At 63.5% G+C, this 57034-nt stretch carries 51 protein-coding genes and 1 tRNA gene (2 of these 52 running past the window's edge); 31 read left to right on the top strand and 21 right to left on the bottom strand.

Features of this window, described 5'->3' with window-relative positions; translation table 11 throughout:
- The 4 genes from mglA to AB5Y93_RS10180 all read right to left on the bottom strand — a co-directional run.
- Positions 1-785: the 5' portion of a galactose/methyl galactoside ABC transporter ATP-binding protein MglA gene (mglA, locus tag AB5Y93_RS10195; protein ID WP_010676015.1), read on the bottom strand. It extends 736 nt beyond the left edge of the window; the window shows 785 of its 1521 coding nt (coding positions 1-785); its start codon is at positions 783-785; its stop codon lies off the left edge, out of view.
- Positions 786-838: 53 nt separating this feature from the next.
- Entirely contained in the window at positions 839-1825 is a 987-nt protein-coding gene (gene mglB / locus AB5Y93_RS10190) for a galactose/glucose ABC transporter substrate-binding protein MglB (RefSeq protein ID WP_010676016.1), read from the bottom strand.
- 219 nt (positions 1826-2044) lie between these two features.
- On the bottom strand, positions 2045-5119 hold the full coding sequence (locus AB5Y93_RS10185; protein ID WP_368229277.1) for a beta-galactosidase: 3075 nt from the start codon (positions 5117-5119) through the stop codon (positions 2045-2047).
- A gap of 518 nt (positions 5120-5637) precedes the next feature.
- On the bottom strand, positions 5638-6642 hold the full coding sequence (locus AB5Y93_RS10180) for a substrate-binding domain-containing protein (RefSeq protein ID WP_010676018.1): 1005 nt from the start codon (positions 6640-6642) through the stop codon (positions 5638-5640).
- A gap of 216 nt (positions 6643-6858) precedes the next feature.
- Between AB5Y93_RS10180 and galE the strand changes: the two genes are divergently transcribed.
- From galE to bacA, 6 genes are all read left to right on the top strand, one after another.
- Entirely contained in the window at positions 6859-7872 is a 1014-nt protein-coding gene (gene galE, locus AB5Y93_RS10175) for a UDP-glucose 4-epimerase GalE (RefSeq protein WP_368229276.1), read from the top strand.
- 49 nt (positions 7873-7921) lie between these two features.
- Complete coding sequence (locus tag AB5Y93_RS10170; RefSeq protein WP_368229275.1) at positions 7922-8980, top strand: UDP-glucose--hexose-1-phosphate uridylyltransferase; 1059 nt, start codon at positions 7922-7924, stop codon at positions 8978-8980.
- Positions 8977-10125 (top strand): galactokinase, encoded by a 1149-nt coding sequence (galK, locus tag AB5Y93_RS10165; protein WP_069652378.1) that lies wholly within the window; start codon positions 8977-8979, stop codon positions 10123-10125. Before AB5Y93_RS10170 ends, galK begins: the two co-directional genes overlap by 4 nt.
- A gap of 27 nt (positions 10126-10152) precedes the next feature.
- Positions 10153-11220: a galactose-1-epimerase gene (locus tag AB5Y93_RS10160; protein ID WP_261999875.1), complete on the top strand. Its 1068-nt coding sequence runs from the start codon at positions 10153-10155 to the stop codon at positions 11218-11220.
- A gap of 143 nt (positions 11221-11363) precedes the next feature.
- Complete coding sequence (locus AB5Y93_RS10155; protein WP_113069165.1) at positions 11364-12359, top strand: aldo/keto reductase; 996 nt, start codon at positions 11364-11366, stop codon at positions 12357-12359.
- 254 nt (positions 12360-12613) lie between these two features.
- Entirely contained in the window at positions 12614-13429 is an 816-nt protein-coding gene (gene bacA, locus AB5Y93_RS10150) for an undecaprenyl-diphosphate phosphatase (protein WP_010676024.1), read from the top strand.
- A 112-nt stretch (positions 13430-13541) separates the two neighbouring features.
- Here the strand turns inward: bacA and AB5Y93_RS10145 are convergent, their stop codons facing one another.
- The 3 genes from AB5Y93_RS10145 to AB5Y93_RS10135 all read right to left on the bottom strand — a co-directional run bounded on the left by AB5Y93_RS10145 (position 13542) and on the right by AB5Y93_RS10135 (position 15460).
- A complete protein-coding gene (locus tag AB5Y93_RS10145; protein WP_139736509.1) occupies positions 13542-14207 on the bottom strand; it encodes a ChrR family anti-sigma-E factor in 666 nt (221 codons plus the stop codon).
- Positions 14200-14769 carry a sigma-70 family RNA polymerase sigma factor gene (locus AB5Y93_RS10140; protein ID WP_010676026.1) on the bottom strand — a complete coding sequence of 190 codons (570 nt, stop codon included), beginning with the start codon at positions 14767-14769 and terminating at the stop codon, positions 14200-14202. The genes AB5Y93_RS10145 and AB5Y93_RS10140 overlap by 8 nt, the downstream gene beginning before the upstream one ends.
- Positions 14770-14893: 124 nt before the next feature.
- Entirely contained in the window at positions 14894-15460 is a 567-nt protein-coding gene (locus AB5Y93_RS10135) for an LON peptidase substrate-binding domain-containing protein (RefSeq protein ID WP_368229274.1), read from the bottom strand.
- A 313-nt stretch (positions 15461-15773) separates the two neighbouring features.
- Here AB5Y93_RS10135 and argS point away from each other — a divergent pair, with 313 nt between their 5' ends.
- The 4 genes from argS to hslU all read left to right on the top strand — a co-directional run bounded on the left by argS (position 15774) and on the right by hslU (position 20489).
- Entirely contained in the window at positions 15774-17519 is a 1746-nt protein-coding gene (argS, locus tag AB5Y93_RS10130) for an arginine--tRNA ligase (protein WP_368229273.1), read from the top strand.
- A gap of 3 nt (positions 17520-17522) precedes the next feature.
- Positions 17523-18371 carry an SPOR domain-containing protein gene (locus tag AB5Y93_RS10125; RefSeq protein ID WP_201970021.1) on the top strand — a complete coding sequence of 283 codons (849 nt, stop codon included), beginning with the start codon at positions 17523-17525 and terminating at the stop codon, positions 18369-18371.
- 186 nt (positions 18372-18557) lie between these two features.
- Positions 18558-19091, top strand: coding sequence for an ATP-dependent protease subunit HslV (hslV, locus tag AB5Y93_RS10120; RefSeq protein WP_005342555.1), 534 nt, complete (start codon positions 18558-18560; stop codon positions 19089-19091).
- Between the two features lie 69 nt (positions 19092-19160).
- Positions 19161-20489 (top strand): HslU--HslV peptidase ATPase subunit, encoded by a 1329-nt coding sequence (hslU, locus tag AB5Y93_RS10115; protein WP_010676031.1) that lies wholly within the window; start codon positions 19161-19163, stop codon positions 20487-20489.
- Between the two features lie 88 nt (positions 20490-20577).
- Here hslU and AB5Y93_RS10110 read toward each other — a convergent pair whose 3' ends face one another.
- Entirely contained in the window at positions 20578-22002 is a 1425-nt protein-coding gene (locus tag AB5Y93_RS10110; RefSeq protein ID WP_368229272.1) for an MFS transporter, read from the bottom strand.
- A gap of 168 nt (positions 22003-22170) precedes the next feature.
- Here AB5Y93_RS10110 and AB5Y93_RS10105 point away from each other — a divergent pair, with 168 nt between their 5' ends.
- The 12 genes from AB5Y93_RS10105 (at position 22171) to rraA (ending at position 36668) form a co-directional block, all read left to right on the top strand.
- Positions 22171-23091 (top strand): LysR family transcriptional regulator, encoded by a 921-nt coding sequence (locus AB5Y93_RS10105; RefSeq protein ID WP_042016461.1) that lies wholly within the window; start codon positions 22171-22173, stop codon positions 23089-23091.
- 272 nt (positions 23092-23363) lie between these two features.
- Positions 23364-24005: a TetR/AcrR family transcriptional regulator gene (locus AB5Y93_RS10100; protein WP_368229271.1), complete on the top strand. Its 642-nt coding sequence runs from the start codon at positions 23364-23366 to the stop codon at positions 24003-24005.
- Complete coding sequence (gene hlyD, locus AB5Y93_RS10095) at positions 24002-24970, top strand: secretion protein HlyD (protein WP_368229270.1); 969 nt, start codon at positions 24002-24004, stop codon at positions 24968-24970. Before AB5Y93_RS10100 ends, hlyD begins: the two co-directional genes overlap by 4 nt.
- Positions 24967-26736 carry an ATP-binding cassette domain-containing protein gene (locus AB5Y93_RS10090; protein ID WP_368229269.1) on the top strand — a complete coding sequence of 590 codons (1770 nt, stop codon included), beginning with the start codon at positions 24967-24969 and terminating at the stop codon, positions 26734-26736. The genes hlyD and AB5Y93_RS10090 overlap by 4 nt, the downstream gene beginning before the upstream one ends.
- The gene (locus AB5Y93_RS10085) at positions 26733-27842 is read left to right on the top strand and encodes an ABC transporter permease (protein ID WP_113977679.1); all 1110 of its coding nucleotides are present in this window, start codon (positions 26733-26735) and stop codon (positions 27840-27842) included. Before AB5Y93_RS10090 ends, AB5Y93_RS10085 begins: the two co-directional genes overlap by 4 nt.
- A gap of 3 nt (positions 27843-27845) precedes the next feature.
- On the top strand, positions 27846-28934 hold the full coding sequence (locus AB5Y93_RS10080) for an ABC transporter permease (protein WP_368229268.1): 1089 nt from the start codon (positions 27846-27848) through the stop codon (positions 28932-28934).
- 305 nt (positions 28935-29239) lie between these two features.
- Positions 29240-31786 (top strand): nitrite reductase large subunit NirB, encoded by a 2547-nt coding sequence (nirB, locus tag AB5Y93_RS10075; RefSeq protein ID WP_324024452.1) that lies wholly within the window; start codon positions 29240-29242, stop codon positions 31784-31786.
- Positions 31786-32103: a nitrite reductase small subunit NirD gene (gene nirD, locus AB5Y93_RS10070; RefSeq protein WP_042016469.1), complete on the top strand. Its 318-nt coding sequence runs from the start codon at positions 31786-31788 to the stop codon at positions 32101-32103. The genes nirB and nirD overlap by 1 nt, the downstream gene beginning before the upstream one ends.
- A 136-nt stretch (positions 32104-32239) precedes the next feature.
- Positions 32240-33052 (top strand): nitrite transporter NirC, encoded by an 813-nt coding sequence (gene nirC, locus AB5Y93_RS10065; RefSeq protein WP_368229267.1) that lies wholly within the window; start codon positions 32240-32242, stop codon positions 33050-33052.
- 12 nt (positions 33053-33064) lie between these two features.
- Entirely contained in the window at positions 33065-34471 is a 1407-nt protein-coding gene (cysG, locus tag AB5Y93_RS10060; RefSeq protein WP_368229266.1) for a siroheme synthase CysG, read from the top strand.
- 132 nt (positions 34472-34603) lie between these two features.
- On the top strand, positions 34604-36028 hold the full coding sequence (gene mgtE, locus AB5Y93_RS10055) for a magnesium transporter (protein ID WP_324041028.1): 1425 nt from the start codon (positions 34604-34606) through the stop codon (positions 36026-36028).
- A gap of 154 nt (positions 36029-36182) precedes the next feature.
- The gene (gene rraA, locus AB5Y93_RS10050) at positions 36183-36668 is read left to right on the top strand and encodes a ribonuclease E activity regulator RraA (protein WP_010676045.1); all 486 of its coding nucleotides are present in this window, start codon (positions 36183-36185) and stop codon (positions 36666-36668) included.
- A 272-nt stretch (positions 36669-36940) separates the two neighbouring features.
- Here the strand turns inward: rraA and AB5Y93_RS10045 are convergent, their stop codons facing one another.
- The 3 genes from AB5Y93_RS10045 to AB5Y93_RS10035 form a co-directional block, all read right to left on the bottom strand.
- Positions 36941-37615 carry a 7-cyano-7-deazaguanine/7-aminomethyl-7-deazaguanine transporter gene (locus AB5Y93_RS10045; RefSeq protein WP_324041027.1) on the bottom strand — a complete coding sequence of 225 codons (675 nt, stop codon included), beginning with the start codon at positions 37613-37615 and terminating at the stop codon, positions 36941-36943.
- Between the two features lie 144 nt (positions 37616-37759).
- Complete coding sequence (locus AB5Y93_RS10040) at positions 37760-38047, bottom strand: DUF3630 family protein (protein ID WP_041211964.1); 288 nt, start codon at positions 38045-38047, stop codon at positions 37760-37762.
- 10 nt (positions 38048-38057) lie between these two features.
- Complete coding sequence (locus AB5Y93_RS10035) at positions 38058-39485, bottom strand: YdiU family protein (protein WP_368229265.1); 1428 nt, start codon at positions 39483-39485, stop codon at positions 38058-38060.
- Between the two features lie 104 nt (positions 39486-39589).
- Here AB5Y93_RS10035 and AB5Y93_RS10030 point away from each other — a divergent pair, with 104 nt between their 5' ends.
- Positions 39590-39892, top strand: coding sequence for a cytochrome c (locus AB5Y93_RS10030; RefSeq protein WP_324041025.1), 303 nt, complete (start codon positions 39590-39592; stop codon positions 39890-39892).
- 48 nt (positions 39893-39940) lie between these two features.
- Here AB5Y93_RS10030 and recQ read toward each other — a convergent pair whose 3' ends face one another.
- The gene (gene recQ, locus AB5Y93_RS10025; protein ID WP_324041024.1) at positions 39941-41776 is read right to left on the bottom strand and encodes an ATP-dependent DNA helicase RecQ; all 1836 of its coding nucleotides are present in this window, start codon (positions 41774-41776) and stop codon (positions 39941-39943) included.
- Positions 41777-41907: 131 nt separating this feature from the next.
- Between recQ and AB5Y93_RS10020 the strand changes: the two genes are divergently transcribed.
- Positions 41908-42372, top strand: coding sequence for a thioesterase family protein (locus tag AB5Y93_RS10020; protein ID WP_069652393.1), 465 nt, complete (start codon positions 41908-41910; stop codon positions 42370-42372).
- A 123-nt stretch (positions 42373-42495) separates the two neighbouring features.
- Positions 42496-43023 carry a hypothetical protein gene (locus AB5Y93_RS10015; RefSeq protein WP_010676052.1) on the top strand — a complete coding sequence of 176 codons (528 nt, stop codon included), beginning with the start codon at positions 42496-42498 and terminating at the stop codon, positions 43021-43023.
- Between the two features lie 235 nt (positions 43024-43258).
- Here the strand turns inward: AB5Y93_RS10015 and AB5Y93_RS10010 are convergent.
- The 9 genes from AB5Y93_RS10010 to AB5Y93_RS09970 form a co-directional block, all read right to left on the bottom strand.
- Positions 43259-43335: transfer RNA gene (locus AB5Y93_RS10010), tRNA-Pro, on the bottom strand.
- 140 nt (positions 43336-43475) lie between these two features.
- Positions 43476-44201: an MOSC domain-containing protein gene (locus AB5Y93_RS10005; protein ID WP_368229264.1), complete on the bottom strand. Its 726-nt coding sequence runs from the start codon at positions 44199-44201 to the stop codon at positions 43476-43478.
- Positions 44202-44249: 48 nt separating this feature from the next.
- Complete coding sequence (locus AB5Y93_RS10000) at positions 44250-45092, bottom strand: ABC transporter permease subunit (RefSeq protein ID WP_010676054.1); 843 nt, start codon at positions 45090-45092, stop codon at positions 44250-44252.
- Positions 45089-45994 (bottom strand): ABC transporter permease subunit, encoded by a 906-nt coding sequence (locus tag AB5Y93_RS09995; protein WP_010676055.1) that lies wholly within the window; start codon positions 45992-45994, stop codon positions 45089-45091. Before AB5Y93_RS09995 ends, AB5Y93_RS10000 begins: the two co-directional genes overlap by 4 nt.
- Positions 45991-47145: a polyamine ABC transporter ATP-binding protein gene (gene potA / locus AB5Y93_RS09990; protein ID WP_010676056.1), complete on the bottom strand. Its 1155-nt coding sequence runs from the start codon at positions 47143-47145 to the stop codon at positions 45991-45993. The genes AB5Y93_RS09995 and potA overlap by 4 nt, the downstream gene beginning before the upstream one ends.
- 76 nt (positions 47146-47221) lie before the next feature.
- Positions 47222-48307 carry a polyamine ABC transporter substrate-binding protein gene (locus tag AB5Y93_RS09985; protein WP_201890749.1) on the bottom strand — a complete coding sequence of 362 codons (1086 nt, stop codon included), beginning with the start codon at positions 48305-48307 and terminating at the stop codon, positions 47222-47224.
- A gap of 117 nt (positions 48308-48424) precedes the next feature.
- Complete coding sequence (locus AB5Y93_RS09980) at positions 48425-49522, bottom strand: polyamine ABC transporter substrate-binding protein (protein WP_039039663.1); 1098 nt, start codon at positions 49520-49522, stop codon at positions 48425-48427.
- A 54-nt stretch (positions 49523-49576) separates the two neighbouring features.
- Entirely contained in the window at positions 49577-50938 is a 1362-nt protein-coding gene (locus AB5Y93_RS09975) for an aspartate aminotransferase family protein (RefSeq protein WP_010676059.1), read from the bottom strand.
- A gap of 290 nt (positions 50939-51228) precedes the next feature.
- Positions 51229-52560, bottom strand: coding sequence for a glutamine synthetase family protein (locus tag AB5Y93_RS09970; RefSeq protein ID WP_010676060.1), 1332 nt, complete (start codon positions 52558-52560; stop codon positions 51229-51231).
- 462 nt (positions 52561-53022) lie between these two features.
- Between AB5Y93_RS09970 and AB5Y93_RS09965 the strand changes: the two genes are divergently transcribed.
- From AB5Y93_RS09965 to yegD, 6 genes are all read left to right on the top strand, one after another.
- On the top strand, positions 53023-53409 hold the full coding sequence (locus tag AB5Y93_RS09965; RefSeq protein WP_010676061.1) for a TraR/DksA C4-type zinc finger protein: 387 nt from the start codon (positions 53023-53025) through the stop codon (positions 53407-53409).
- Positions 53410-53565: 156 nt separating this feature from the next.
- Positions 53566-54426 carry a hypothetical protein gene (locus AB5Y93_RS09960; RefSeq protein ID WP_010676062.1) on the top strand — a complete coding sequence of 287 codons (861 nt, stop codon included), beginning with the start codon at positions 53566-53568 and terminating at the stop codon, positions 54424-54426.
- A gap of 190 nt (positions 54427-54616) precedes the next feature.
- Entirely contained in the window at positions 54617-55063 is a 447-nt protein-coding gene (locus AB5Y93_RS09955; protein WP_042864753.1) for a DUF962 domain-containing protein, read from the top strand.
- Positions 55064-55084: 21 nt separating this feature from the next.
- Positions 55085-55564, top strand: coding sequence for a CreA family protein (locus AB5Y93_RS09950; RefSeq protein ID WP_202044764.1), 480 nt, complete (start codon positions 55085-55087; stop codon positions 55562-55564).
- 77 nt (positions 55565-55641) lie between these two features.
- Complete coding sequence (locus AB5Y93_RS09945; RefSeq protein WP_042864752.1) at positions 55642-56631, top strand: 2-hydroxyacid dehydrogenase; 990 nt, start codon at positions 55642-55644, stop codon at positions 56629-56631.
- Between the two features lie 104 nt (positions 56632-56735).
- Positions 56736-57034, top strand: partial view of a molecular chaperone gene (gene yegD, locus AB5Y93_RS09940; protein ID WP_010676066.1) — the start only. 1063 nt of this gene lie beyond the right edge of the window; the window shows 299 of its 1362 coding nt (coding positions 1-299); the start codon lies at positions 56736-56738; its stop codon lies beyond the right edge, outside the window.

Here is a 57034-nt window from a genome sequence, read left to right as displayed (position 1 = left end):
TTGGGCTGGTTGGTTTTTTCCGGGAAGCGCTGGGTGAGCTCGCGGCCGACCATCATGCCGATGATCTGATCCATGGTCATGCCCTTGAGGGGCTGGGTCGCCACCCACTGGCCATCCCGCAATATGGTGATCTCGTCACAGAGCTGGAAGATCTCTTCCATCTTGTGGGAGATGTAGACGATGCCGCACCCCTTCTCCTTGAGCTTGTTGATGATCTTGAAGAGGTGGTTGACCTCTTTCTCGGTCAGGGAGGAGGTGGGTTCGTCCATGATGACGATCTTGGCGTCATAGGAGAATGCCTTGGCAATCTCGATCATCTGCATCTGGGAAACCGACAGGGTGCCGACCTTGACCCTGGGGTCGATGTCGATGTCCAGCTCCTCGAAGATATGCTTGGTGTCCTGATACATCTTGCCGTGGTCGACAAACAGTCCCTTGGTGGGATAGCGGCCGAGCCACATGTTGTCCATCACGGTGCGTTGCAGTACCAGGTTCAGCTCCTGGTGCACCATGGAAACGCCATTCTCCAGCGCCTCTTTGGACGAGGTGAAGTTGATCTCCTGTCCCTTGAAGAAGATCTTGCCCTGATCCTTCTCGTAGATGCCGAACAGGCACTTGAGCAGCGTGGACTTCCCTGCGCCATTCTCGCCCATCAACGCATGCACAGAATGAGGACGGACCCGTAAATTGACATTATCGAGTGCCTTGACGCCAGGAAAGCTCTTACTGACGTCAATCATCTCCAACAGCCATTCTGATTGTTGCCGTGTTGTCATATCAGCCATCACATCTGGTTGAAAAGAGGGCAAGGGGATCTCCCTTGCCCTGAGGGGAGGAATTACTCGAATTGGGACAGGTTGTCTTTGTCTACGCCCACGTAGGCAACGCGGACGACCTTGTTGTCGATCTTCCAGTTGGTGCCTTCACCAGCCGGCTTGCCTTCGGCCAGGTTCTTGGTCAGCTCGAAGGTGGCCTTGGCCTGGTTGGCCGCATCGTTCAGCACGGTACCGGCCATGGCACCGCTCTTGACCATGGCCAGGGCTTCCGGCAGGGCGTCAACACCGAACACCGGGATGGCGGTCTTGCCCTGGGCCTTCAGGGACTCCACGGCGCCCATCGCCATGCCGTCGTTGTTGGCGATGACCACTTCGATCTTGTTGGCGTTCGGACCGGAGATCCAGGCGTCCATCTTGTCCTTGGCCATGGCGGTATCCCACATACCGGTATCCATGTGCAGTTGCTCGGTCTTGATGCCGCCATCGTTCAAGGTCTTGACGACGTAGGTGGTGCGGGCTTCCGCATCCGGGTGACCAGGCTCACCCTTGAGCAGCACGAACTGGATGACGCCATCCTTGTTCAGATCCCACTCGGGGTGCGCTTTCCAGTGCTTGGCGATCAGCTGGCCCTGAATGATTCCGGACTCCTTGGAGTCGGTGCCAACGTAGTAGGCCTTGTCATAGCTGGCCAGGTCAGCCGCGCTCGGTTCCTTGTTGTAGAAGACCACGGGGATCTCGTCCGCACGGGCTTTCTCAATCACGACAGGGGCCGCCGCCGGGTCAACCAGGTTGATGGCCAGGGCCTTCACGCCCTTGGCCAGCAGCACGTCGATCTGGTCGTTCTGCTTGGACTGGTCGTTCTGGGAGTCGTTCATCAGCAGTTCCACACCCGGGGTGGCCGCCGCTTCTTTCTCGATGGCCTTGCGCACCACGGCCATGAAGTTGTCGTCGTACTTGTAGACGGTGACCCCGATACGGGTATCGGCCTGGGCTTGGGCTCCCGCCATCAGTCCCATCAGCAAGGTGGCAACTGTCGTGAGTTTTTTCATTGTTATGCTCCGATTTCTATCTGTTTTTTGTAGGGAATGCTGTACACCGTTTGAGCTGGCGCCAGCCTAATGTAATCAGTTTGTTGTGAGGCGGTCTGTGATCCTGGCAACAAAATGAAAACGTTTACACTCTGTTACATAGCCGTAATATTGTTAAAAATTAAATAGTTACGTGAGAAACCGCCTTTGAGTCTCGCCATCTCGCGACGGCGGGTCCGGCTAGCTCAGACGGCAGTGCCAGTGATAACGCCCCGGCAACAGCCAGAACTCGGGCCGCACGCTCTGGCTCCAGGAGTCGTCGCCTCCTACCCCCATGTGGAAGCCATCGAGGCACAGGTGCGTGCCCCCCAGAGCCACCAGCTCGGTCTGGTGACGGGCTTCGGCCAGCTGCTGCTGACTGTAGCGGCTGACGCTGAAGTGGAAGCGCCCCTCCACCGCCAGATCCCCCAGTTGCAGTGCGCGGGTATCGCAGCGCAGTCCGTTGTCGGTGGGGAAGACATAAGGGGTGTGCAACGCCTCGATGGGCAATTGCCAGCGACCGAGATCGGCGGCGAGCCGTCGATCCGGGTAATTCTCGTGGGGGCCAAGCCCCAGCCAGCTCACCGGGGCACCTTCGGCCGGTTCATCAGCCAGCCAGAGCCGGGCACCGATGCGCGGCAGGGAGGGCATGTCGGCGGCCACCTCCACCTCGATGGCGAGGTGCATGGCGCCCTCCCCGTCCACCCTGTGATGCCAGCGGGTCAGGATCTTCGGTTCGTCACCCACGAAGTAGCCGTGGTGCGCCGTGATGAGACCCAGCTCCGGACTCGCCTCCAGGCCGAGACAGCAGTGCTGCAGATCATTGAGTCCGGCCTCCTGCCAGCGGGCAATCCAGGCGTTGGGATCGGCGTGATCCGCCTCGCTGGTGCCGATATCGTTGTCGAGCGGCGCCCGATAGAAGTGATCGGCGATGGCGTCGCACAGCCGCTCGCGGCCCTGTTTCTGCCAGCTGACGATGCGACCACTGGCCTTGTCGAGCTGCCACAGGGAATCTGCGGCGCCAAGCACCCAGTGATCGCGCTGCTCGGTCAGGCTGACCGCCGGGCAGACCGACGGCAGCGCCAGGGGCGCGGGCAACAGGCATTGCTGGCGAGCCACCTCGTGACCCGCTCCGGCCCAGGCCGTGGCGGTGGGCTGCACGATGGCGAGATCCAGCCAGGCAAGCGCCCCCGGCGCAAAGGCCGGCAATTGCTTCAGCAGGGTCAGCGTCATGCTCCCCCGGGGGGCCAGCTCGAGCGGGCATTCACCCTGGCTCACCACCACGCCGTCTTCACACAGACGCCACAGCAGGCGTTCGTTGTCCGTCTCGCGGAACAGGTATTCGCTGCGGATCTCAACCGTCAGCGGCTGGCGACCCTGCAGGGTCAGAACAAAGGGCTGCTGGGCACGCCGGGCTTCAAACAGGGAGGGATGGGGGGTGCGATCGGGGAACAGCAGGCCGTTGCAGCAAAACTGGCGATCGTTCGGAGTGTCGCCGAAATCGCCACCATAGGCCCAGAAATGGCGGCCATCGTCGGTCTGCTTGTCCAGCCCCTGATCGACCCAATCCCAGACAAACCCACCCTGCAGCCGCGGATGATCGCGAAATGCCTGCCAGTAATGGGCATAGCCCCCCAGGCTGTTGCCCATGGCGTGGGCGTATTCGCACAGGATCAGCGGCCGGGTCTCTTCCGGCAGGCCGATCCACTTGGCCAGTGCCCACTTGGGCACCGCCGGGAAGGGTTGATCCTGATGGGTACGGGCATACATGGGGCAGATGATGTCGGTGGCCGGGGTGTCGGCCCCGCCCCCTTCGTACTGCACCGGGCGGCTGGGGTCCGCCCCCTTCACCCAGCGATACATGGCGTCGTGGGCCGGGCCATAACCGGATTCGTTCCCCAGAGACCAGATGATGATGCTGGGGTGGTTGAAGTCCCGGGCCACCATGCGGGTAACCCGCTCCAGGAAGGCGTTGCTCCAGGCGGGATCCCGTGCCAGCCGCCCCATGGGGGTCATGCCGTGGGTCTCCAGGTTCGCCTCGTCCACCACATAGAGGCCGAGCCGGTCGCACAGGCGATAGAGCTCGGGGTGATTGGGATAGTGGGAGCAGCGCACCGCGTTGAAGTTGTGCCGCTTCATCAGCAGCAGATCCTGCTCCATGTCGGCCGGGGTCACCACGTGACCCGTGGCGGGATGGTGTTCATGGCGATTGGCGCCACGAATGAGCAGGGGTTGGCCGTTGACCCGCAGCAGGCCGCCACGGATCTCCACCGCCCGAAAGCCCACGTCATGGGCCTCGCTCTCGAGAACGCTTCCCTGCTCGTCCAGCAGAGTCAGGGTCAGGCGATAGAGGTGCGGGGTCTCGGCGCTCCACTTGTGTGGCGCCGTTACCGTCAGCCACAACTCGGCGCGATCGTCATACACCCCTTTCTCGTCGATGGCCTGGGTGCCGATCCGCTGGCGCAGGGTCGCGACCCGCTCGTCGCCATCATAGAGGTTGGCCTCCACCGACAGACCGGCTCCGTTGGCCGCCTGCAATTCAACCTTGAGGCGGGCATCCCGGTAGCAGGCGTCGAGCTCGGGCGTCACCCGGATATCCATCAGATGACGGGCCGGTTTGTGCAGCAGGCTGACGGAGCGGAAGATGCCGCTCATGCGCCACATGTCCTGATCTTCCAGATAGGAGCCGTCAGACCAGCGCAGCACCAGGACGGCGAGGCGGTTGGCCCCGGCCTGAAGGAAGGGGGTCAGATCGAATTCCGCCGGCAGCCGGCTGTCCTGGGAGTAACCGACCCAGCGGCCGTTGCAGAAAAGGTGAAACGCGCTGTCCACCCCGTCGAAGATGATCCGGGTCTGCCCCTCGGCCAGCCAGTTCGCAGCAACGGTGAACTCGCGGGAGTAGCAACCGGTGGGATTCTCGGCAGGCACCCGGGGCGGGTCGCAGGGAAAGGGGTATTTGATGTTGGTGTAGATGGGCACATCCGTGACGGGCCGCGCCCCCGGATAGGCCGCAGCCAGTTGCCAGTTGCCCGGCACCTTGATGGGGCAGGCATCCGGCAGATCCTCCACCAGCCACTGCTCCGGCACCCGCTCCGGGGCCTCGAACCAGGAGAACTGCCACTCGCCGTCCAGCAGCAGGCGGGAAGGTGACAACCCCCCCATCCTGGCTTCCCCTTCACTGCGCCAACTGGACAAGGGGGTATGGGCTGGCAACCGGTTCACGGCGGTGATCCCCTGGGTCTGCCAATCCTGACGGGCCACTATCTCCCTGAGCATGCTTCACTTCTCCCTGCATTCACGCTGAAAACCACTGCAGTGTAGGAGAGTTTTGCCCGGTGATCGGCGATCCCGCTCACACAGATGTAAACGATTACACTCATTTTGTTAAGTAAAGCGGAGTAAAAATCGGATAAATCCGGGTAAATAACCCCACGGGGGAAAAAGCGGACCTTCGGAAGGGCAAAAGATGCCCGGGAGTGTGAAACCGGGAGGCAATGGTCGAACCAGCGGAGCAAGCCATGGCAAAGACACTACATCGCGCCCCCCTCGCTCCATCAGGTGCTGGAGCGCCTCAACCCGGTTCCGGGAACGCAGCCCGGCCTCTCGCAGGAGTGTGCAGAGGCCACGAGAGCCCCTGCCCGGCGCAGAGAAAAGCCATGGCGAGCGTCTGGCAGGGTCTGGCTGGAAGTGAGGCTCGGCAGGCCGGGGGAGAGGCGCTCGTGACAGACGAGCGGGAAGAGCTGCCGAGTTCGCCAGGTGCAGCGCTTGCGCCGACGGGGGCGCAAGCGCTGCGATCAGGACCTGACGGGAGCGACCGAATGGCGGTTGATCAGGGTGGGGGTATAGATGCGGCTCTGCACCGATTCGCTCTCCCCTGCGGCGAGTTGCAGCGCCAGCTTGGCCGCCTGGGCCGCCATCAGCTCGATGGGATAGCGCATGGTGGAGAGCTTGGGTCTCAGGTATCTGGCGTAGATGATGTCATCGAAGCCCACCACCGACACCTCTTCCGGCACCTTGAGGCCGTTGTCCGCCAGCACAGAGATGGCCCCTGCCGCCATGGCGTCGTTGTAGGCCACCACCGCCGTGATGGGCAACCCCTTGGCCAGCAGGTTGAGCATGGCGCGCTCGCCCCCCTCTTCATTGGGCATGCCGCTCTCCACCAGCTCGGGATCGGCGAAGACCTCCGCCTCCGCCAGGGCATCCTGATAGCCCTGGTGGCGCAACAGCGCATCCTCGATGGCGTGATCCGAGCTCAGGAAGGCGATATGGCGGTGGCCGAGATCCAGCAGATGACGGGTGGCTGTCGCCGCACCCTGGCGGTTGTTGAGGGCGATGCAGCGCCCCCTCAGACTCGGAATGTCGCGGTTGATCAGCACCATGCCGGGGGCGCGCAGGGCGTAGTCGACCAGCTCCTCGTCGCCGAGCGCCTTGCTGTGCACCACCAGTGCCTCGCAGCGTTTGCCGATGAGCAGCTCGATGGCCTCCCGCTCCTGCTGGGCGCGGTGAAAACCATTACCCATCAACAGGTGCAAGCCCTGCTCCACCGCCACCGCAGCGACCCCTTTGACCAGGGCGCCGAAGAAAGGATCCGCCACGTCGCCCACCACCACTCCCATGGTGTCACAGGTCTGGCTGACCAGGGCCCGCGCGTTGGCGTTGGGGGTATAGCCCAGCTCGGCCATGGCCTTCAGCACCACCTCGCGGGAGGCGGCACTGGCCTTGGGTGAGTTGTTCATCACCCGTGAAACCGTTGCCACTGACACATTGGCCAAACGGGCGACATCCTTGATGGTGCTCATGCTGTTTTCACTTATTTCACGCTGCAACTGGCCGCATTATACCGTTCAATGTCACTGATAACAGGGGGAAAAATCAGAACTTGCCACATTGGTCGATGAAAACAAGTGTAATCGTTTACACATATTTGTTAAGCAGCTCACAGTTTGCCCGTCAGCCCCTCGGCTAGACTCCTGCTCAGGCTTTCCTGATGCGAGGAGTTGAGGGTGGAACAACGGATGAAAGTACTGGTCACCGGCGGTTGCGGCTACATCGGCAGCCACACCTGTCTGGCCTTGCAGGCCGCAGGCATGGAGCCCGTGGTGGTGGACAACCTCTGCAACAGCAAGGCGGGCGTCCTGACCCGTGTCGCCGCCATCAGCGGGCGCGAGCCCCGCTTCTACGAAGGGGACATCCGTGACCCGGCCCTGCTGGATCGCATCTTCAGCGAGCAGCACATCGACGCCGTGATCCACTTCGCCGCCCTCAAGGCGGTCGGCGAGTCGACCCGCATCCCGCTGGACTACTACGAGAACAACCTGAGCGGCACCCTGGTATTGCTGCAGGCGATGAAACGGGCCGGGGTACGCAATCTGGTGTTCAGCTCGTCGGCCACCGTCTACGGCGATCCCGCCAGCACCCCGATCCGGGAGGATTTCCCCCGCCGCGCCACCAACCCCTATGGCCGATCCAAGCTGATCATCGAGGAGATCCTCGAGGATCTGCAGCGGGCCGAGCCCCACTGGAGCATGACCCTGCTGCGCTATTTCAACCCCGTCGGCGCCCACGAGTCCGGCACCCTGGGGGAGGATCCCCAGGGCATCCCCAACAATCTGATGCCGTTTTTGACCCAGGTCGCCATCGGCCGGCGTGACTGCCTCTCGATCTTTGGTAACGATTACCCAACCATCGACGGCACCGGGGTGCGCGACTACATCCATGTGATGGATCTCGCCGAAGGGCACGTCAAGGCTCTGGAACACTGCGCCGGACGGGGCGGTGTCCACGCCTACAACCTGGGCACGGGCCAGGGCCAGAGCGTGTTGCAGATGGTCGCGGCGTTCGAGGCCGCCTGCGGTCGGCCCCTTCCCTACCGGATCGAGCCACGGCGCCCCGGCGACATCGCCGAGTGCTGGGCCGATCCCGCCAAGGCCGCTCGGGAACTGGACTGGCACGCCAGCCGGGATCTCGCCGCCATGTGCGCCGACAGCTGGCGCTGGCAGTCCGCCAACCCCAATGGTTACGAGGCGTAGGCCCTGGCCTGCGCCTTCGGATGTATTCAACTCACACACTGGAGTGATGATGTTCAACCCCGTTGATCACCCCCACCGCCGCTTCAACCCGCTCACCGGCCAGTACGTGCTGGTCTCCCCTCACAGGGCCAAGCGCCCCTGGCAAGGCCAGGTCGAGAAGGTGAGCCTGGCGCCGAGCCAGGCCCATGATCCCGACTGCTTCCTCTGTGCGGGCAACACCCGGGTGACCGGCGATATCAACCCCGACTATCAGGGCACCTTCGTCTTTACCAACGACTTCGCCGCCCTGATGCAGGACACCCCGGCCGCTGACGCGGCGCCGGATCCCCTGCTGAAGCTGGAAGCCGCCCGGGGCACCAGCCGGGTCATCTGCTTCTCGCCGGATCACGGCAAGACCCTGCCCGAGCTGCCCCTGCCCGCCATCGAAGGGGTGATCACCACCTGGATGGACCAGGTGGCCGAGCTCTCTGACCAGTGGGAATGGGTGCAAGTCTTTGAAAACAAGGGCGCCGTCATGGGCTGCTCCAACCCGCACCCTCACGGCCAGCTCTGGGGCAGCGACTTCCTGCCCAACGAGATTGCCCGGGAAGAGGCGCACCAGCGCGCCTGGCTGGCCGAACACGGCCGCCCCCTGCTGCTGGGCTATGTGGAGCGGGAGCTGGCGGATCGCTCCCGCATCGTGGTGGAGACCGCCCACTGGCTGGCGGTGGTGCCCTTCTGGGCGGCCTGGCCGTTCGAGACCCTGCTGCTGCCCAAGGCCCATGTTCCCTCCATGCTGGATCTCACCCGGGAACAGCAACAGGATCTGGCCATCGCGCTCAAGGAGCTCACCAGCCGCTACGACAACCTGTTCCAGTGCAGCTTCCCCTACTCCATGGGCTGGCACTTCGCCCCGCCCCGTTCCGACTGCCCCGAGGCGTGGCAACTGCACGCCCACTTCTATCCGCCCCTGCTGCGCTCCGCCACGGTGCGCAAATTCATGGTGGGCTTCGAGATGCTGGCCGAAACCCAGCGCGATCTCACCCCGGAACAGGCGGCCGAACGGCTGCGCGCCCTCAGTCCCATCCACTACAACGACCAGAACCAGGCCAACGAGGAGGCCCTATGACCCCGAGCCAGCGCGTCAGCGCCGTGTTTGCCGAGCAGTTTGAGCAACAACCCGACCTGCTGGTACGGGCTCCAGGCCGCGTCAACCTCATCGGCGAGCACACCGACTACAACGACGGCTTCGTGCTGCCCTGCGCCATCGACTACGAGACCTGCGTCGCCATCGGCCTGCGCGGCGACAACCTGGTCGAAGTGATCGCCGCCGACTACGACAACCAGCGCGACCGGTTCAGTCTCGATCAACCCATCGAGCACCACCCCAGCCAGCGCTGGAGCGACTACATCCGCGGCGTGGTGAAACACCTGCAGGCACGGGGCCACGCCCTGCGCGGCCTCAATCTGGTGGTCTCCGGCAACGTGCCCCAGGGGACGGGTCTCTCCTCCTCCGCTTCCCTGGAGGTGGCCATCGGCCAGGCCTTCAAGGAGGCCCAGGGGCTGGCCATCAGCCAGGCGGAAATCGCCCTCAACGGCCAGCAGGCGGAGAACCAGTTCGTCGGCTGCAACTGCGGCATCATGGATCAGATGATCTCCGCGAGCGGCAGGCAGGATCACGCCCTGCTGCTCGATTGCCGCTCCCTGGAGACCCGGCTCATCCCCATGCCCACCGATCTGGCGGTGCTCATCGTCAACTCCAACGTGCGCCGCGGCCTGGTGGACAGCGAATACAACACCCGTCGCCAGCAGTGCGAAACCGCCGCCCGTCACTACGGGGTCAAGGCCCTGCGCGACCTGGATCTGGCGACCCTGGAAGCGGGCAAGGCCGGTCTGGACGAGGCCTGCTATCGCCGTGCCCGCCACGTGGTCGGCGAGAACGCCCGCACTCTGGCGGCGGCCGATGCGCTGGCACAGGGCGATCTGGTGCGCCTCGGCGAGCTGATGGGCCAGTCCCACGCCGCCATGCGCGATGACTTCGAGATCACCGTGCCCCCCATCGACGGCCTGGTGGAGATCATCAAGGCCCGGATCGGCAGCGAAGGCGGTGTGCGCATGACCGGCGGCGGTTTTGGCGGCTGCGTGGTCGCTCTGCTGCGCCCCGAGAAGGTGGCCGAGGTGATCGCCGTGGTGGAGGCGGAATACCCGGCCCGTTTCGGCCTCAAGGCGGACTGCTACGTCTGCCGTGCCAGCGCAGGGGCCGGCAGACTGTAACGCACGCCTGACAACGGGTGACGCCCCCTGCCCGGCACTCGCGACGCCGGCAGGGGGCGACGGGATCACGACGGGGAACCGCAAACCATGATGAGATTCGAGCTGGAAAACGAGGAGGGACTGCGGCTGCGCGGTCTCACATACGGGGCCACCCTCACCTCCCTCACCCTGCCGGTGGCGGGAGAGCGGCGGGAGGTGCTGCTGGGCTGCGCCGACGAGGCCTACCTCACCCAGCAGGTATGGCTGGGGGCCGTGGCGGGGCGCTTTGCCAACCGCATCGGCGGCGCCCGCCTTGAGCGGGAAGGCCAGTGCTGGACGCTGGACGCCAACCAGGGGGCCAACTGCCTGCACGGCGGGCGCGACGGGTTCCATCGCCGCACCTGGCAGATCAAGGAGCAGGAGGCGGACAGGGTCAAGCTGGCGCTCCTCTCCCGGGCGGGGGATCAGGGCTTTCCCGGCAATCTGAGGGTGAGCCTGGAGTATCGGCTGGAGCAGTGCGATCTGGTGGTCGACTTCTGCGCCAGCACGGACGCCCCCAGCCCGGTCAGCCTCACCAGCCACGCCTACTTCAACCTGGATGGCGGTGGCGACATCCGCCACCACACCATCAGCCTAGACGCCGACCGCTACCTGCCCACGGATGACCAGAGCCTGCCGCTGGCCATCGCCCCGGTGGAAGGCCCCTTCGATCTGCGCGCCCCCCGCCCCATCGGCCAGGCGTGGCTGGACCACCCCCAGCAGCAGTTGGCCAAGGGGTACGATCACGCATTTCTGCTCAACAACAGCGATTTTGAGCCTGCTGATGAGCCGTTTGGTGGGTCCAACCAGCCATGGGCCGCCCGGGTGATCTCGGGGGATGGCAAGCTGGCCATGGCGGTCTACACCAACCAGCCCTCCCTGCAGTTCTACAGCGGCAACTGGCTGACCGGCACACCGGATCGTCAGGGCCGACCCTACCGGGATTACGACGGCTTCTGCCTGGAGGCCCAGCAGTTGCCCGACAGCCCGAACCGGCCCGCCCTCGGCGATCCCTGGTTGCTGCCGGGGCAGCGTTATCGCCACCAGACCCGTTATCGCTTTATTCCTGCCCCCTGACAGCCCTGCTCGGGCAGACGAAGGGGCCCGGGCGCGCCGCCACGTCATGGCGGCCCCGATGGCACCGCCGAATCAGCCGGGGTGAGGCCCGCCGCAGGGCCCGTCGCTCCTCATTGCACACCAGCCCAAGGAACCGCACCGTGATGGATGACAACTACCTCGCCGCCCCCGACCGCTACCAGCGCCAGCCCTACCGACCGGCGGGCCGCCACGGCCTGCGCCTGCCCGGCATCGGCCTCGGGCTTTGGCACAACTTCGGCGCCGGGAGCGATCCCGCCACCGCGAAGGCCATGGTGCACCAGGCGTTCGATCTGGGGATCACCCACTTCGATCTCGCCAACAACTACGGGCCGCCGCCGGGATCTGCCGAACTGACCTTCGGCACGCTGCTAAAGAGGAGCCTGGCTCCCTATCGGGACGAGCTCATCATCGCCAGCAAGGCGGGCTACGTGATGTGGGACGGCCCCTACGGCGATGGCGGCAGCGCCAAGTACCTCTTCGCCAGCCTGCACCAGAGCCTGCGCCGTCTGGGCCTCGACTACGTGGACATCTTCTATCACCACAGGCCGGATCCCCGCACCCCGCTCGAGGAGACCTGCCAGGCCCTGGCCCTGATGGTGCGCCAGGGCAAGGCGCTCTACATCGGCCTCTCCAACTACCCGGCCCCGCTCGCGGCCAAGGCTGCCACCCGGCTGGCGGAGCTCGGCACCCCCTGCCTGGTCAACCAGCTCAAATACTCCCTGTTCCAGCGCGATGTTGAGCCCGACACCCTGCCGGCCTGCCGGGAGCACGGCATGGGGGTGGTCGCCTTCTCGCCCCTGGCGGGGGGGCTGCTGAGCGATCGCTACCTGGCAGGCATTCCCGCGGATTCGCGTGCCGCCAGTGCCAGCCCCTTCCTCACGGCGGACCAGATCACCGAGGAGAAGCTCGCCACCGTCCGCGCCCTGCATGCACTGGCCCTGCAACGGGGTCAGTCCCTGTCGCAACTCGCACTGCAATGGGTGCTGCGCGACCCCGTGGTGAGCTGCGCCCTGATCGGCGCCAGCCATCCCCAACAGATAACGAGCGCCGTCGACGCCCTGGGGCAGCCCCCTCTGGACGATGATCTTCAACAGAAAATCCTGTCCATACTGGCCTGACAGCACAAAAAGGTCATAAAGACGAGGGCATCTGGCGTGACTAACCTGTCAGAACGTGACGGGGCAGTCATGGTTTCTGACAACATGCTTCAAGCCGCGCCCTGCATGGTCCGCCAGCGCCCTTTCCCGGCCGGAACAGGGCGCTGAAATCCCCAATATTCACTGGTTGCCCGCGCGATTTTCCGCCATCATTGGCCGCCCCGACCCGTTCGGGGTTGATTTTATCCAGACCCCATAACCAAGAGATCTGCACCATGACCGAATCCTACGCCCTGTTCGTCGCCTTTGTGCTGGGCATAGTGGAAGGCCTGACCGAGTTCCTCCCCGTCTCCTCCACCGGCCACATGATCATCGTCGGCCACCTCCTCGGGTTTGAAGGACCCAAGGCCGCCACCTTCGAGGTGGTGATCCAGCTCGGCTCCATCCTGGCAGTGGTCGTCATGTTCTGGCGCCGCCTGTTCGGACTCATCGGCATTCACTTCGGTCAGAAACCGACCCCGGGCCACGCGACCCTCTCCCTGGTGCACGTCATCCTCGGCATGCTGCCTGCCGTGGTCGTCGGGCTGGCTATCCACAGCTGGATCAAGGCCAATCTGTTCGGGCCGGAAACCGTGATGTATGCCCTGGTGGCCGGTGGCATCCTGCTCATCATCGCCGAAAAGTTCCGCCCCGCCGTGACCGCGGAGACCCTGGACGACATCAGCTACAAGCAGGCCTTCGGCATCGGCCTGTTCCAGTGCCTGGCACTCTGGCCCGGTTTCTCCCGCTCCGGCGCCACCATCAGCGGCGGCATGCTGATGGGCATCAGCCGCCACGCGGCAGCGGAATTCTCCTTCATCATGGCGGTGCCCATGATGATCGCGGCCAGCGGCCTGGATCTCTACAAGAGCCGCGATTTCCTCTCCATGGCGGACTTCCCCATGTTTGCGGTGGGCTTCGTCACCGCCTTCGTGGTGGCCATGGTCGCCATCAAGACCTTCCTGGCGCTGATCCGTCGTCTCGACTTCATCCCGTTCGCCATCTACCGCTTCCTGCTGGCCTTCGTCGTCTACCTGGTCTTCGTGGCCTGATGGGCTTCGCCGCCAAGCAACACAAAAGGGACCCGAGGGTCCCTTTTTTCATGCCGTGATACCGCCTCAGTCGCGCAGCAGCCCGCGATCACCGGGCAGCCGTGGGCCCAACTCAATAGAGGTGCTGACTGATGCCGTTGAGCAGCCGTGACAACCCCTTGGTGAACTGCACGGGGGCATCCTGCACCGTGTAGCAGAGGCAGCCGTCCGGGGTGTGGGGGCTGTGGGCGTGGCTGGCGTCACGCCAGATGAAATCCCCCGCCTGATAGCGGGTGTCGCCATCCTCGATGGTGCCCGCCAGCAGCAGGGTCAGCTCATATCCCTTGTGGGTGTGCTCCGGGATCCGGCCCCCCGCCTCGATGTGGAGCAGGTTGGCCCGCGCCCCCATCTCGTCCAGGGGCAGGCTGACCTGACGGATGGCCCCGAGATGACGCCACCTGGGGGCATGATGCCGTGCCAATGCCCGCGGCAGCCGGTAACTGTGACCCGCCACCCTGAGCTCTGGCCTCGGGCTCTCGGGAAGGGCGAGCGCCGCCTCCGTCGCCACCGGCTGTTGCAGTATGCCCGCCAGCATGGCATCGAATCCGGCGGGCAGCGCCTCGTCCGGCGCGTCAGGGGCGAGATGCTGGCACGCCAGCGCCTCTTCAAATTGCTTCACCCGGGCGGCGCACTCGGGGCAGAACTCGCAATGGGCGGAGACACCGACGGCCAGCGGCAGGGGCAGCTCGTCGGCAGCGAAGGCGCGCAGCATGGGTTCAGTCGGATGGGTCTTAATCATGGCCTTGCTCCACTTGTTCCTTCAGTTTCTGTAGTGCCAGCCGCAGCCGGGACTTGATGGTGCCAAGGGGCACGCCGAGCCGGTCGGCCAGCTCCTGCTGGGAGAGCTCCTGCAGGTAGATGCCGCGCACCACCTGCTGCTGCGGCTCCGGCAGCGTGGCGACATAGTGGGCCATCTGGCGGGTCAGCACCGCGTCTTCACCGCCGCTCAGGTGCTCCTCTTCGGCCCGGAACTCCAGCAACGGCCAGATCTCCTCGGCGCAGAGCTCCTCCTTGCTGGCGCGGCGGCGGCGCAGCATGTCAAAGCTCTGGTTGCGCATCACTGTGTAGATCCAGGTGGTGGCGGCGCCCTTGTCGGGGTGATAGAGCCGTGCCTTCTGCCAGACCAGCAGCATGGTCTCCTGCACCAGTTCCATGGCGTTGGCTTCGCTGCCGAGGTGGCGCAGCCCGTAGCTGCGGATGCGCGGCGCGAAGTGGTGGAACAGGGTGGCGAAAGCAGCCTTGTCGGCACGCTCGGCCACCCGGACCAGCAAAGATGTGAGGTCGCCGTCTGGGTTGTCCATGGGGGGCGATGTCCTGCGTGGAGCCGATTGTGGTTGGCCAGTATATGCCATTGCGCCATCCCTCGCGTGTGGTGTTCACCCCCAATACGGTGAGCGAGGAAAAAGGATCACCGGGAAGGGGAATTCAATGGCTCGCGACCAGCAGACCGCTCAGCAGGGAGAGGGTGGGCTGGTTGTCCTTGGCCGCCACCAGCCACTGTTTTTGCTCCACCGGGATGGGCAGCACCTCCAGCCAGCGCTGGGCGACCCAGCTCGCATCCTCCCAATCCGGCTCCGGATAGAGGGCCGCATACTCCGGATAGTCGTTGAACACGTCCTGCAACGCCTTGGCCAGGGAGTGCTGATCCGCCTGGAGCCTGGCGCTCTGCCAGGGGGGCAGGGGATCCACCTCGCCGACCCGCAGACCGTCCTCTTCCTGCCAGAGATCCGTGATACGCACCCGCTCCACCCCGAGCACCGTGATGCCGAGCAAACCATCGGGCAGCAGATCGAAATCGATGATGCGCACCCGGGTGGCGATGGGGTACATGTTGCGCAGCGCGTCGGGCTGGCGGGGGTCCAGCATGCAGAGCGCGAACTCCCGCTCCCGGGACTCGGCGATCATGCGCTGGTATCTGGGCTCGAAGATGCGCAGCGGCATGATGCCGCCCGGCAGCAGGTGAGCGGAGAGTGGAAACAGTACCAGTGTCATGGGAATCATCCTCCAACGGCGTCCTCAAAGGATACGACCGCCACGGGAAGCGGGATCATTCAGATCGAATCGGTATAAATAACCCTGTCATAATCAGGGGAAATAGCCTGGACAAGCCGTTTCGTTATGCAGTAGAAATGGATAACCACCACTTACCCAAATCAATATCCTGCAATGTGGTGGAAAACGCAGTGAAATATCCGCCACGCCCACGGGTGCGGGCCGTTCCTATAGTTTTCTCGGCCCGATGCGGGTAAAATTCACGCCCTTATCCAGTCAGTCACTTTTCGACGCGCAACCTCGGTGGTCAGTTATGAAAGAGCATATTCATCATCTACTTGAACAAACGGTAGCCAATCTCAAGTCCGCAGGCGTCCTGCCCGCCGACCTGGAAGCCCGGGTGCAAGTAGACCGATGCAAGGAGAAGGCTCACGGCGACCTGGCCACCAACCTGGCCATGCTGCTGGCCAAACCGGCCCGCAAGAATCCCCGCGAGCTGGCCGCTGCCATCATCGAGCACCTGCCTGCCTCCGATCTGATCGCCAAGGTCGAGATCGCCGGCCCCGGCTTCATCAACTTCTTCTTCGACCCGAGCTGGCTGGCCGGTCAGGTGGAAGCCATGGTGACCTCCGACAACGCCAACGTGAAGCTGCCGGCGCCGCAGACCGTGGTGGTGGACTACTCCGCCCCCAACGTGGCCAAGGAGATGGCGGTGCACCACATCCGCTCCACCGTGCTCGGTGACGTGGCCGCCCGCGCCCTCGAATTCCTGGGCCACAAGGTGGTGCGTGCCAACCACATCGGCGACTGGGGCACCCAGTTCGGCATGCTGATCGCCTATCTGGAGAAGATGGCCAACGAGCACGCCTCCGACATGGAGCTCAAGGACCTGGAAGCCTTCTACACCCAGGCCAAGCGTCATTATGACGAAGACGAAGCCTTCGCCGAGCGCGCCCGCAACTACGTGGTGAAACTGCAAGGTGGCGATGAGTACTGCCGCACCATGTGGAAGAAGCTGGTCGACATGACCATGGAGCAGAACCAGCGCAACTACGACCGTCTGAACATCTCCCTGTCCAACAAGGACATCATGGGCGAGTCCATGTACAACGACATGCTGCCGCAGATCGTTGCCGACCTGAAAGCCAAGGGGCTGGCAGTCGAGAGCGAAGGGGCCACCGTGGTATTCCTGGACGAGTTCAAGAACAAGGATGGCGAGCCCATGGGCGTCATCATCCAGAAGAGCGACGGCGGTTTCCTCTACACCACCACCGACATCGCCTGCGCCAAATACCGTTACGAGAACCTGGGCGCCGACCGGGTCATGTACTTCATCGACTCCCGTCAGCACCAGCACCTGATGCAGGCCTGGACCATCACCCGCAAGGCAGGCTATGTGCCGGAGTCCGTTCCCCTCGAGCACCACGCCTTCGGCATGATGCTGGGCAAGGACGGTCGTCCCTACAAGACCCGCTCCGGCGGCACCGTCAAGCTGGTTGACCTGCTGAACGAAGCCGAAGAGCGCGCCAGCGCCCTGCTGGAGAGCCGCAACAGCGACCTCTCTGCCGAAGAGAAGGCCCAGGTGGTGCACGCCATCGCCATGGGCGCGGTCAAGTATGCGGATCTCTCCAAGAACCGCACCACCGACTACATCTTCGACTGGGATCTGATGCTGTCGTTTGAAGGCAACACCGCCCCCTACCTGCAATACGCCTACACCCGCATCCAGTCCATCTTCCGCAAGGCCGGCGTCGATGCCGACACCCTGAGCGGCAAGGTGGTCCTGAGCGAAGACGCCGAAGAGACCCTGGCCCAGAAGCTGATCCAGTTCTCCGACGCGGTCAACGGCGTGGCGGACAAGGGGATGCCGCACCTGCTCTGTACCTATCTGTACGAGCTCTCCGGCAACTTCATGACCTTCTACGAAGCCTGCCCGATCAACAAGGACGGCGTGGACGAGGCGACCCGCCAGAGCCGTCTGCTGCTGTGCGCCGCCACCGCCAAGGTGCTCAAGCTGGGCCTCGGCGTACTGGGTATCTACACCCTGGAGCGCATGTAATAGATGGCGACCCGGGATTACGTCGGCAACAGCCCGAGACGACGGGCGGGTGGCCGTAACATCAAGAAAGCGGCCCCTCGCCGCTTTCCTGTTATCCCGGCACTGCTGGCCGGGGCCCTGGTCGTCGGTTTCGGCGCCTTCCTCTACCTCATCAACGGCAAGGGCGCCGATGCCCCCACCATCGAAGAGCAGGTGAAGGCCAACAAACCCAAGGCCCAGGGCAATACCCTGCCCCAGGAGAAGTGGAGCTACATCGAGCGGCTGGAGAACAAGCAGGTGGACATCATAGAGCCGCCGCCCCAGCCGGGCGTGCTGCCGCCCCCGCCCGCCGAGACCATGACCCTGCAACCGGAGGCACTGCCCAAGCCGGTCGCGACTGACATCCCCCAGCCGGGAACCCCCATCGGTCAGGTGAAGCCCTATCAGCCGCAACCGGTGCAGCCGACCAAGCCGGCCACCGGCGCCCCGGTCGCCAGTGCCCGGGAGCAGGTGATCGACCAGAAGGCCGAGCGTGAGCGGATGGAGCGGGAGATCCGCGCCGAACTGGAGCGGGAGCGTGCCGAGGCCGCCAGGGCCAAGGCGGCGACCCAGACTGCCCAGACCGCAGCCGCCGACGGCGGTCGCTACATGATGCAGTGTGCCGCCCTGCGCTCCCAGGATTCCGCGGAATCCCTCAAGGCGCGCATCGCCTTCACCGCCGGGCTCTCCTCCAGTCTGCAGGTGGTGAACGGGGCCGGTGGCGCCGTCTACAAGGTGATGGTGGGCCCCTTCAACGGCAAGGCGGCGGCCGATGCGGCCAACCGCAAGCTGCAGGGCTCGGGCATCAGCGGCTGCATCCCCAAGAAGGGGTGATCGCCGCGTCCATGCACAGGGCCGGGTGGCAACACCCGGCCCTGTTTCTTTTGGCGCCATCCCGCGCCCACCCGATCCCTCCCCCGCGATCCGTGCTCGACACAGGCTTGAAAAGCCGTTTTGCCATCCCCATCTTTTCCTCCATGCACAGTCAGGCCGTCATTCGGCTCAAGCGAGGTAAGTAAAGTGACTACCATAGTTTCAGTTCGCCGCAACGGTCAGGTCGTCATCGGTGGCGATGGCCAGGTTTCTCTTGGCAACACCGTCATGAAGGGCAACGCCCGCAAGGTTCATCGCCTCTACAACGGCAAGGTACTGGCTGGTTTCGCCGGCGGCACCGCCGACGCCTTCACCCTGCTCGAGCGCTTCGAAGCCAAACTGCAGGCCCATCAGGGCAACCTGGAGCGCGCCGCCGTGGCGCTGGCCAAGGACTGGCGCACCGATCGCGCCCTGCGCCGCCTCGAAGCCCTGCTGGCCGTCGCCGACGAGCACAAATCCTTCATCATCACCGGCAACGGTGACGTGGTGCAGCCGGAGCACGATCTCATCGCCATCGGCAGCGGCGGCAACTTTGCCCAGTCCGCCGCCATCGCCCTGCTGGAGAACACCGAGCTGGATGCCAGGACCATCGTCGAGAAGTCCCTCAAGATTGCGGGCGACATCTGCGTCTTCACCAACGGCAACCACACCATCGAAGTACTGGACTACGCAGCCAAATAAGGCCGCCTTGCCAGACACACCATTTTCCAAGGGGTGGGCCCTGCCCGCCCCGGATACAGGAACGCCATCATGTCCGAGATGACCCCGAGAGAAATCGTCCACGAGCTGGACAGACACATCATTGGTCAGGCCGACGCCAAGCGCGCGGTCGCCGTCGCCCTGCGCAACCGCTGGCGCCGGATGCAGCTCTCCGAGGAGATGCGCCACGAGGTGACCCCGAAGAACATCCTGATGATCGGCCCGACCGGCGTCGGCAAGACCGAGATCGCCCGTCGCCTGGCCAAGCTGGCCAACGCCCCCTTCATCAAGGTGGAAGCGACCAAGTTCACCGAAGTGGGCTATGTGGGCAAGGAAGTGGACAGCATCATCCGCGATCTGACCGATGTCGCCATCAAGCTGGTGCGCGAGACCGAGATGGAGAAGATGAAATACCGCGCCGAGGAAGCCGCAGAAGAGCGCATCCTCGACGCCCTGCTGCCCAACCCGCGCAACAGCTGGGGCGAGGAAGAGAAAGCCGACAACTCCAACACCCGCCAGATCTTCCGCAAGAAACTGCGGGAAGGTCAGCTGGATGACAAGGAGATCGAGCTGGATCTGGCCGCCTCCCCCATGGGTGTCGAAATCATGACCCCGCCGGGCATGGAAGAGATGGCCAACCAGCTGCAGGGGCTGTTCCAGAACCTGGGCCAGAACCAGAAGAAGAAGCGCAAGATCAAGGTCAAAGAGGCCATGAAGGCGCTGATCGAAGAGGAAGCGGCCCGCCTGGTCAACCCGGAAGAGCTGAAGCAGAAGGCCATCGCCTCCGTCGAAAACAATGGCATCGTCTTCCTCGACGAGATCGACAAGATCTGCAAGCGCGGCGAGAGCTCGGGCCCGGACGTTTCCCGTGAAGGGGTGCAGCGCGACCTGCTGCCGCTGGTCGAGGGCTGCACCGTCAACACCAAGCACGGCATGGTCAAGACCGATCACATCCTGTTTGTCGCCTCCGGCGCCTTCCAGATCGCCAAGCCGTCCGACCTCATCCCCGAGCTGCAGGGCCGTCTGCCGATCCGGGTCGAGCTGACCGCCCTGACCACCGAAGACTTCGAGCGCATCCTGACCGAGCCGAACGCCTCCCTGACCGATCAGTACAAGGCGCTGATGGCCACCGAAGGGGTCAACATCGAGTTCACCCAGGATGGCATCCGCCGTCTGGCCGAAGCGGCCTGGCAGGTCAACGAGCGCACCGAGAACATCGGCGCCCGCCGTCTGCACACCGTGATGGAGCGCCTGATGGAAGACATCTCCTACGACGCTTCCGAGAAGTCCGGCGAGACCTTCGTCATCAACACCGACTACGTCAACGCCCACCTCGGCAAGCTGATTGAAGACGAGGATCTGAGCCGCTTCATTTTGTAACAGGTTGATCGATAACGAGGATCCGAGCGGTTAACTATCCTGCTCAATCCCATAGCAAGACGCCTCCCCTGTGGAGGCGTCTTCGTTCTCAGCATTCTCCCGACTCGCAGCCGTCCCGGGCCGCGTCATCCTGCACGGCACGCTCCCCCCTTCCCGCCAGCCAGAGCGCACTCATCAGCAGCAAGGCCGTCAGGGCGAAAGTGGCCCGGGTGGCAAACGCCAGCTCGTCCGCCGTCGCGAGGGCGAGATCGGGCCGCCCCGCCAGGGCGGCGAACAGCCCCCCCAGCCCCGCCGCCCCCGTCAGCTGGCCCAGGTTGCGCGACAGGGTCAGCAGCCCGGCCACGGCGCCACGGCTCGCCCCCTCCGCCTCCCCCACCACGGCGCTGTTGTTGGCGGTCTGGAACAGGGCATAACCGGCGGTGAGCAGCAGGATGGGCAGCAGGTAGCCGAGGGGCCCGAGCGCCCTGTCCAGCAGGGCCAGCAAGACGGCGGCCACCACCATGAACCCCAGGCCGAGGCGCACCACAGGAGTCGCCCCCACCCTGTCAACCAGCCAGCCGGCGGGCATGCCGGACAGCGCCGCCAGCAGCGGGCCCATGGAGATCATCAGCCCTACCGTCCCCATGTCGAGGGCAAAGGCGCCGTGCAGGTAGAAAGGACCGATCAGCAGAGTCGCCACCATGACGCTGGCCACCAGCGCACTGGCGATGATCCCGCCTCTTCGCCTGGGCGCCCCCAGCAACACCAGGGGCAGCAGGGGGCGACGGGCGCCCGAGTCGGCACGCACGAAGAGCGCCATGGCGACGAGCGCACCTATCCCCGGCCAGACCCCGAGTGGGCTGCCCCGGGTCAGTGCCAGCCCGTAGCAGAGCAGCGCCGTCACCAGCAGCAACAGACTGGTGAGCGGGAGGCCTCCCTCGGCAGAGCCCGCCTCATCCCGGGGCAGATCCCGCCAGGCACACCCCAGCGCCAGCAACGTCAGGGGGAGCAGCAGCAGGAAGGGAGCCTGCCAGCCAAATCCGCCGATCAACAGGCCGCCAAAGGAGGGGCCGAGCGCCGTGCCGCAGGCCGACAGGGTGCCGAGCAATCCCATGCTCCAGCCCCGTCGGGCTGGCGGCACCAGCTCTCCTGCCATGGCCAGCGAGAGCACCAGCATGCAGGCCGCACCCGCCCCTTGCAGGGTGCGAGCGGCAATGAGCCAGTCAATGGAAGGGGCCAGGGCGCACAGCAGGGAAGCCAGCGCAAAGACCCCGGTCCCCCAGAGCAGCAGGCGACGCCGCCCCAGACGATCGCCGAGCCGGCCCGCCACCACCGTCAGACTGGTGATCCCAAGCAGGTAGGCCACCAGCACCCATTGCAGGCTGGCGAAGGGCACGCCGAAATCCTGCCCCAGGGCAGGCAGCACCAGGTTGGCCATGCTGCCCGCCAGCATGGGCAGCAGGGTGGCGAGCCCGAGCCCCGCGAGACCAAGACGGCGCGTCACGGGAGGGGAAACAAGAAGTGGTGTGGACATGGCAGTCTCTCCGGCAAGTGATGATGCACTCAGGCTAGCGGGGGGGATGACAAGGCGGAAGACGCACGGATTGCAGCTTATATTTGCATCAGACGCCATATGAAGAGACGGCAACTCGCGTATCATGACGGGGTCGGCCCGTCAGGCGCCGCCTGCGAGGAGACGACCATGACCCCGGATTTCAACCTGCTGATCACCCTGGATGCCCTGCTGGAAGAGGGCAGTGTGGCGGGCGCCGCCAGACGGCTAGGCCTGAGTGCTTCCGCCATGAGCCGGGCCCTGGCAAGGCTGCGGGAGACCACAGGGGATCCGCTGCTGGTGCGGGCGGGACGCGGCCTGATCCCCACCCCCCGGGCGCAGATCCTGCGGGATGAGGTTGCCCGCCTGGTTCAGGAGACCCGGGCCGTGCTGCGCCCCCAGCAGGAAGTAGACCCGGCGAGCCTGGAGCGCACCTTCCGCCTGCGATCCAGCGACGGCTTCGTGGAGGCGGTAGGCCCCGCCCTGCTGGCGCGCCTCGCCGTCGAGGCCCCAGGGGTGCGGCTGCACTTTCTGGCCAAACCCGACAAGGAGAGCGGCCCCCTTCGCCGTGGCGAGCTGGACTTCGAGACCGGAGTGATCGGCACCACCACGGCCCCCGAGCTGCGCACCCAGGCCCTGTTCCAGGACCACTTCGTCGCCGTGGTGCACCCGGACCACCCCCTCTGCGACGGCACCCTGACCGTGGCGCGCTATGCCGCCGCGCGCCACGTGCTGGTCTCCCGCCGGGGCCAGCCTCACAGCCCCATCGACGAGATCCTCGCAGGCCAGGGGAGGCGGCGCACCATCACCACCCTGGTTCCCGGGTTTGCGACGGCGCTGGCCCTGGTCAGGGAGAGCAATCTGGTAGCGACGGTGCCGCACCTGCACTGCGCCAGCCTGCTCGGCGATCTGGTCACCCTGCCCCTGCCCTTCGCTCTGCCAGGGATCCGGGTCGCCCTGCTCTGGCACCCCAGTCAGGATGCCGATCCGGGCCACCGCTGGCTGCGCGCCCTGATACGGGACACCTGTGCCCGGCCCCCCTATCACACCGGGGCCACCGACACCCCCTGATCCGGGTCAGGCAGCTCCCGGCTCCATCACAGGCCCCTTGTGGCCCGAGCGCCCGCACCCGGGACCAGAAGCGCCTTTCACCACCCCGTCACACCGACATGCCCGTGGCTTGAGCACAATCGGTGGATCCTTCCCCCTGCCGGACGGGGATCACGGCCCCTCAGAGCGGGGCGGATCACATTGCGGGCAAAAAGATCCTGCCGCCCGCTTCCGCATTTTTTATACGGCTGTATAATTACGTACAAAATGCATACACCAGGAGCACCAGCCAGATGCACCCCACCCGTCAGAAACTGCTCGATACCGGCCTCGCCATCGCCACCGACAAGGGGCTGCGCGGCCTGACGGTGCGCGAGCTGGCGGCGGCGGCAGAGGTGAACCTCGGCTCCTTCGTCTACCACTTCGGCAACCGCGACGCCTTTATCGACGAGCTGGTCGAGCTCTGGTACGCCCCCCTCTATGACGAGCTCAAGGCGGTGGCAGCCAAAGGCTCCTACCCCTCTGCCATCGCCATGTTCGAGGCGACCATGGAGGCGCTGATCGGGCTGGTGGCGCGCCAGCGCGGCTTTATCAACCACCTGTTTGGCGATGCGCTGGCAGGTGAAGGAGCGGCCCAGCGCTTTCTGCTCAGCCTGCCGCGCCGTCATCCCCTGCTGCTGATCGAGCAGGTACGGATGGCGCAGGCGGAAGGGTCACTGGTCGCCGGTCACCCGCTCCAGCTGATGATCTTCATCATGGGGTCGGTCGGCCTGCCGCTGGTGATCGCCGGCAGCGGTCGCCAGCTCGGCTGGCTGCCCGAACAGGCCGCCCCCTTTCTCAGCCAGATAGACAACCCCGAGGCCGCCAGACAGCGGCTGGTATGGGCCCTGCGCGGCCTGCGCCCCACCGACATCAAGGAAGGAGAAGCGGTATGAAGCAACGCATTGCAATCGTGGCCCTGCTGCTGACCGTTATCGGCGGCTACCTCTGGTGGCAGGGGCGCCCGGCTGACGGCTCCATCCTCTACGGCAATGTCGATATTCGCGACGTCAATCTGGCCTTTCGGGTCGGCGGCCGCGTCGATCAGGTGCTGGTCGATGAGGGGGATAGGGTAAAAGCCGGTCAACTGTTGGCACGCCTGGATCCGGTTCCCCTCACCCACAGCCGCGACAGCGCCCGCGCCAATCTGGCGGCGCTCACTGCCGCCAACACCTTGATCCACAAAGGCTATCGCAGCGAAGAGACCGACCGCGCCCGGGCCGCACTGGCCGCCGCCGAAGCCGCTGCACTGGAAGCCGACCAGCAGTGGCGCCGCCAGAGCGCATTGGCCGCCACCGGCGCCATCTCCCGCGGTCAGCTCGATACCGCCCGCTCCCAGCGAGACCAAACCCGGGCGCAGGTACGCTCGGCACGCGAACAGCTCGCCCAGCTCGAAACCGGCTACCGCCCGGAGGAAATCGCCCAGTCCGATGCCCAGCTGGAAGGGGCCAAAGCGGCGCTCGCCAGTGCCGAGCTGGCGCTGGCCGATGCCAATCTGACCGCCCCCAGCGATGGCATCATCATCAGCCGCGCCGTCGAGAATGGCAGCATGGTGCAGAGCGGAGCGACCGCCTTCAACCTCTCCCTGACCGCGCCGGTCTGGGTGCGCGCCTATGTGGAGGAGCCCTGGCTCGGCCACTTCCCGAGCGGCGCCAGGGTGATCCTCACCACCGACTCGCGGCCGGATCAGCCGTATCACGGGGTGGTGGGCTTTGTCTCGCCCACCGCCGAGTTCACCCCGAAATCGGTGGAGACGCCGGATCTTCGCACCCACCTCGTCTACCGGCTGCGCATCGTGGTGCAGGATCCCGACCCGGCCCTGCGCCAGGGGATGCCGGTCACCGTCAGGCTGGCCCCATGAGCTGCGCCATCTCCCTCGAGGGGCTCACCAAACGCTTTGGCGAGCGGGTCGCCCTCAACACCATCTCGGCCACCATTCCGGCTGGCGGCATCACCGGGCTGGTCGGCCCCGACGGCGCGGGCAAGAGCACTTTGCTGCGCCTGCTGGCCGGTCTGCTGATCCCCGAAGCGGGCACCATCCGGGTGCTGGGGCTGGATCCAGTGAGCGAGGGGGATCTGCTGCGTCAGCGCCTCGGCTACATGCCCCAGCAGTTCGGCCTCTACGAGGATCTCAGCGTGCTGGAGAACCTCACCCTCTACGCTGACTTGCGCGGCGTACTGGAGCCGGAACGCACGCCCACCTTCGCGCGGCTGCTCGCCTTCACCGATCTTGCCCGCTTCACCGCAAGGCCGGCGGGCAAGCTCTCTGGCGGGATGAAGCAGAAACTCGGGCTGGCCTGCGCCCTGCTCGGCACCCCGGATGTGCTGCTGCTGGACGAACCGGGGGTCGGGGTCGATCCCATCTCCCGCCGCGCCCTCTGGCAGATGGTGCGCGAACTGGCCAAGGGAGGGATGACGGTGCTCTGGAGTACCGCCTATCTCGACGAGGCGGAGCTGTGCGACCACGTGCTGCTGATGGCGGATGGCGAGGTGCGCACCAGCGGCACGCCGGCCGATCTGATGGGAGCCATGGCCAGCCGCTGCTGGCTGCTGGAGGCGGGGCAACTGGATGGCCGCGAGCGGCGTGCCCTGCTGCGCCGGGCACTGGCTCACCCGGCGGTGATGGATGGCGCGGTGGCGGGGGAGCGGGTTCGCCTGCTGCTGCACCCGGGCATGACGCCCCCACCGCTGGCGGAGCTGCATCTCGCCAACGGCGCCTTTCAACCGGCGCAGCCCCGGCTGGAGGATGCCTTTATCGACCTGCTCGGCGGCGGCCCCGGCGGAGAGTCGAGTCTGGCGACCGGGATGCGGGAAGCCGAACTGCCGCAGGGAGTCTCCCCCGAAGCGGTGATCGAGGCGCGCCACCTCACCAAGCGCTTCGGCGATTTTGCCGCCACCGATGATGTCAGCTTTGCGGTGCGCCGCGGCGAGATCTTCGGCCTGCTCGGCCCCAACGGGGCGGGCAAGTCCACCACCTTCAAGATGGAGTGCGGCCTGCTGCGCCCGAGCGAGGGACAGGCGCTGGTGACCGGCATCGATCTGGCTCACAGCCCCTCGGCGGCGCGCCAGCGTCTCGGCTACATGGCGCAGAAGTTCTCCCTCTACAAGCAGCTCACCGTGGCGCAGAACCTCTCCTTTTTCGCCGGTATCTACGGCCTGTTCGGCCGCCACCAGCAGACGCGAATCGACGCCATGGTAACTGCCTTTACCCTCGCCCCCTGGCTCGATCAGAAGGCGGAATCCCTGCCGCTCGGCCTGCGCCAGCGCTTATCGCTGGCCTGCGCCCTGCTGCACGAGCCGCCGCTGCTGTTTCTCGACGAGCCCACCTCCGGGGTCGATCCGGTGACCCGGCGCGAGTTCTGGTCGCACATCAACGCGCTGGCCGACCACGGCGTCACCGTGCTGGTCACCACCCACTTTATGGATGAGGCGGAGTATTGCGACCGCATTGCCCTCATCTATCGCGGCAAGCTGCTGGCGCTCGGCACCCCGGACGATCTCAAGGGGCTGGCCGCCAAAGAGGCGGCGACCTCTTTGCCAACCGGCTCCTTGCCGACCTGTTCTTTGCCAACAATGGAAGAGGCCTTTATCACCCTGGTCGAGCGGGCCAGCGAGGAGGACGCATGAGCATCAACCGTCGACGACTGCTGGCCCTCTGCCGCAAGGAGTCGCTGCAAATCGTCCGTGACCCGAGCAGCATCCTCATCGCCTTCATCATGCCGGTGGTGCTGCTGGTGGTGATGGGTTACGCCATCAATCTGGATGTGGACCATCTGCGCCTCGGCATCTGGCGCACCGACAGCGGCGCCCCGGCGGTGCGGCTGGAGCAGGCCCTGCGCGGCTCAACCGCGCTGGAGATCCACAGCGGGCCGAGCAAGGAGTCCCTGCTCGCCACTCTGGCCCGTGGCGAGATCCGCGGCCTGCTGGTGATCGATGACGGCTTCTCCCGCGCGCTGGCCGGTCAGGGTAATGGCACGCCGCAGGCGCTGCTGCTGACCGACGGCTCCGAGCCCAACACCGCCAACTTCGTCACCAACTATGTGCAGGGGATCTGGCAGGGGTGGCTCGCGGGCGAAGGGGTCGCCATGCCGGTGTCGATAGAGAGCCGCGCCTGGTTCAACCCGGCGCTGGTGAGCCGCAACTTTCTGGTGCCGGGCTCCATTGCGGTGGTAATGACCATCATAGGGGCCCTGCTCACCTCGCTGGTGGTGGCGCGGGAGTGGGAGCGCGGCACCATGGAGGCGCTGCTTGCCACCCCGGTCACCAAGGGGGAGCTGCTGCTCTCCAAGCTGCTGCCCTACTATGGCCTTGGCATCATCGCCATGCTGCTCTGCCTGCTCTTCTCGGTGGCGGTGATGGGCGTACCGTGGCGCGGCTCCCTGCTGCTGCTCTTTCTGGTCACCAGCGTCTTTCTCGGCAGCGCCCTCGGGCTCGGGTTGTTTCTCTCCACCGTGATGCGCAGCCAGTTCAATGCCGCACAGGCAGCGCTGATCGCCGCGTTTCTGCCCGCGGTGATGCTGTCGGGCTTCGTGTTCGAGATCGCCAGCATGCCGCCGCTGCTGCGGGCCATCACCCACCTCATTCCGGCCCGCTATTTCGCGAGCTCCTTGCAGACCCTCTATCAGGCGGGCAGCGTCTTCTCGATCCTGCTGGTCAACGGTTTCTGTCTGCTGCTGCTGGCCGGTTTCTGGCTGGCCCTGACCGCCCGCAAGACGCGGCGCACTCTGGAGTAACCCATGCTGACCCGACTCTGGTGGCTGATCCGAAAAGAGCTGCAGGCCCTGATGGGCAATACTCAGGGGCGCTTTCTGCTCATCATGCCGGTGCTGCTGCAGACCGCCCTCTTCCCGTTCGCCGCCACTCTGGAGGTGACCGGCAACACGCTGGCCATCTACAACCAGGATGGCGGCGCCCAGAGCCGCGAGCTGCTGGAGCGCCTCACCCATATGCCAGCCTTTACCACCATCATCCCGGTGCAGGGCGAGGCGGGCATGACCGAGGCCATCACCGGGCAGCAGGCGCTGCTCGGGCTGATTATTCCGGGGGATTTCTCCCGCCGATTGGCGCGCGGCGAACCGGCCAAGGTGCAGCTGATCATCGACGGCCGCCGCTCCAACGGCGGTCAGGTGGCGGCTGGCTACATCAGTCAGGTGATCGCCCGCTGGCAAAGTGAGGGCAAGGGGCAACCCGAGCTGGCGGTACGCAACCTCTACAACCCCAACGTCGAGTTCCACTGGCATATCCTGCCGGCGCTGGTGGCCATCATCACCACCACCGGCTGTCTGATTGTCACCGCCCTCTCGGTCGCGCGGGAGCGGGAAGAGGGCACCTTCGATCAGCTGCTGGTCTCCCCCCTCACCGCGGGCTGGATCATGGCGGGCAAGGCGGTGCCCGGCATCCTGGTGGCGGTGGGGCAAGGGTGCATAGTCGCGCTGGCCGCCCGTTTTGTCTTTCACCTCCCCTTCGCGGGGAGCCTCAGTCTGCTGCTGGCGGGCATGGTCTGCTACGGCCTGGCACTGGCCGGGATCGGGCTCTTCATCTCGTCGTTCTGCTCGACCCAGCAGCAGGCCTTTCTCGGGGTCTTCTCCTTCACCGTCCCGGCGGTGATCCTCTCGGGCTATATCTCGCCGGTGGAGAACATGCCGCAGGTGTTCCAATGGCTGGCGGCCATCGACCCCCTCACCCACTTCATCGTGCTGCTCAAGGGGGTCTTTTTGAAGGGGCTCGGCTGGTCGGCCGCCTGGCCCCTGATCTGGCCCCTGCTCGCCATCGCCGGCGTCACCCTGTCGCTGGCGCTCGCCATGTTCCGCCGCCATATCGTCTGACTCGCCACCTTGCTCAGCTGATGCCCATTGATACCGGTCTCGCCAGTGCGAGACCGGTCTTTTTCCGACCGAAGTTTTCACTCCCCGGCAGTGGGTAAACCGGGCTTTCCCTCCACCATTCCTCACCCCGAGCCAGCCCAGAAATCATTAACTGGTATACCTATTTTTGTATAGTGTTGAATTTTCTCGAATTACCCCTGAGGAGATATATAAATAGACACTTGATTTGCATCAATCGCCCACCCCTGCCGACTGGGTAGCCTAGCCTCAGAATGATGTTTTATTACTCCAAACTTGAGGCAACTATGAGCAAAGTCAGACTGGTCGTTGTGGGCAACGGCATGGTGGGGCACCGCTTCATCGAAGAGCTGATCGAGCGGGCCGACCCGGGCCGCTACGAGATCACCGTCTTCGGTGCAGAACCCCGTCCCGCCTACGATCGCGTCCATCTCTCCTCCTACTTCTCCCATCACACCAGCGAAGATCTCTCCCTCGTCAAACCCGGCTTCTACGACAAGCACGGCATCCGCCTGCTGCTCGGCGAAGCGGTGAAAAAAATCGACAGGGCCAACCGCGAAGTGCATTCCAACAAGGGCACAGTGGTCGGGTACGACAAGCTGGTGCTGGCCACCGGCTCCTACCCCTGGGTGCCGCCCATCCAGGGCAGCCAGCACCACGAGTGCTTCGTCTATCGCACCATCGAGGATCTGAAAGCCATCCGCAGCGCCGCCAGGAGCGGCAAGAGCGGGGTGGTGATCGGGGGCGGTCTGCTTGGCCTCGAAGCCGCCGGCGCCCTCAAGGCGCTGGGTCTCGAGACCCACGTGGTGGAATTTGCCCCTGTGCTGATGGCCGAGCAGCTCGACGGTCAGGGCGGCCAGCTGCTGCGCCGCAAGATTGAATCCATGGGCGTGCAGGTACACACCAGCAAGAGCACCAGCGAGATCCTGATGCATGGCGGCGAGCAGGCGAAACACCGCCTCGCCTTTGCCGATGGCAGCCAGCTGGAAGTGGACGTGGTGGTCTTCTCCACCGGCATTCGCCCGCAAGATACCCTCGGCCGTTACGGTGATCTCGCCATCGCCGAGCGTGGCGGCATCGTCATCGATGATCACTGCCTCACCTCAGACCCCGACATCTATGCCATCGGCGAGTGCGCCGCCTGGCAGGGCCGCTTCTTCGGGCTGGTGGCACCGGGCTACAAGATGGCCCAGATCACCGTCGACCATCTGCTCGGCGGCGACAGCCGTTTCGAAGGGGCGGACATGAGCGCCAAGCTCAAGCTGCTCGGCGTCTCCGTCGGCTCCATCGGTGATGCCCACGGCCGCACCCCGGGCAGCCACAGCTATGTGTTCCAGGACGATCAAGCCGGCGTCTACAAGAAGATCGTGGTGAGCGAAGACAACAGCCGATTGCTCGGCGCCGTGCTGGTGGGTGACGTGGAAGATTACGGCAACCTGCTGCAGATGATGCTCAATGCCCTGCCGCTGCCGAGCCACCCGGACACCCTGATCCTGCCCGCCTACGCCGGTGCCAAACCGACGCTGGGGGTGGATGCCCTGCCGGAGAGCGCCCAGATCTGCTCCTGCTTCGACGTATCCAAGGGCGACATCGCCAAGGCGGTGGCCGAAGGTCACACCACCCTGGCCGCCATCAAGCAGCACACCAAGGCCGGTACCGGCTGTGGCGGCTGCGTGCCGCTCATCAGTCAGGTACTCAACGCCGAGCTGGTGAAGCAGGGCATCGAGGTCAACAACCACCTCTGCGCCCACTTCCCCCACTCCCGTCAGGAGCTGTTCCACCTGGTCAAGGTGGAGGGGATCAAGAGCTTCGACGAGCTGCTGGCCAAACACGGTCAGGGCTATGGCTGCGAGGTGTGCAAACCGACCGTCGGCTCCATCCTCGCCTCCTGCTGGAACGAGCATGTGCTGAGCCCGCGCAACATCCCGTTGCAGGACACCAACGACATCTTCCTCGGCAACATGCAAAAAGACGGCAGCTACTCCGTCATCCCGCGCATGGCCGGTGGCGAAGTGACCCCGGAGGGGCTGCTGGCAGTGGCCGAAGTGGCCCGCGACTACAAGCTCTACACCAAGATCACCGGCGCCCAGCGCATCGGCCTGTTCGGGGCCCAGAAGGATGATCTGCCCGCCATCTGGCGCAAGCTGCTGGCGGCCGGTTTCGAGACCGGTCAGGCCTACGCCAAGGCGCTGCGCATGGCCAAGACCTGCGTCGGCAGCACCTGGTGCCGCTTCGGCGTGCAGGACAGCGTTGGCCTCGGGGTCTTCCTCGAGAACCGCTACAAGGGCATTCGCACCCCGCACAAGATGAAGTTCGGCGTCTCCGGCTGTACCCGCGAATGTGCGGAAGCCCAGGGCAAGGATGTCGGCATCATCGCCACCGATGCGGGCTGGAACCTCTATGTGGGCGGCAACGGCGGCATGAAGCCGCGCCACGCCGACCTGCTGGCGTCTGACCTCGACCGCGAGACCCTCATCAAGCTGATCGACCGCTTTATGATGTTCTACGTCACCAGCGCCGACAAACTGCAGCGCACCTCGGTCTGGCTTGGCAATCTGGAAGGGGGCGTCGACTACCTGCGCGAAGTGATCGTCGACGACAAGCTGGGGCTGGCCGAGACGCTGGAGCGCGATATCCAGACCCTCATCGACAGCTACGAGTGCGAATGGTCGCGCACCCTCAACGAAGAGGAGGCGCTCAAGCGATTCAGCCACTTCATCAACAGCGACAAGCGCGATCCGGACGTGCAGTTCGTCGCCGAACGCGACCAGCACAGACCCGCCACTCCGGCCGAGCGCATCCCTGTCTACCAGATCGAGGTGGAAACCAAATGATGAAACTTGCCTGCCAACTCAACGACATCCTGCCGGGCACCGGCGTCTGCGCTCTGATCGAGGGTCGTCAGATCGCTCTGTTCCGCCCCAGCGCGGCCGCCGAGGTGTTCGCCATCGACAACCGGGATCCCTTCTTCGCCGCCAACGTGCTGTCGCGGGGCCTGATCTGCGAACACGACGGTGATCTCTGGGTGGCCAGCCCCCTCAAGAAGCAGCGCTTTCGCCTGAGCGACGGCCACTGTTTCGACAACCCTGCGATGTCGGTGCAGAGCTACCCCGTTGAAGTGCGCGACCAGCAGGTCTGGGTCGCCGTCTAACACCAGACCCCACCCCGGCCCTCCCCTTCACAGGTGAGGGAGCAAAAAGCTCCTCCCCCTTGACAAGGGGGAGGCAGGGAGGGGGTTAAAAAACAGTCAGGGCTGCCCGCGGGCGGCCCTCTTGAAGGAAACAAAGATGTATACCGAAACCATCAACAAGTGCGCCGCCAACGCGGCCCGCATCAACCGCTTCGAGCGCAGCGACAAGCTTGGCTTCTGGCTCAGCTCCGCCATGGCGGGAGCCTATGTGGGCCTCGGCATCATCCTCATCTTCACCCTGGGCAATCTGGTGGACCCCGCCATCAGGCCGCTGGTGATGGGGGCCACCTTCGGCATCGCCCTGACGCTCGTCATCATCGCCGGCTCCGAGCTGTTCACCGGCCACACCATGTTCCTCACCTTCGGGGTGAAGACCGGCAAAATTTCCATGGGGGATCTGCTGCGCATCCTGCCGCAGACCTGGGCCGGCAACCTGCTCGGCTCCATCGCGGTGGCGCTGATCTACTCCTACGGCGGCAGCCTGCTGCCAGACGCGGGCAGCCTGGCGCACAAGGTCGCGCTGGCCAAGACCCAGGCACCGGCGCTGACCCTGTTCATGAAGGGCGTGCTGTGCAACTGGCTGGTCTGCCTCGCCATCTGGATGGCGCTGCGCACCGAGGGTGCCGCCAAGTTCATCGCCATCTGGTGGTGCCTGCTCGCCTTCATCGCCTCCGGCTACGAGCACTCGGTCGCCAACATGACCCTGTTCGCCCTCTCCTGGTTCGGTGCCCACTCCGAGGCCTACACCCTGAGCGGCATCGGCCACAACCTGCTGTGGGTGACCCTGGGCAACACCGTCTCCGGCGCCCTCTTCATGGGCCTCGGCTACTGGTATGCCACCCCCAAGGCTGAGCGCCCGGTTGCGGTGAGCGAGACCACCAGCACCGCCAACCAGACCCAAACCGCCTGATCAGGAGGCCCCATGGACTACTTGCCCATCTTTTGCCGACTCGACAACAAACCCGTGCTGCTGGTCGGCGGCGGCGAGGTAGCAGAGCGCAAGGCGCGCCTGCTGCTGGATGCCGGAGCCCAGCTCACCGTGGTCGCGCCCGATCTCGACCCCGAGCTGGCGGAACTGGCTGCCAACGGGACCATCGAGTGGCTGGCCGGTGAATTTGCGCCGCAGCAACTGGCGGGCAAGTGGCTGGTGGTAGCCGCCACCGATCGGCGCGAGGTGAATGCCCTGGTCTACCAGAGCGCCAATATGGCGCGGATCTTTGCCAACGTGGTGGATGACCCGAAACGCTCCAGCTTCATCATGCCGTCGATCATCGATCGCTCGCCCCTGATGGTGGCCATCTCCTCCGGTGGCAAGGCGCCGGTGCTGGCCCGCTTGCTGCGGGAAAAACTCGAGGCCCTGCTGCCGCAACATCTGGGCGCCGTGGCGACCTTCGCCGGCAGCCTGCGGGAGCGGGTCAAGGCCCGCTTCGCCACCATGGGCGAGCGGCGCCGCTTCTGGGAACGGCTGCTCGGAACGGATCGGCTCGGGCAGGCACTGGCACGGGGTGATAGCGCCTCAGCCAATCAGCTGGCCGACAATCTGTTTGCCGACGAAAGCCAGAGCGCTGGCGAGGTGGTGCTGGTGGGGGCCGGCCCCGGCGATCCGGGCCTGCTCACCCTGCACGCCCTGCGCCAGATGCAGCAGGCGGACGTAGTGGTCTATGACCGGCTGGTCTCGGATGAGGTGATGGCGCTGGTGCGCCGCGACGCCAAACGCATCTTCGTCGGCAAGCAGGCGGGCAACCACTGCGTGCCGCAGGAGGGGATCAACCAGCTGTTGCTGGAGGAGGCGAAGAAGGGCCAGCGGGTGGTGCGGCTGAAGGGGGGTGACCCCTTTATCTTCGGCCGTGGCGGCGAGGAGCTGGAGACGCTGGTCGGCAGCGGCATCGGTTTTCAGGTGGTGCCGGGGATCACCGCGGCCAGCGGCTGCGCGGCCTACGCCGGCATTCCGCTGACCCACCGGGATCACGCCCAGAGCGTGCGCTTCGTCACCGCCCACGGCAAGGGGGGCGCCCGGGATCTCGACTGGCCGCTGCTGGCCAAGGACAAGCAGACGCTGGTGTTCTATATGGGGCTCTCATCCTGCGCCACCATCCGCGAGCAGCTGCTGGCCCACGGCAAGGCGGGCGACACCCCGGTGGCGCTGATCGAGCGCGGCACCCAGCCAAGCCAGCGGGTCATTCGCGGCACCCTCGATCAGTTGCCCGAACTGGCGCTGGGGGTCGAGAGCCCGGCCCTCATCATGGTGGGATCTGTGGTGACCCTGGCGGACCAGCTTGCCTGGTTCGGGCAAGGATGCGCCGCAGACGCGGCCCTGGCCTCGGCCTGATCGCTGCATCCATTCCAACGCCACCCTCGGGTGGCGTTTCTTTTTCTGCATCTACTGTCATAACCTCTTGTTTTGAGTCTGGTATCCTATGGGCTGTGTCAGCCGGACCACCGAATTCAGGAATTCTGCTTCATGTCCCTCCCCCCCAAGAACAGCGCCAAACAGCGTGAACACGACAGAGCCCGCATCCTCACGCTGCTGCTGGCCGATGACGCCCTCACCGAGAGCCTGCTCGACCCGCAAGGGGAGCAGGACGCAGAGCTTCGGGACCAGACCAGCGAGCTGACCCGGCTGGTCAACAGCCTGCCCGCCGCCGATATCGCCGATGCGCTGGAATCCCTGCCGCCGGACGAGCGCCACGTGCTGTGGCAGCAGGTGGATGCAGACAAGCACGGCCAGATCCTGGTGGAAGCGTCGGAGACGGTGTGGGACAGCCTCATCAGCGGCATGAGCGACAAGGAGCTGCTGCACGCCCTGAGCACCCTCGACATCGACGACCAGATCTACCTGGGCCAGCACCTGCCCCGCAACCTGATGGGGCGGCTGCTCACCTCCATGGCGCCGGTGGACAGGGACAAGGTGCGGGAGGTGATCCGCTACGGCAAGCACACGGTCGGCGCCATGATGGACTTCGAGCTCATCACGGTGCGGCCCGACGTGACCCTGGCCACCGTCCAGCGCTATCTGCGCCTGCGCGGCCAGATCCCCGACAACACCGACAAGCTGTTTGTCACCGATCGGCGCAACCGGCTGCAGGGGGAGCTGCCCCTCACCGCCGTGCTGCTGCACAAGCCCGAAACCCTGGTGAGCGACGCGATGGAGAAGGATCCGGTCACCTTCGATCCGGAAGACAACGACGAGGCCGCCGCCCGCACCTTCGAGCGGGACGACCTGGTCTCCGCCGCCGTGGTGGATGCCAGGGGCAAGCTGATGGGCCGGCTCACCGTCGCCGAGGTGGTGGATCTGGTCTATGAAGAGAGCGACACCGATCTGCGCCGGATGGGGGGGATCAGCGAGGAAGAAGACGTGTTCGCCCCCGTCTCCAAGGCGGTCAAGACCCGCTGGGCCTGGCTCGCCATCAACCTCTGCACCGCCTTCGTGGCATCGCGGGTGATCGGTCTGTTCGAGCACACCATCTCCCAGCTGGTGGCGCTGGCGGCGCTGATGCCCATCGTCGCCGGCATCGGCGGCAACACCGGCAACCAGACCATCACCATGATAGTGCGGGCGCTGGCGCTGCAGCATATCCAGACAGGCAACGTCTCCTTCCTGCTGTGGCGCGAGCTGGGGGTGGCCCTGATCAACGGCCTGGTGTGGGGCGGCATCATGGGCATCGCCACCTTCCTGCTCTATCAGGATGCGGCGCTCGGGGGCGTGATGACGCTCGCCATGATCCTCAACCTGCTGGTGGCGGCCCTGATGGGGGTCATCATCCCCATGACCATGAGTCGGCTGGGGCGCGACCCGGCGGTGGGGGCCAGCGTGATGATCACCGCCATCACCGACACCGGCGGCTTCTTCATCTTCCTGGGGCTGGCGACCCTGTTCCTGCTCTAGGGCCCAAGGCTGACCGTCTGCGGCTCCTGCCATGACACGGGGCCGCTTTCGCGCAAAAACGGCATTTCACGCCACTGGGCAAGGAATAGTCGTTGAAATGCCAACCCCACTCCTTATACTGGATCCACCTGTTTCCAGCGGTGGATCTGACACAATGGAATACAACACTTCAGAACTGTGCGACATCTATCAGGACATGGTGGATGTGCTCGAACCCATGCTCTGCTCCTTCGGCGGCCGCGCCTCTTTCGGCGGCGTCATCACCACAGTCAAATGCTTCGAATCAAACGGCCTGATCCGTGAACTGGTCAAGGAGAACGGCGTTGGTCGCGTGCTGTTGATCGACGGTGGCGGCTCCATGCGTCGTGCCCTGATCGACAGCGAGATCGCCACCACGGCGGCGGAAAATGAGTGGGAAGGGATCGTCTGCTACGGTTGCGTCCGTGAGGTCGATATCCTGGAAGATCTCGACATCGGCATTCAGGCCCTGGCGGCCATTCCGGTGGGCGCCGACAGCAAGGATATCGGGGAAACCGATCTGCCTGTCAACTTCGGCGGCGTCACCTTCCTGCCGGATGACCACCTCTATGCCGATACCACAGGGGTGATCCTCTCCCCCGATGCCCTCGACATCGAGTAAATAACGCTGAGTGAAAATGGGAGCCCTGGCTCCCATTTTTTATGCCCGCTGATGGCGGAAAAGACGCAAAAAAAAGAGGGCCAGTAAACTACTGGCCCCTTAACTGGAAGCAATGTGAGCAATGTCGTGCCTTCACAAGAAGTCCATCACGTTGGAACAAATGAAGTCTTTCCCGGAAAACAAGGTAACAATAATCATTCTCATTTAACTGTGCAAGCCTTATTTGCGAAGATCGCAAAAAAATTGACCACCCATGGGGGTGGTCAATCTCATCAGGCTTGTCGCGTAGCAGCTTGCAGGCCAGCCAATCCGGCCTCCCCCACCAGCTTGCGGCTGAGATAGCGCAGCAGCACACCGTAAAGCGGCACAAAAAACCCCAGACTTATCAGCAACTTGAATACGTAATCCACGGTCGCGATCTCGACCCAGTGCTCGGCCATGAAGGGATCCGTGCTGCGCCAGAAGGCGATGCTGAAGAAGGCGATGGTATCCACCAGATTGCCGAACAGGGTGGAGGCCGCCGGTGCCACCCACCAGGCTTTCAGCAGGCGCAGGCGGTTGAACACCACCACATCCATGAACTGGCCCACCAGATAGGCCATAAAGCTGGCTAACGCGATCCGGGCAACAAAGAGATTGAACTCTGCCAGATTGCCCACCCCCTGGAAGCTCCCTTCGAAGAAGAGCACCGAGAGCACGTAGGACACGGTCAATGCCGGCAGCATCACGGTCTGGATGATCTTGCGCGCCAGGCCGGCGCCGAAGATCCGCACCGTCAGATCGGTGGCCAGGAAAATGAACGGGAAGCTGAAGGCACCCCAGGTGGTGTGGAAGCCAAAGATGGTGATCGGCAGCTGCACCAGGTAGTTGCTGCTGGCAATGATCAGGATGTGGAACAACGAGAGACGCATCAGTGCCGTCTGGTACTGAGCCGGAGTCAGGTTCATATTGTGACCTTTTTGGTTAATGGGGTTAGGGAACCCATATCGCCACCATGGCGATAATCAAGGGGCGAGATTATACGCCCCAAAATTGATAGTTCAATCTTTATGCGGTTATCTCAAGGGATTGACTCGCATCGCACGCCAAGCTCACTCCCGGGACTGCCGAGCCAGCCAGAGCAGCGCCTCCGCGTCGTCCGGCTGCACCGCCGCCAGCCAGCAGCCGCTGTAATGCTCGTACTCGAGCCGAAAGCGGCTGCCTTCAAACTCCAGCAGCCAGCTGTGGCGATCCGCCCCCCACTCCCGCTCGAGGGCCGCCAGCTCCCACTCCTGCAACAGGGCCTCGGCCAAGGTCGGGAAGCTGTCCCAGTCAAGGCCCGGGCAGGTCAGCATCACCACCCCGGCTTCCCTGTCTGTCTGCGTGATACGCCAGTTCATCTGTGGTTCCTCAACTGCTGCACGAGAGCTCGCCCCCGCAATACCAGCCCGGATGCGGAGTGGCGAGATCCTCGTATGCCGGTTGCTCATCATAGGGATGCTGCAGGGCCGCAAACAGCCGCTCGAACGGCGCCATGTCGCCCTGCTCTGCCGCCTCGATCACCTGCTGGGCCAGCGCGTTGCGCAGCACATACTTGGGATTGACTGCATCCATCTGCCCCTTGCGCACGCCATCCTCGCTCCCTTCCCGGGCGAGGCGTGCCCGATAGACCTCAAGCCACCCCTGCCAGACGGCAGGATCCGGCAACAGGGCCAGCAGGCTGGCGGGCCACGCTCCCTCTCGCGTCACCTCACCGAGACGTCGCAGGAAGAGGTGGTAATCCACCTTGTGCGCCGCCAGCAGCCGGAACAACTCGCGGAACAGCGCCGGATCCTCCTCTTCCCACACCGCCAGCCCCAGCTTGGCGCGCATCAGCTCGGAGTAGTGCAACATCAGCTGGTGCTCGTACTGGGCCAGGGCCGACGCGAGCGCGTCGCCATCCACATGGCCGGCCAGCGCCTGTGCCAGCTTCTGCAGGTTCCAGTAGCCGATCGCAGGCTGCTGATCCAGCGCATAGCGACCATCCGGATCCGAGTGGTTGCAGACGAAGTCCGGCACATAGGCGTCGATGAAACCGTAGGGGCCGTAATCCAGGGTCAGCCCGAGCAGGGACATGTTGTCGGTGTTCATCACCCCGTGACAGAACCCCGCCGCCTGCCACTTGGCGATGAGCCGCGCGGTGCGGCGCACTACTTCGGCAAACAGCTCGGCGCCATCGGTCAGCTCGGGGAAGTGGTAACGCCGCGCATAGTCGATGAGGGCCGGGATCTTCTCCCCCTGCCCGCTCCATGCGAAATACTCGAAGTGACCGAAGCGCAGATGGCTCGGCGCGGTGCGCAGCACGGTCGCCCCGCTCTCCACCTGCTCCCGGTAGACAGGCTCGTCACTGCCCAGCAGCACCAGAGCCCGGGTGGTGGGAATGCCGAGGGCATGCAGCGCCTCGGAAGCCAGGTACTCGCGAATGCTGGATCGCAGCACGGCACGGCCGTCGCCGAAGCGGGAGAATGGCGTCTTGCCCGCCCCTTTGAGGTGCAGGTCCCAGCGGCTGGCATCAGGCGCCAGCTGCTCCCCCAGCAGCAGAGCGCGGCCATCCCCGAGGCGCGGGCTGTAACCACCGAACTGGTGGCCCGCATAGACCTGGGCCACCGGCTGCATGCCCGGCAGGGGCTGCCCCTGGCCGCAACAAGCGAGCCACTGCGCCTCGCTCACCTCCCCGAGCCCCAGCTCACCAAGCAGCGCACGGTTCAGATGCAGCAATCTGGGGCCATGCAGCGGCTGCGGGACAACGGGCTCGCAAGCCCAAGGGAGTTCGGTGGCAAAAGTGTTGATCAACTTCATGGTGATGGAGGTTGTCCCTGCGTATGCTCGTGTCACTCTTTATACCGCCGTCGGCTCGTCGAGGCTAACAGGCGATCACGATTATTCATTTCAAGGAGAAGACGATGCCAAAGTGGGTCTATACCCTGCCCCTGCTGGCGCTTGCCTGGGGCCATCAGGCCAAGGCGGCCGACATAGACGCAGGCAAGACCAAATCCGTGGTCTGTGCCGCCTGTCATGGCGTGGATGGCAAGGCGAGCGTCCCGACCTACCCCCACCTCGCGGGCCAGAACCAGGCCTATTTGCTCAAGCAGATGAAAGCGTTCAAGGAGGGTTCCCGTACCGAGCCGCTGATGGTTCCCTTCATGGCGATGCTGACCGAGGCGGACATGGAGAATCTGGCAGCCTATTACGCCAGCCTGAAATAATGCATGGCGCCGACCAACGGGCGCCTTTTCACTGTTTGTTGTGCCAGCCTACCGGCGGCAGTAGTCGATGATCAGGTCCATAAAGGCCTCACCGAAGCGCTCCAGCTTGCGGTGACCGACACCGTTGACCGCCAGCATTTCCTCCTCGGTCATCGGCATGAGCTGTGCCATCTCCACCAGGGTGGCGTCGTTGAACACCACGTAGGGCGGCACTTCTTCATCCTCGGCGATCTGCTTGCGCAGGGCACGCAGCTCCTTGAACAGCCGCTTGTCATAGTTGGCGTTGTCGAGCAGGCCGTTGCGCTTCTCCTTGCGACTGGAGATGGGCTGCAGGCGGGGGACTGCCAGTTCAAGCTTCATCTCGCCACGCAGCACGGGTCGAGCCGCTTCGGTCAGCTGCAACACCAGATTGCGGGTGATGTTCTGGGTCAGCAACCCCTTGTGGATCAGCTGGCGGATGACGCTCATCCAGTATTCGTGGCTCTGATCCTTGCCGATGCCGTAGGTCGAGAGCTTGTCGTGACCGTGATCCTTGATGCGCTGGTTCAGCGATCCGCGCAGCACCTCCACCACATAACCCACCCCGAAATTCTGTCCCACCCGCCAGACGCAGGAGAGCGCCTTCTGGGCATCTTCGGTGCCGTCATAACTCTGGGGCGGATCGAGGCAGATGTCGCAGTTGCCGCACGGCTTGTCGTTGTACTCGCCGAAGTAGTTGAGCAGCACCTGACGGCGGCAGGTCTGCGCCTCGGCGAAGGCCGCCATCACGTTGAGCTTGTACTGCTCCACCTGCAACTGCTGTGGGTTTTCGATGTTGTCGAGCAGCCGGCGCACCCGGCCAATGTCGGCGGGATCGTAGAGCAGCAGTGCCTCGGCCGGAGTGCCGTCACGCCCGGCGCGGCCGGTTTCCTGATAGTAGGATTCGATGTTCTTCGGGATGTCGTAGTGCACCACGAAGCGCACGTTGGGCTTGTCGATGCCCATGCCGAACGCCACCGTCGCCACCACGATTTCGATGTCATCCTTGAGGAAGGCCTCCTGGGTCTGCTGACGCAGCTCCAGCGACAGACCGGCATGATAGGGTGCCGCCTTGCAGCCGTGACGGGATAGCCGCTCGGCCACCTCCTCCACCCGATTGCGGCTGGAGCAGTAGACGATGCCGCAGTTGCCCTTCTGGCTCTGCACGTAGCGCAGCAACTGCTCCGCTGCCTTGAACTTCTCCACCAGGCTGTAGCGGATATTGGGCCGATCGAAGCTGGCGGTGTGGATGAAGGGATCGTTCAGTTCCAGCCGGTGCAGCATGTCGCTGCGGGTCGCCTCGTCGGCGGTGGCGGTGAGCGCTACCACCGGCACCTGGGGGAACCACTGCTTGAGCCGTCCCAGCGCCGCGTATTCCGGCCGAAAATCGTGCCCCCACTGGGAGACGCAGTGGGCCTCGTCGATGGCGAACAGGCCGAGGGGCAACTCCGCCAACCGGTCCATGAACTCGTGCTGCAGCAAACGCTCGGGGGAAACATAAACCAGCTTGATCTCGCCCCGGCGCATGGCGGCAAAGTTCTGGATCATCTCTTCCCGGCTCAGTGCCGAGTTGATGTAGACCGCCGCCACGCCGTTGGCGCGCAGGGTGTCGACCTGATCCTTCATCAGCGAGATGAGGGGGGAGACCACCACACCGAGCCCGGGTCGCAGCAGCGCCGGGATCTGGTAGCAAAGCGACTTGCCGCCGCCGGTGGGTTTGAGCACCAAGGCATCGCGCCCCGCCACTATCTGCTCGATGATCTCGAGCTGGCCCGGCCGAAACTGCTGATAGCCAAACACCGCCTGCAACAGGGCAAGGGGATTCTCTGGCTGAGGGTCAGGCAGGGTTTCGGCAATGACGGTCATGGGCTCTCCTTTGGGGTCGCCATTCTAAAGCAGCCGCCGCCCACAATAAACCTGCCATTGCGAGTGTTAAGGAAGTGTTGCAGACTGGCTGGAGTTTTTACTCGGCTTTGATGACAGGGCGGACTCAAGGAATGAAACAGATGCTCAAGAAGATGGCGCTCAGTGGCATAGCCAACCTGTTCGCCGAAAAGATGCCCTTCAACAAGCTGATCGGCATGCAAGTCACCCACTACGACTTCGATAAAGTGGAGCTGCGCATCAAGATGGAACAGAAGCTCATCGGCAACCCTTTCCACAACATACTGCACGGCGGCGTCACCGCCAGCCTGCTCGACGTGGCGGGCGGCATGATAGTCGCAGCCTCCTGCATCGACGAGCTGGAGAACTTCTCCCCCAGCTATCTCAAGGAGCGCTTCTCGCGGCTTGGCACCATCGATCTGCGGGTGGACTATCTTCGTCCCGGTCGCGGCAACGAGTTCATCGCCACCGCCCACATCATCCGAGCAGGCAGCAAGGTCGCGGTCGCCCGCATGGAGCTGCACAACGAAGAGGGCACTCACATCGCCTTCGGCACGGGGACCTACCTCGTCGGCTAATGGTTTTTATTGCATAAAAAGTGCGCTTCTAAGCTGATTTTAATCATTAGAATTCTTACCCCCTCCTCCGCTCAGGGTCCATACTGAAAGTCGGGATTCTGTGCAGAGGGAGGATTGCAGACGATGAGCGCGATACTGGCTACCCAACCATCCAGAGCCTTGCTGACACGACTTGAGGCCATGCGCGAAGAAGTGCAGACCCCAGAGTGCCGTCACTGGTTGGAACAGGAGCTGGAGGGGTATTCTCTCTGTTCACCCCTGCCCTGGTATCGCATCATTGCCTGTCGGCAACGCGGTCACTTCCTGAATCTGAAGACGGGAAAATATCTGACTTGCCATATCGGCAGCCAAACGCTAAGCCAACGCGACCTGGCCCAAGTTCAGTTCATCTATGCCCGTGAACCCGCCGCCCACTATTTACTGCGTCACGATTCCCATATCGAGCCCTGGCCGGAATCGCTGCTGGAAGCGTATCGAGAACAGCTGATCCCTGGTCATCTCTGCCTGCAAGCCTGGCATGAGCCCGTGTCTTCGCTGCGTTCACAACTGATGGAGGGAATAGCACATTTCATTAGTGAGTACCCCAAGCATGCGGCCCTGCAAACCCAACACGGTTTCAAGGCATTGCGGCATCAACACTGGCATATCTGAATGAGCGCCTGGGGCGCAAGGAGGGCACCATCGACAAGACCCATAACGAGATTGTCACAATCTAGAGTGCCGGAGTCAGGATCAGACTCCACCAGTGGGGCCACCGAGCGGTGGCCCTTTTAGTTGGGCAAATGAGGGAGATCGGAGCAGTAGAAGCAATCGACAATGGAAATGTCAGCTTTGCTTCAACAAACCAAATGCGAAAAGGCCGCTCATTGAGCGGCCTTTTCAAATGTGGTCGGTGTGAGAGGATTCGAACCTCCGACCCCTTCGTCCCGAACGAAGTGCGCTACCAAGCTGCGCTACACACCGATGTCTGCGGGGCGAGAATTTACCGAAAGCCCCGACCCGACACAAGCCTTTTTTTGCATTCACTCTAAAAAAATGGCTTTACGCTCAATAATTCAGCGAGTCGCAGCAAAAATCGCCACAAGGTATCTTTCCGCCTGCCTTCAGTCCTGTCGAGGCAACCTGAACTCGGTCGGCCCCAGCAAACGCCGGCTCCAATCCGCCACCACACCATGTTCAAGCCAATGGGCCGCATGCTGGCGCCAGTTGGGAGAGAGCGCCGGGTTCTCCAGCAGCAGTTGCAGATCTTCCTCATTGCGAGCCTGGTTGAACAGGATGTCGGCGGTGCGCTTCACCGTCAGCTCAGGGTAGGGTCTGTCCACCAGTGTCAGCTCCCCCTGCGGATCCACCCTTCCCTCTTCCAGCACCCGCAGCAGCCAGCCACAGCGACCACTCAGCTGCATCACCTGGGAGAGCTGGCCATAGCCAAAGCGCTGGTTGAGCTTGAAACAGGGGGATCTGGGCTGGCTTATCTGGATCAGCGCCTCTCCAAGTCGATAAACATCGCCGATGCAGGCCTGCGCCTCCGTCAGCCCCGAACCAGAGAGATTCTCGCCAAAGGCGGCAGGCTGCCAGGGTGTGCGTGGTACAGGCAGTCCCAGCGCGGTTTGCCAGGTTTTCCACCAGGCGTAGTGCTCCGCCGGGTAATGGTGCAGGGCCCGATCCGGGCCGCCATGATGGCGTCTGTCGCTATGCTCATCCCCGCGAAGGCCGAGGAAATCGCACCACAGAGGGACGTCGGCAGGCTGCTTGTGGATGGCACTGATGAGGCCGGGGGCCTGCTCTGGGTTCAGTTCGGCGCTCTGGCCGATGAAGAGGGAGATCCGCATTCCATTCTCCTGACGGATGGGGGAATGCGGATCTTATCACGGGGCAGGTCAGGCAACTGCCTGCATCTGGGTGGTCATGGCGATCTCGGCGCGACGGCGTTTCTCCGCCCGGGCCATCAGATACCAGCTACCGAAGGTGAACAGGGATACCGACAGCAGGATCAGACTCGCGATAGCGTTGATCTCGGGCTTCACGCCGAGACGCACCGCCGAGAACACTTCCATCGGCAAGGTGGTCGAACCCGGGCCGGAGACGAAGCTCGCCAGCACCAGATCATCCAGCGACAGGGCAAACGACATCATGCCACCCGCCGCCAGCGACGGGGCGATCATCGGGATGGTGATCAGGAAGAACACCTTCCAGGGCTTGGCTCCCAGGTCCATGGCCGCCTCCTCGATGGAGAGATCCAGCTCCCGCAACCGCGCCGACACCACTATCGCCACATAGGCGGTACAGAAGGTGGTATGTGCTATCCAGATGGTCAGCATGCCCCGCTCCGCGGGCCAACCCACCAGCTGGGCCATGGCCACGAACAGCAGCAGCAGGGAGAGACCGGTGATCACCTCGGGCATCACCAGCGGCGCCGTCACCATGCCGCCGAACAGGGTCCGGCCACGGAAGTGAGGGATCCGGGTCAGCACGAAGGCCGCCACCGTCCCCAGCGCCACCGCCGCGATGGCGGTGTAGAAGGCGATCTCCAGGGAGCGGAACACGGACCCGATCAACTGTTTGTTGTCGAGCAGGCCGAAGTACCACTTGAGCGACCAGCCTCCCCACACCGTCACCAGCTTGGAGGCGTTGAAGGAGTAGATGACCATGATGATCATGGGCAGGTAGATGAACAGCAGACCCAGCCACAGCATCAGCTTGGCAAAACCGAAACGTCTCATGCCTTGCCCTCCAGCTCTTTGGCCTGGTTGCGGTTGAACAGGATGATGGGAATGATCAGCACCGCCAGCATCACCACCGCCAGGGCGGAGGCCACCGGCCAGTCACGGTTGTTGAAGAACTCCTGCCACAACACCTTGCCGATCATCAGGGTCTCCGGGCCACCCAGCATCTCGGGGATGACGAACTCGCCCACCACCGGGATGAAGACCAGCATGCAACCGGCGATGATGCCGTTCTTGGAGAGTGGTACCGTGATCTGCCAGAACCGGGTCAGGTTGCGGGCCCCCAGATCGGAGGCCGCCTCCAGCAGGCTCTGGTCGTGCTTGACCAGGTTGGCATAGAGCGGCAGCACCATGAACGGCAGGTAGGAGTAAACGATGCCGATATAGACCGCCAGGTTGGTGTTGAGGATCTGCAGCGGTTCGTCGATCACCCCGATGCCCAGCAGGACGCTGTTGAGCAGGCCGTTGTTGCTGAGGATCCCCATCCAGGCGTAGACCCGGATCAGGATCGCCGTCCAGGTCGGCATCATGATGAGCAGCAGCAGAACGGTCTGGGTCTCCTTGTTGGCCCGCGAAATGGCGTAAGCCATGGGATAACCGATCAACAGGCAGAGCAGGGTGCTGACCAGGGCTATCTTGAGGGACCCCAGATAAGCCGCGATGTAGAGCTCATCCTCCTGCAGCAGCAGGTAGTTGCCCAGGTTGAGCAGTATGGTGAGCTGATTGTCTGCCCAGCTCACCACGTCCGTGTAGGGCGGGATGGCCACGTCCGCTTCGGCGAAGCTGATCTTCACGACGATGATGAAGGGCAGCAGGAAGAAGAGGAACAGCCAGAAGAAGGGGATGCCGATGACCAGCTGCCGCCCTCCCACCTGTTTGAGTCGTCTCAATGCCTTCATGATTGCAGCACCACGCCGCTGTCATCTTCCCAGTAGAGGAACACCTGGTCATCCCAGGTCGGCCGTTTGCCGTGGCGTTCGGCATTGGCGATGAAAGCCTGAACGATTTTGCCCGAGGGCAACTGGATGTGATACACGGAATGGCCGCCCAGATAGGCGATGTCATAAACCTCGCCCTTGGTCCAGTTGAAGTCCGGATGCTCGATCTCTTCCGGCTTTTGCAGGCTCATCAGCAATTTTTCCGGACGCAGGGCATAGGTGACCTTCTTGTTCTCCGCCCGGGAGCTGATGCCGTGACCCACATAGATGGGCTGCTCCAGATCCGCACAGGCGATGATGGCGTGGTCCTGCTCATCCTCCACCAGCAGGCCGTCAAACAGGTTGACGTTGCCGATGAACTCGCACACCAGCCGACTGGCCGGGGTCTCGTAGATGTCCATCGGGCTGCCGATCTGCTCGATGCAACCGAGGTGCATGATGGCGATCCGCTCGGCCATGGTCATGGCTTCTTCCTGATCGTGGGTCACCATGACGCAGGTCACGCCCACCCGCTCGATGATCTCGACCAGCTCGAGCTGCATGGTGGAGCGCAGCTTCTTGTCCAGCGCCCCCATGGGCTCATCCAGCAGCAGCAGCTTGGGACGCTTGGCCAGGGAACGAGCCAGGGCCACCCGCTGACGCTGACCACCGGAGAGCTGGTGCGGCTTGCGGCGAGCATACTGGGTCATCTGCACCAGCTTGAGCATCTCTTCCACCCGGGCATCGATCTCCGCCTTGGGCAGGCCATCCTGCTTGAGGCCGAAGGCGATGTTCTGGGCCACCGTCATGTGGGGGAACAGGGCATAGGACTGGAACATCATGTTGATGGGGCGTTCATAGGGCGGCATGTCGGTAATGTCGACGCCGTCGAGGAACAGCCGTCCTTCCGTGGGTCGCTCGAACCCGGCCAGCATCCGCAGCAAGGTGGACTTGCCGGAGCCGGACCCACCCAGCAGGGCGAAGATCTCGCCCTTGTGGATGTTGAGAGACACGTTGTCGACCGCCAGCGTTTCGTCGAACTGCTTGCTTACCCTGTCTATTTTGACCAGCACTTCTTTACGCTGCTGGCTGCCCTCGAGGGCTTTCTTGTAGGCACTGGAGGCTATCGCCATTACCAAACTCCCAAAGGTGATTCCGGCCTGGGCCGATCCATCAATACAATCTGGCGCCCCGGGATGGGCGCCAAGGTTAGGTTCCGGATTTGATCTTGGTCCAACTCCGGGTGATCAGGCGCTGCACCGAGCGGGGATGTGCTTCCTGCACATACAGACGCTCAAGCACCGCCTGGGGGGGATAGACAGACTCGTCCTCGCGCACGGCCTTGTCCATGAACTCTCCCGCCTTGATGTTCGGGTTCGCGTAACCCACATAGTCGCTCACCTTGGCGATGACCTGCGGTTCGAGAATGTAGTTGATCAAGGCGTGAGCCTCTTTCACGTTGGTAGCATCGGCCGGGATCGCCATCATGTCGAACCAGAGATTGCCACCCTCCTTGGGGATGCTGTAGGCAATATTGATCCCCTTGCCCGCCTCCTCGGCCCGGGACGCCGCCTGCAGGATGTCGCCGGAGAAACCCGCCGCCACGCAGATGTTGCCGTTGGCGAGGTCACCGATGTACTTGGAGGAGTGGAAGTAGGCCACGTAGGGGCGCACCTTGAGCAGCTGCTCTTCGGCCCGCTTGATATCCGCCGGCTCATGGCTGTTGGGGTTGAGCCCCAGGTAGTTGAGGGCAGCCGGGATCATCTCGTCCGCCGAATCGAGGAAGGCCACGCCGCACTGGGAGAGCTTCTTCATGTTTTCCGGCTCGAAGATGGTCGCCCAGGAGTCAATCTTGTCGACACCCAGCACTTCCTTGATCTTGTCGACGTTGTAGCCGATGCCGTTGGTGCCCCAGAGGTAGGGCACGGCGTACTGATGGCCCGGATCCACCTTCTCGAGCTGCTTGAGCAGCAAGGGGTCCAGGTTGCTCAGGTTTGGCAGCAGGGTGAGGTCCAGCTTCTGGAAGGCCCCCGCCTTGATCTGCTTGGCCAGGAAATTGTTGGAGGGCACGACCAGATCGTAGCCGGTGCGTCCGGTCAGCAGCTTGCCTTCCAGCGTCTCGTTGGAGTCAAACACGTCGTAGACGGTCTTGATCCCGGTCTTCTGCTGAAAGTCACTGAGGGTGGTCTCGCCGATATAATCGGACCAGTTGTAAAAATGAACCACAGGGGCTGCCTGGGTCAGATTTGCAAACCCCAGGGTCAGGGCCAGCGTTGCCATCTTGGTCATGTGCACTTATCAGTCCTCATTTGTGTGATTTTGCCAGTCGCGCATCCATACGCGCCGTCCAACCTGTCGGGTGGTCACCACCCTCCCGGCCGAACTGCGGACCGGGAGGGGTACTCGTCACTCTTACTTGCCTGACTTGATCTTGGTCCAGCTGCGGGTCATCAGACGCTGCACCTTGGCCGGCAGATCCGGGAAGGTGTAGATCTTCTTGAGGGTATCCGGTGTCGGGTAGATACCCGGGTCGGTACGGATCGCCTCGTCCACCAGCGGCGTGGCCGCCTTGTTGCCGTTCGGGAACTGCACCACGTTGGTGATGTTCGCGATCACGTCCGGCTTCATCAGGTAATTGATGAAGGTGTGGGCCGCCTCGACGTTCTTGGCATCCGCCGGGATGGCGATCATGTCGAAGAAGCTGCCTGCCCCCTCTTTCGGAATGGTGTAAGTCAGGCTGACACCGTTCTTGGCCTCGGCGGCACGCGCCTTGGACTGCTGCAGGTCACCGGAGTAACCGACCGCCACGCACAGGTTGCCGTTGGCCAGATCCGAAATGTACTTGGAGGAGTGGAAATAGGCGGTATAGGGACGGATGGAGAGGAACAGCTCCTCTGCCTTCTTCAGCTCATCCGGCTTCTGGCTGTCCGGCTTGAAGCCCAGGTATTGCAGGGCGGCCGGCAGCATTTCGGTCGGCGAGTCGAGGAAGGAGACACCGCACTCCTTCAGCTTGGCCATGTTCTCCGGCTTGAACACCAGATCCCAGGAATCCACCGGCGCATCGGCCCCCAGCACGGCCTTCACCTTCTCGGCGTTGTAGGCATAGCCGATGGTGCCCCACAGGTAAGGGATGGAGTATTGGTTGCCCGGATCGCTCGGTTCGAGCGCCTTGAGCAGGTCGACGTCCAGGTTCTGCCAGTTGGAGAGTTTGGACTTGTCCAGCTTCTGGAAGACACCTGCCTTGATCTGCTTGGCCAGGAAGGGGTTGGACGGTACGACGATGTCATAGCCCGACTTGCCTGCCAGCAACTTGGCTTCCAGCACTTCGTTGCTGTCGAACACGTCGTAGACCACCTTGATGCCCGTCTCCTTCTGGAAGTTTTCCAGCGTATCCGGCGCGATGTAGTCGCTCCAGTTGTAGACGTGCAGCACCTTCTCGTCGGCCATCGCCCCGGTACTCATCATGACCAGCGCCACGGAAGCAGCCATCATTCCCTTTTTAAAAGACATAGTCCTTGTCTCCTAAGCAAATTGTATGCGTAAGCCAACCTGCCCGGTTCCCGCCTATTCCCGCAGCTTTGCAGCCGTCAGGTCCAGACTGAGCCTGGCCAGTTTGACCAATTCATCCACCTGTTCCTCGGTGATCACCAAGGGGGGCGATATGATCATGGTATCGCCGACAGCCCTCATCACCAAGCCATTGTTAAAACAGAACTCCCGACAGGTCATCCCGGCATGGAGCTCGGCCGGGAAGCGACGTTTCGTCTGCTTGTCCTGCACTATTTCCAGCGCGGCGACCAGGCCTTTTCCACGGGTTTCCCCCACCAGCGGATGGTCCGCCAGCTCAGCCCAGCGGCGCTGCAAATAGGGGCCGATACTATCATGAACTCGCTTAACTATGCTCTCCCTTTGCATAAGCTGGATGTTGGCAATGGCCACGGCGCAGGCGACCGGATGGCCGGAATAGGTGAAGCCATGGTTGAACTCGCCCCCCTCTTCCACCAGCACCCTGGCAACCCTGTCCCCCACCATCACGGCGCCCATCGGCAGATAGCCGGAGGTAATGCCCTTGGCCAGGCACATGAGGTCGGGTTTGATGCCAAAACCTTCACTGGCAAACCAGTGGCCGGTGCGGCCAAAGCCGCAGATCACCTCGTCGGCGATAAGCAGGATGCCGTACTGGTCGCAGATGCGCTGGATCTCGGGCCAGTAGCTCTCGGGTGGAATGATGACCCCCCCCGCACCCTGGATAGGCTCGCCGATGAAGGCGGCCACCTTGTCCACCCCCAGTGCCAGGATCTTCTCTTCCAGCTGGCGGGCACGGGCCAGACCGAACTCGTGGGCGCTCATGCCCTCTCCCTCACCGAAGTGATAGGGCTGGTCGATGTGTACTATGCCGGGAATGGGCAAGCCGCCCTGGGCGTGCATCCCCTTCATGCCGCCCAGACTGGCCCCCGCCACGGTGGAGCCGTGATAGGCATTGTGGCGGCTGATGATCACCTGCTTGTCAGGTTGTCCCTTGCTGGCCCAGTAGTGGCGCACCATGCGCAGCACGGTGTCGTTGCACTCCGAGCCCGAGCCGGTGAAGAAGACGTGGTTGAGGTGGGAAGGCGTGATCTCGGCCAGCAGGGTGGCCAGCTCGGCAGCAGGGGGGTGGCTGGTCTGGAAGAAGAGGTTGTAGTAGGGCAGCTGCTGCATCTGGCGAGTGGCGGCATCCACCAGCTCCTGACGGCCGTAGCCCATGTTGACGCACCACAGACCCGCCATCCCGTCCAGAATGCGCTTGCCTTCGGAGTCTTCCAGATAGACGCCTTCGGCCTTGGTGATGATGCGACTGCCCTTCTTGTTCAGGGCCTGAAAATCGGTAAACGGATGCAGATGATGGCTGGCTTCCAGTTGCTGCCACTCACGGGTGGTGTGCTGCATTGCTTGCTCCTCGGTTCCTTCGATTCGGCGAATCTTGTCGCCATTCATGAGGGCACGGATGGCCTGCCCGGTCACTGCCATTCACGGGGCTGGCACTCTCTTGCCTGCTCGATGCCTTTCCATGGGGCGAACATCGTCGCCAGTTGATTGCAGGTGACCCCCTCTCCATTGCGGGAGCGGGCCTCACCTTTACTCGGTGCCTTCCGGGTCGCGGGCGCCCCCGCCAGACGGGCCTTCGGCCCCTTGCTTGCGATATGACGGGGAGAGGCCTCGCCTCCCCCGGGGACAGATCAGACGTTCAGCAGCAGGAATTCCCGTTCCCAGCGGCTGATCACGCCGAAATAGGTCTCGTACTCCTTGCGCTTGACGGCCACGAAGGCGCGGATGAAGCGCTCCCCCAGCATGTCCTTGATGGGTTCACACTGCTCCAGGTGGCTCAGCGATTCCTCCAGCGAGCGGGGCAGGCTATAGGGCAGGTCGTAGGCACTCGCCTTCATCTCCTGCATGGGTTCCAGCTTCTCCAGCATGCCGAGGTAGCCGCAGGCCAGGGTGGCGGCCAGGGCCAGATACGGGTTGGCATCGGCCCCGGCGAAGCGGTTCTCGACCCGGCGTGCGCTCGGTTCGGAGAAGGGGACCCGCAGGCCGCAGGTGCGGTTTTCCACCCCCCATTGCACGTTGCGCGGCGCACTCTCGCCAAAGGTGAGGCGGCGGTAGGAGTTGACGTTCGGCGCCAGCAGGGCGGTCACTGCCGGGGTGTATTTCTGCAGGCCGGCGATGAAGTGCATGAACAGATCGGAGTTGCCCCCTTCGCTGGTACCAAACAGGTTGTTGCCATCCATGTCTTCCAGGCTCTGGTGGATGTGCATGGCGGAACCCGGTTCGTTGCTCATGGGCTTGGCCATGAAGGTGGCATAGATGCCGTGGCGATGGGCGGCCTCGCGCATGGTGCGCTTGAACAGAAACACCTGGTCGGCGAGATCGATGGCATCCCCGTGCAGGAAGTTGATCTCCATCTGGGCGGCACCGGATTCGTGGATCAGGGTGTCCACCTCCAGCTCCTGGGCCTCGCAGTAGTCGTACATGTCCTCGAAGATGGGGTCAAATTCGTTCACCGCATCGATGCTGAACGACTGGCGGGCCGTTTCCGGGCGGCCGTTGCGGCCCACCGGCGGCACCAGCGGATAGTCGGGATCTTCGTTGCGGGTCACCAGGTAGAACTCCAGCTCCGGCGCCACCACCGGCTTCCAGCCCTGCTTCTCGTAGAATGACAGAACCCGGCGCAGCACGGAGCGGGGAGCAATGTCGATGAGCTTGCCGTTGACGTCAAAGCAGTCGTGGATCACCTGGGCGGTGGGCTCCAGCGCCCAGGGTACGAAACGAATGGTGTTGGGATCGGGATAGAGCTGCATGTCCCGCTCCAGCGGGTCTATCATGCTGTCGTCATCCGGGTACTCGCCGGTCACCGTCTGGGTGAAGATGACCTCGGGCAGCCGCATGCCTCCTTCGCGCAGAAACTTGTTGGCTGGAATGATCTTGCCTCGGGCATTGCCGGTGAAATCCGGAAACAGGCACTCCACTTCCGTGATGCGATTGCTCTCCATCCAGCCCTTGATACTGTCCATGTTAAACCCCGACTTTACGGTTGCCATTGTCAAGGGTGTCTAATATAAGGAACACCCTTGTTAAGAAAATGTAATCGACCACACCATAAAAGCCCGTGATAAAGGCCTTTGTCAAGCAGCGGTGTTTAAAAAACTATAAGTAACGGCCTGTATAATGACCAGCGCGGCACCAAATACTAAACACTTTGTGTCACGATCAGCCCACTGCAAGCTCGATGCCAACGGCGGCGGGATCTCGTTCGATACTCAGTCAGACCCTGTCGGAGAAGGCCCATTTCTTTGCAAGGGCGCACACTCCTTATCCAATTTCCTTTGCATGTCTGCATTTTTTTGGTACAAGGCCCGCCCTGATTTGCACTCTCCTGCATGGATTTGGTGCAAAACGGGATACAAGGGCTTGGTCTGACGACAGACAGCCCCCATCAATGGGTAACATTGGGAAACTGACTGGTAGCAAACCGTATGTGTGATTTCATGACAGAAGACCAACTGACCTTCTACAAAGGCCAGATCGAGCGACAAATCCTTGAGCTCGAAGAACGTCTCAACTCCCAGGCCAGCCAGGCTATCGCCACCGATACCAACGAGATGGCGGATGAAATTGACCGTGCCAGTGTCGAGGAGGCCCGTCGCCTGGAGCTGAACCGCATCGAGCACGACAAGTTGCACCTGCGCAAGCTGAAAGGGGCGTTGAAGCGCATCAATGAAGGGGATTTCGGCTATTGCGAATCCTGTGGCGACGAGATCTCTCTCAAGCGGCTGCAGGCCCGTCCCGAGTCCCGCTTCTGTGTTGAATGCCAGAGCACCAAGGAATTCAACGACACTCACGTGTTCCGTCGCGTCGCCTGATGCGGCGAACAAGCCCGGCCTAGGTACGAGCCGGGCACAGGGCAGGCCATGCCCGAAGATGACGCGGCCGGGTGATCCCCGGCCCCTTTCACAGCAAGAGCGTGACAACTTCTGTTAGACTCCGGGCAAGTCCCGGATCCTACAGGAGATCAAAGCGTGAAATGGCTCATCAGGCTGTGCTTGTGCCTGCCATTGCTGGCACAAGCACAGACGCTCACCGTCAAGGTCCCCAGCCGACCGATCAACGATCTCGACAACGAATACCAGCTCAAGCTGCTGGAACTGGCGCTCAACCACGCCGGGCAGCCCTACAAGCTGGAGCGGGTCGACCTCAATCTCAACCAGTACAGCCTCCAGCAGGCGCTTGCCAAGGGCAAGGTCATCAATGTGTTCTGGATGGGTACCTCCAGCGCGCTGGAATCCTCCCTCACCGCAGTGCCAATCCCGCTGTTTCGTGGCCTGGAAGGGCTGCGCCTCTCCTTCATCCACGCCGATGCCCAGGAGCGGTTCAACCAGATCAACACCCTGGCAGACCTCAAGAAACTGAAAGCCGCACAGGGGGTGGGCTGGGCCGACAACAAGATCCTGGAACTGGCAGGCATTCCCACCTATGCCGGGCGCTACAGCAACCTGTTTCGCCTGATGAATGACGGCGACAAGCTGGACTTCTTCCCCCGTGGTCTGGTGGAAATCTTCGCCGAACGCAGCGAGCTGGCGGCACAATATCCCAACCTGGTGATCGATCAGCACCTGCTGATCCGCTACCCCTTCGCCGAGTTCTTCTTCGTCAGCCCGGAGTCGCCGAAGCTGGCCAAGGCGATCCAGACCGGCCTCGAGCGTGCCTATGCCGACGGCAGCTTCATGGCGTTCTTTCGGGAGAACCCCAAGATCCGCGAGGCCCTGGCCAGCGCCAATCTGGAGCAGAGAGTCACCATCGCCCTGCCCAATCCCGACATGACCCCCTTGCTCAAAAGCATTCCGGCCCAATATTGGGAGTATCCACCGTCGCAGGAGTAAATGGACACGATATCCGGCGTTGAGAATATCCACCGCTGCGAGCGTGAACGGACACGGCCTCCGACGTTGGGAATATCCGCCGCCGGGAGCGTGATCAGCCGCGGGTCATCCCATCCGGTGGGCGCAGCCCGCCGCAGACGCACAGGAACCCGAGGTCGCCCGGCCTCAATACGCGCACTAGGGAGGTGCCATGAAACGACTGGATGACTGGTTTCGCGACTACGGCCAGAGCCATCAACACCCCGTCAATGTGGCCATCCACAAGGTGGCGGTGCCAGGCATCTACCTCTGCATCCTGGCACTGCTCTGGTGTCTGCCCGCCGGTCCCCTGCCAGCGTCCCTCAACTGGGCGGGGCTGGTGGCCATCCCGGTGCTGGTCTTCTACCTGCGGCTGTCGTTGACGATCTTTACGGGGATGACGGCCCTGACCGCCCTGGGGCTGGCCTTCTGCCACGTCTGGCAGGGGCCGCTGCTGTGGCCTGCCCTCATCGGGTTCGTGCTGTTCTGGATAGCTCAATTCGTCGGTCACCATATCGAGGGGAAACGCCCCTCCTTTCTCACCGACCTGCAATTTCTGCTGGTAGGCCCCGCCTGGGTGCTGGCCAGCCTCTATCGTCGTTTGGGCATCCCCTTCTGAGGGAGGCCAACAGGAGAGACCATGAGACATCTTCAGACCCTTGCTCGCCCCCTGCCCCTGCTGCTGGGGGCAGTGATGGCCGGCCCGGTGCTGGCCGACAAGGCCGATCCCGTCGGCGAGGTGAGCACCGCTTTCAAGCTGCTCGGCCCCAACCACAAGATCCTGGTGGAGGCGTTCGACGACCCGAAAATCGCCGGCGTCGCCTGCTATCTGGCGCGCCCCAAGACCGGTGGCGTTAAGGGCGGACTCGGGCTGGCGGAAGATCCCTCCCACGCCTCCCTCTCCTGCCACCAGATCGGCCCCATCACCCTGCCCGCCAAGCTGAAGGCGGGGGAAGAGGTGTTCGACGTCAGCACCTCGCTGGTGTTCAAGGAGCAGAAGGTGGTGCGTTTTTACGACGAGAAGCGCAATGCCCTTGTCTATCTGACTTACAGCACCAAGTTGGTGGATGGTTCGTACAAGAGTGCGGTGAGTGCCGTCCCCATCATGCCCTGGGGTTGAAACAGCACCACTTATCCCGTGATGACGGTCACTATTTGTTGTAATTTAACCACATCATTATCTACGGAGAGCGCACCATGAGAGTCGCCGTTTTCAGTACCAAGAGCTACGACAAGGAACATTTCCACCAGGCCAACGCCCAGTACGGTTTCGATCTGGAGTTCTTCGACGTGCGGCTGGAGGCCAAGACGGCCCGTCTCGCCCACGGCTTCCCCGTGGTCTGCCTGTTCGTCAACGATGATGCCGACCGCGAAGTGCTGACCGAGCTGGCGCAGTACGGCACCAGGGTCATCGCCCTGCGCTGCGCCGGTTACAACAACGTGGATCTGGCCGCCGCCAAGGAGCTGGGACTCAAGGTGGTGCGGGTGCCTGCCTACTCCCCCGAGGCCGTTGCCGAACATGCGGTGGGCCTGATGATGACCCTCAACCGCCGCATCCATAAGGCGTATCAGCGCACCCGGGACGCCAACTTCTCCCTGGAGGGGCTGGTCGGCTTCAACATGCATGGCCGCACCGCCGGCATCATAGGCACCGGCAAGATCGGCATCGCCACCTTGCGCATCCTCAAGGGGTTCGGCATGCGCCTGCTGGTGAGCGATCCCTATCCGAACCAGGCGGCCATCGATCTGGGCGCCGAGTACGTGGATCTCGACACCCTATTCCGTCAGTCCGATGTCATCAGCCTGCACTGCCCCCTGTTCAAGGAGAACTATCACCTGCTGAACAAGGAGGCCTTCGCCAAGATGAAGGACGGGGTGATGATCATCAACACCAGCCGGGGCGGCCTGCTCGACTCCAACGCCGCTATCGAGGCTCTCAAGACTGCCCGCATCGGCGCCCTGGGGCTGGACGTCTACGAGGAGGAGGAAGACCTCTTCTTCGAGGACAAGTCCAACGAGGTGATCACCGACGACGTCTTCCGCCGCCTGTCTGCTTGTCACAACGTGCTGTTCACCGGTCACCAGGCCTTCCTGACCCGGGAGGCACTGCACGCCATCGCCGACACCACCCTCAGCAACATCCAGGCCATCGAGAGCCAGGGCCGCTCTGACAACGAAGTGGAGTGATCCCTGAGGCGTTGTCTCCACGCCATTGATCCCGCCGCCGGGTTGTGAGACCCGGCGGCATCGGGTAGGCTACCAGCCCTTTTTTGTACAGGAGTCTGGCCAGCATGTTCATCGGATTTGATTACGGTACCTCCAACTGTGCCGTCGCCGTGATGGAACAGGGCAGCCCCAGGCTGCTGACCCTCTCCGGTTCCCATTACCTTCCCTCCACCCTGCACGCCCCCCACCGGGACGCCATCGCCGGCCTCCTGGCCGAAGGGCTGGCCCCCGTCCAGCAGAGCGAATACCTCAAGCTGCGCGGTCCCGTGGTGACCCGGGCACAGGCGGTGCGCCGCCAGATGCGCGAAGAGGGACTCATCGACGAGCTGAGCTTCGGCGGTGCGGCGCTGGCGCGCTATCTGGA

Origin of the sequence: Aeromonas sp. R10-1 (assembly GCF_040908465.1) — a bacterium.
GTDB lineage: Bacteria > Pseudomonadota > Gammaproteobacteria > Enterobacterales > Aeromonadaceae > Aeromonas > Aeromonas caviae.
The sequence above is the reverse complement of the archived record's forward strand: the minus strand, read 5'-3'. Positions and strand labels throughout refer to the sequence as shown.

What these genes read in the sequence shown, in the direction of transcription:
- mglB (WP_010676016.1), bottom strand. Translation starts at nt 1,825, where the DNA reads ATGAAAAAACTCACGACAGTTGCCACCTTGCTGATGGGACTGATGGCG.
- AB5Y93_RS10185 (WP_368229277.1), bottom strand. Translation starts at nt 5,119, where the DNA reads ATGCTCAGGGAGATAGTGGCCCGTCAGGATTGGCAGACCCAGGGGATC.
- AB5Y93_RS10180 (WP_010676018.1), bottom strand. Translation starts at nt 6,642, where the DNA reads ATGAGCACCATCAAGGATGTCGCCCGTTTGGCCAATGTGTCAGTGGCA.
- galE (WP_368229276.1), top strand. Translation starts at nt 6,859, where the DNA reads ATGAAAGTACTGGTCACCGGCGGTTGCGGCTACATCGGCAGCCACACC.
- AB5Y93_RS10170 (WP_368229275.1), top strand. Translation starts at nt 7,922, where the DNA reads ATGTTCAACCCCGTTGATCACCCCCACCGCCGCTTCAACCCGCTCACC.
- galK (WP_069652378.1), top strand. Translation starts at nt 8,977, where the DNA reads ATGACCCCGAGCCAGCGCGTCAGCGCCGTGTTTGCCGAGCAGTTTGAG.
- AB5Y93_RS10155 (WP_113069165.1), top strand. Translation starts at nt 11,364, where the DNA reads ATGGATGACAACTACCTCGCCGCCCCCGACCGCTACCAGCGCCAGCCC.
- bacA (WP_010676024.1), top strand. Translation starts at nt 12,614, where the DNA reads ATGACCGAATCCTACGCCCTGTTCGTCGCCTTTGTGCTGGGCATAGTG.
- AB5Y93_RS10145 (WP_139736509.1), bottom strand. Translation starts at nt 14,207, where the DNA reads ATGATTAAGACCCATCCGACTGAACCCATGCTGCGCGCCTTCGCTGCC.
- AB5Y93_RS10140 (WP_010676026.1), bottom strand. Translation starts at nt 14,769, where the DNA reads ATGGACAACCCAGACGGCGACCTCACATCTTTGCTGGTCCGGGTGGCC.
- AB5Y93_RS10135 (WP_368229274.1), bottom strand. Translation starts at nt 15,460, where the DNA reads ATGACACTGGTACTGTTTCCACTCTCCGCTCACCTGCTGCCGGGCGGC.
- argS (WP_368229273.1), top strand. Translation starts at nt 15,774, where the DNA reads ATGAAAGAGCATATTCATCATCTACTTGAACAAACGGTAGCCAATCTC.
- AB5Y93_RS10125 (WP_201970021.1), top strand. Translation starts at nt 17,523, where the DNA reads ATGGCGACCCGGGATTACGTCGGCAACAGCCCGAGACGACGGGCGGGT.
- hslU (WP_010676031.1), top strand. Translation starts at nt 19,161, where the DNA reads ATGTCCGAGATGACCCCGAGAGAAATCGTCCACGAGCTGGACAGACAC.
- AB5Y93_RS10110 (WP_368229272.1), bottom strand. Translation starts at nt 22,002, where the DNA reads ATGTCCACACCACTTCTTGTTTCCCCTCCCGTGACGCGCCGTCTTGGT.
- AB5Y93_RS10105 (WP_042016461.1), top strand. Translation starts at nt 22,171, where the DNA reads ATGACCCCGGATTTCAACCTGCTGATCACCCTGGATGCCCTGCTGGAA.
- AB5Y93_RS10100 (WP_368229271.1), top strand. Translation starts at nt 23,364, where the DNA reads ATGCACCCCACCCGTCAGAAACTGCTCGATACCGGCCTCGCCATCGCC.
- hlyD (WP_368229270.1), top strand. Translation starts at nt 24,002, where the DNA reads ATGAAGCAACGCATTGCAATCGTGGCCCTGCTGCTGACCGTTATCGGC.
- AB5Y93_RS10090 (WP_368229269.1), top strand. Translation starts at nt 24,967, where the DNA reads ATGAGCTGCGCCATCTCCCTCGAGGGGCTCACCAAACGCTTTGGCGAG.
- AB5Y93_RS10085 (WP_113977679.1), top strand. Translation starts at nt 26,733, where the DNA reads ATGAGCATCAACCGTCGACGACTGCTGGCCCTCTGCCGCAAGGAGTCG.
- AB5Y93_RS10080 (WP_368229268.1), top strand. Translation starts at nt 27,846, where the DNA reads ATGCTGACCCGACTCTGGTGGCTGATCCGAAAAGAGCTGCAGGCCCTG.
- nirB (WP_324024452.1), top strand. Translation starts at nt 29,240, where the DNA reads ATGAGCAAAGTCAGACTGGTCGTTGTGGGCAACGGCATGGTGGGGCAC.
- nirD (WP_042016469.1), top strand. Translation starts at nt 31,786, where the DNA reads ATGAAACTTGCCTGCCAACTCAACGACATCCTGCCGGGCACCGGCGTC.
- nirC (WP_368229267.1), top strand. Translation starts at nt 32,240, where the DNA reads ATGTATACCGAAACCATCAACAAGTGCGCCGCCAACGCGGCCCGCATC.
- cysG (WP_368229266.1), top strand. Translation starts at nt 33,065, where the DNA reads ATGGACTACTTGCCCATCTTTTGCCGACTCGACAACAAACCCGTGCTG.
- mgtE (WP_324041028.1), top strand. Translation starts at nt 34,604, where the DNA reads ATGTCCCTCCCCCCCAAGAACAGCGCCAAACAGCGTGAACACGACAGA.
- rraA (WP_010676045.1), top strand. Translation starts at nt 36,183, where the DNA reads ATGGAATACAACACTTCAGAACTGTGCGACATCTATCAGGACATGGTG.
- AB5Y93_RS10045 (WP_324041027.1), bottom strand. Translation starts at nt 37,615, where the DNA reads ATGAACCTGACTCCGGCTCAGTACCAGACGGCACTGATGCGTCTCTCG.
- AB5Y93_RS10040 (WP_041211964.1), bottom strand. Translation starts at nt 38,047, where the DNA reads ATGAACTGGCGTATCACGCAGACAGACAGGGAAGCCGGGGTGGTGATG.
- AB5Y93_RS10035 (WP_368229265.1), bottom strand. Translation starts at nt 39,485, where the DNA reads ATGAAGTTGATCAACACTTTTGCCACCGAACTCCCTTGGGCTTGCGAG.
- AB5Y93_RS10030 (WP_324041025.1), top strand. Translation starts at nt 39,590, where the DNA reads ATGCCAAAGTGGGTCTATACCCTGCCCCTGCTGGCGCTTGCCTGGGGC.
- recQ (WP_324041024.1), bottom strand. Translation starts at nt 41,776, where the DNA reads ATGACCGTCATTGCCGAAACCCTGCCTGACCCTCAGCCAGAGAATCCC.
- AB5Y93_RS10020 (WP_069652393.1), top strand. Translation starts at nt 41,908, where the DNA reads ATGAAACAGATGCTCAAGAAGATGGCGCTCAGTGGCATAGCCAACCTG.
- AB5Y93_RS10015 (WP_010676052.1), top strand. Translation starts at nt 42,496, where the DNA reads ATGAGCGCGATACTGGCTACCCAACCATCCAGAGCCTTGCTGACACGA.
- AB5Y93_RS10005 (WP_368229264.1), bottom strand. Translation starts at nt 44,201, where the DNA reads ATGCGGATCTCCCTCTTCATCGGCCAGAGCGCCGAACTGAACCCAGAG.
- AB5Y93_RS10000 (WP_010676054.1), bottom strand. Translation starts at nt 45,092, where the DNA reads ATGAGACGTTTCGGTTTTGCCAAGCTGATGCTGTGGCTGGGTCTGCTG.
- AB5Y93_RS09995 (WP_010676055.1), bottom strand. Translation starts at nt 45,994, where the DNA reads ATGAAGGCATTGAGACGACTCAAACAGGTGGGAGGGCGGCAGCTGGTC.
- potA (WP_010676056.1), bottom strand. Translation starts at nt 47,145, where the DNA reads ATGGCGATAGCCTCCAGTGCCTACAAGAAAGCCCTCGAGGGCAGCCAG.
- AB5Y93_RS09980 (WP_039039663.1), bottom strand. Translation starts at nt 49,522, where the DNA reads ATGTCTTTTAAAAAGGGAATGATGGCTGCTTCCGTGGCGCTGGTCATG.
- AB5Y93_RS09975 (WP_010676059.1), bottom strand. Translation starts at nt 50,938, where the DNA reads ATGCAGCACACCACCCGTGAGTGGCAGCAACTGGAAGCCAGCCATCAT.
- AB5Y93_RS09970 (WP_010676060.1), bottom strand. Translation starts at nt 52,560, where the DNA reads ATGGACAGTATCAAGGGCTGGATGGAGAGCAATCGCATCACGGAAGTG.
- AB5Y93_RS09965 (WP_010676061.1), top strand. Translation starts at nt 53,023, where the DNA reads ATGTGTGATTTCATGACAGAAGACCAACTGACCTTCTACAAAGGCCAG.
- AB5Y93_RS09955 (WP_042864753.1), top strand. Translation starts at nt 54,617, where the DNA reads ATGAAACGACTGGATGACTGGTTTCGCGACTACGGCCAGAGCCATCAA.
- AB5Y93_RS09950 (WP_202044764.1), top strand. Translation starts at nt 55,085, where the DNA reads ATGAGACATCTTCAGACCCTTGCTCGCCCCCTGCCCCTGCTGCTGGGG.
- AB5Y93_RS09945 (WP_042864752.1), top strand. Translation starts at nt 55,642, where the DNA reads ATGAGAGTCGCCGTTTTCAGTACCAAGAGCTACGACAAGGAACATTTC.